The 41262-nt window shown below is 59.5% G+C and carries 34 protein-coding genes, 2 tRNA genes, 1 other RNA gene and 2 pseudogenes; 24 read left to right on the top strand and 15 right to left on the bottom strand.

The window, feature by feature from the left end; all coding sequences use genetic code 11:
• The coding region (locus J8I82_RS34315; protein ID WP_209764233.1) for an IS3 family transposase at positions 1–525 on the top strand (525 nt) is incomplete at its 5' end.
• 189 nt (positions 526–714) lie between these two features.
• On the opposite strand, the gene J8I82_RS34310 is transcribed toward J8I82_RS34315, so the two are convergent.
• Complete coding sequence (locus J8I82_RS34310) at positions 715–2115, bottom strand: ISNCY family transposase (protein WP_209764230.1); 1401 nt, start codon at positions 2113–2115, stop codon at positions 715–717.
• Positions 2116–2265: 150 nt separating this feature from the next.
• On the opposite strand from J8I82_RS34310, the gene J8I82_RS34305 reads away from it, so the two are divergent.
• The 4 genes from J8I82_RS34305 (at position 2266) to ssrA (ending at position 5980) form a co-directional block, all read left to right on the top strand.
• Positions 2266–2709 (top strand): excalibur calcium-binding domain-containing protein, encoded by a 444-nt coding sequence (locus tag J8I82_RS34305; RefSeq protein ID WP_245180462.1) that lies wholly within the window; start codon positions 2266–2268, stop codon positions 2707–2709.
• A 295-nt stretch (positions 2710–3004) separates the two neighbouring features.
• Positions 3005–3553 (top strand): DUF2726 domain-containing protein, encoded by a 549-nt coding sequence (locus J8I82_RS34300; RefSeq protein WP_209764249.1) that lies wholly within the window; start codon positions 3005–3007, stop codon positions 3551–3553.
• Positions 3554–3560: 7 nt separating this feature from the next.
• Positions 3561–3941: a DUF4124 domain-containing protein gene (locus J8I82_RS34295; protein ID WP_209764217.1), complete on the top strand. Its 381-nt coding sequence runs from the start codon at positions 3561–3563 to the stop codon at positions 3939–3941.
• A gap of 1679 nt (positions 3942–5620) precedes the next feature.
• Positions 5621–5980: a transfer-messenger RNA gene (gene ssrA / locus J8I82_RS34290) on the top strand.
• Positions 5981–6401: 421 nt separating this feature from the next.
• Here the strand turns inward: ssrA and J8I82_RS34285 are convergent.
• Entirely contained in the window at positions 6402–7313 is a 912-nt protein-coding gene (locus tag J8I82_RS34285; protein ID WP_209764209.1) for a LysR family transcriptional regulator, read from the bottom strand.
• 110 nt (positions 7314–7423) lie between these two features.
• Between J8I82_RS34285 and J8I82_RS34280 the strand changes: the two genes are divergently transcribed.
• From J8I82_RS34280 to J8I82_RS34260, 5 genes and pseudogenes are all read left to right on the top strand, one after another.
• Complete coding sequence (locus J8I82_RS34280; RefSeq protein ID WP_209764208.1) at positions 7424–8590, top strand: mandelate racemase/muconate lactonizing enzyme family protein; 1167 nt, start codon at positions 7424–7426, stop codon at positions 8588–8590.
• 35 nt (positions 8591–8625) lie between these two features.
• Positions 8626–9618 (top strand): tripartite tricarboxylate transporter substrate-binding protein, encoded by a 993-nt coding sequence (locus J8I82_RS34275; protein WP_209764193.1) that lies wholly within the window; start codon positions 8626–8628, stop codon positions 9616–9618.
• Positions 9619–9782: 164 nt separating this feature from the next.
• A complete protein-coding gene (dctA, locus tag J8I82_RS34270) occupies positions 9783–11117 on the top strand; it encodes a C4-dicarboxylate transporter DctA (protein WP_209764190.1) in 1335 nt (444 codons plus the stop codon).
• A gap of 54 nt (positions 11118–11171) precedes the next feature.
• Positions 11172–13490: pseudogene (locus J8I82_RS34265) on the top strand (NADP-dependent malic enzyme).
• Positions 13491–14087: 597 nt separating this feature from the next.
• On the top strand, positions 14088–15173 hold the full coding sequence (locus J8I82_RS34260) for a restriction endonuclease (RefSeq protein WP_245180461.1): 1086 nt from the start codon (positions 14088–14090) through the stop codon (positions 15171–15173).
• A 314-nt stretch (positions 15174–15487) separates the two neighbouring features.
• Here the strand turns inward: J8I82_RS34260 and J8I82_RS34255 are convergent.
• Positions 15488–15572 (bottom strand) — tRNA-Leu (locus J8I82_RS34255).
• 1600 nt (positions 15573–17172) lie between these two features.
• On the opposite strand from J8I82_RS34255, the gene J8I82_RS34250 reads away from it, so the two are divergent.
• The 3 genes and pseudogenes from J8I82_RS34250 to J8I82_RS39755 form a co-directional block, all read left to right on the top strand.
• Positions 17173–17541: an HNH endonuclease gene (locus tag J8I82_RS34250; protein ID WP_209764183.1), complete on the top strand. Its 369-nt coding sequence runs from the start codon at positions 17173–17175 to the stop codon at positions 17539–17541.
• Between the two features lie 470 nt (positions 17542–18011).
• Positions 18012–18099: transfer RNA gene (locus tag J8I82_RS34245), tRNA-Ile, on the top strand.
• A 133-nt stretch (positions 18100–18232) separates the two neighbouring features.
• Positions 18233–18367, top strand: a pseudogene (locus J8I82_RS39755) (SOS response-associated peptidase family protein); the annotation flags it as partial.
• Positions 18368–18465: 98 nt separating this feature from the next.
• Here the strand turns inward: J8I82_RS39755 and J8I82_RS34240 are convergent.
• The 6 genes from J8I82_RS34240 to J8I82_RS34215 all read right to left on the bottom strand — a co-directional run bounded on the left by J8I82_RS34240 (position 18466) and on the right by J8I82_RS34215 (position 25101).
• Positions 18466–19683, bottom strand: a complete 1218-nt coding sequence (locus tag J8I82_RS34240) for a hypothetical protein (protein WP_245180460.1) — start codon at positions 19681–19683, stop codon at positions 18466–18468.
• Between the two features lie 18 nt (positions 19684–19701).
• Positions 19702–22365, bottom strand: coding sequence for a DEAD/DEAH box helicase (locus tag J8I82_RS34235; protein WP_209764247.1), 2664 nt, complete (start codon positions 22363–22365; stop codon positions 19702–19704).
• Positions 22366–23274: 909 nt separating this feature from the next.
• Positions 23275–23625, bottom strand: coding sequence for a helix-turn-helix domain-containing protein (locus J8I82_RS34230; RefSeq protein ID WP_209764172.1), 351 nt, complete (start codon positions 23623–23625; stop codon positions 23275–23277).
• On the bottom strand, positions 23625–23927 hold the full coding sequence (locus J8I82_RS34225; RefSeq protein ID WP_209764169.1) for a type II toxin-antitoxin system HigB family toxin: 303 nt from the start codon (positions 23925–23927) through the stop codon (positions 23625–23627). The genes J8I82_RS34230 and J8I82_RS34225 overlap by 1 nt, the downstream gene beginning before the upstream one ends.
• Before the next feature lie 461 nt (positions 23928–24388).
• Positions 24389–24739: an HVO_A0114 family putative DNA-binding protein gene (locus tag J8I82_RS34220; RefSeq protein ID WP_029049669.1), complete on the bottom strand. Its 351-nt coding sequence runs from the start codon at positions 24737–24739 to the stop codon at positions 24389–24391.
• Positions 24736–25101 carry a toxin-antitoxin system TumE family protein gene (locus tag J8I82_RS34215; protein WP_209764167.1) on the bottom strand — a complete coding sequence of 122 codons (366 nt, stop codon included), beginning with the start codon at positions 25099–25101 and terminating at the stop codon, positions 24736–24738. Before J8I82_RS34215 ends, J8I82_RS34220 begins: the two co-directional genes overlap by 4 nt.
• A 134-nt stretch (positions 25102–25235) precedes the next feature.
• Between J8I82_RS34215 and J8I82_RS38720 the strand changes: the two genes are divergently transcribed.
• The 8 genes from J8I82_RS38720 (at position 25236) to J8I82_RS34180 (ending at position 33996) form a co-directional block, all read left to right on the top strand.
• A complete protein-coding gene (locus J8I82_RS38720; RefSeq protein WP_245180457.1) occupies positions 25236–25445 on the top strand; it encodes a hypothetical protein in 210 nt (69 codons plus the stop codon).
• Between the two features lie 10 nt (positions 25446–25455).
• On the top strand, positions 25456–25581 hold the full coding sequence (locus J8I82_RS38715) for a toxin-antitoxin system HicB family antitoxin (protein ID WP_284183244.1): 126 nt from the start codon (positions 25456–25458) through the stop codon (positions 25579–25581).
• A 573-nt stretch (positions 25582–26154) separates the two neighbouring features.
• Positions 26155–26406, top strand: coding sequence for an antitoxin (locus J8I82_RS34205; RefSeq protein ID WP_209764164.1), 252 nt, complete (start codon positions 26155–26157; stop codon positions 26404–26406).
• An 8-nt stretch (positions 26407–26414) separates the two neighbouring features.
• Positions 26415–26813, top strand: a complete 399-nt coding sequence (locus J8I82_RS34200; RefSeq protein ID WP_245180455.1) for a type II toxin-antitoxin system VapC family toxin — start codon at positions 26415–26417, stop codon at positions 26811–26813.
• A 252-nt stretch (positions 26814–27065) separates the two neighbouring features.
• Positions 27066–28496 (top strand): Wadjet anti-phage system protein JetA family protein, encoded by a 1431-nt coding sequence (locus tag J8I82_RS34195; protein ID WP_209764147.1) that lies wholly within the window; start codon positions 27066–27068, stop codon positions 28494–28496.
• A complete protein-coding gene (locus J8I82_RS34190) occupies positions 28489–29175 on the top strand; it encodes a DUF4194 domain-containing protein (RefSeq protein ID WP_209764145.1) in 687 nt (228 codons plus the stop codon). The genes J8I82_RS34195 and J8I82_RS34190 overlap by 8 nt, the downstream gene beginning before the upstream one ends.
• On the top strand, positions 29165–32836 hold the full coding sequence (locus tag J8I82_RS34185) for an SbcC/MukB-like Walker B domain-containing protein (RefSeq protein WP_209764144.1): 3672 nt from the start codon (positions 29165–29167) through the stop codon (positions 32834–32836). The genes J8I82_RS34190 and J8I82_RS34185 overlap by 11 nt, the downstream gene beginning before the upstream one ends.
• The gene (locus J8I82_RS34180) at positions 32833–33996 is read left to right on the top strand and encodes a Wadjet anti-phage system protein JetD domain-containing protein (protein WP_209764143.1); all 1164 of its coding nucleotides are present in this window, start codon (positions 32833–32835) and stop codon (positions 33994–33996) included. The genes J8I82_RS34185 and J8I82_RS34180 overlap by 4 nt, the downstream gene beginning before the upstream one ends.
• 294 nt (positions 33997–34290) lie before the next feature.
• Here the strand turns inward: J8I82_RS34180 and J8I82_RS34175 are convergent, their stop codons facing one another.
• The 3 genes from J8I82_RS34175 to J8I82_RS34165 are packed head-to-tail and all read right to left on the bottom strand — an operon-like array spanning position 34291 to position 36574.
• Complete coding sequence (locus J8I82_RS34175) at positions 34291–34986, bottom strand: ATPase (RefSeq protein ID WP_245180454.1); 696 nt, start codon at positions 34984–34986, stop codon at positions 34291–34293.
• Positions 34983–35666 carry a hypothetical protein gene (locus J8I82_RS38710; RefSeq protein WP_245180453.1) on the bottom strand — a complete coding sequence of 228 codons (684 nt, stop codon included), beginning with the start codon at positions 35664–35666 and terminating at the stop codon, positions 34983–34985. Before J8I82_RS38710 ends, J8I82_RS34175 begins: the two co-directional genes overlap by 4 nt.
• Positions 35663–36574: a TIGR04255 family protein gene (locus tag J8I82_RS34165; protein WP_245180452.1), complete on the bottom strand. Its 912-nt coding sequence runs from the start codon at positions 36572–36574 to the stop codon at positions 35663–35665. The genes J8I82_RS38710 and J8I82_RS34165 overlap by 4 nt, the downstream gene beginning before the upstream one ends.
• Positions 36575–36632: 58 nt before the next feature.
• Here J8I82_RS34165 and J8I82_RS34160 point away from each other — a divergent pair, with 58 nt between their 5' ends.
• Genes J8I82_RS34160 through J8I82_RS34150 form a run of 3 tightly spaced genes read left to right on the top strand, consistent with a single transcriptional unit; the run spans position 36633 to position 38518 of the window.
• Positions 36633–36890 carry a multiubiquitin domain-containing protein gene (locus tag J8I82_RS34160; RefSeq protein WP_209764141.1) on the top strand — a complete coding sequence of 86 codons (258 nt, stop codon included), beginning with the start codon at positions 36633–36635 and terminating at the stop codon, positions 36888–36890.
• On the top strand, positions 36865–38067 hold the full coding sequence (locus J8I82_RS34155; protein WP_209764139.1) for a ThiF family adenylyltransferase: 1203 nt from the start codon (positions 36865–36867) through the stop codon (positions 38065–38067). Before J8I82_RS34160 ends, J8I82_RS34155 begins: the two co-directional genes overlap by 26 nt.
• On the top strand, positions 38057–38518 hold the full coding sequence (locus J8I82_RS34150; RefSeq protein WP_245180450.1) for a ubiquitination-like system serine protease family protein: 462 nt from the start codon (positions 38057–38059) through the stop codon (positions 38516–38518). The genes J8I82_RS34155 and J8I82_RS34150 overlap by 11 nt, the downstream gene beginning before the upstream one ends.
• A 293-nt stretch (positions 38519–38811) precedes the next feature.
• Here J8I82_RS34150 and J8I82_RS34145 read toward each other — a convergent pair whose 3' ends face one another.
• The 3 genes from J8I82_RS34145 to J8I82_RS34135 all read right to left on the bottom strand — a co-directional run bounded on the left by J8I82_RS34145 (position 38812) and on the right by J8I82_RS34135 (position 41174).
• The gene (locus J8I82_RS34145; protein ID WP_245180448.1) at positions 38812–39453 is read right to left on the bottom strand and encodes an SIR2 family protein; all 642 of its coding nucleotides are present in this window, start codon (positions 39451–39453) and stop codon (positions 38812–38814) included.
• 150 nt (positions 39454–39603) lie between these two features.
• A complete protein-coding gene (locus J8I82_RS34140) occupies positions 39604–40164 on the bottom strand; it encodes a non-canonical purine NTP pyrophosphatase (protein WP_209764137.1) in 561 nt (186 codons plus the stop codon).
• On the bottom strand, positions 40161–41174 hold the full coding sequence (locus J8I82_RS34135) for an amidohydrolase family protein (RefSeq protein ID WP_209764135.1): 1014 nt from the start codon (positions 41172–41174) through the stop codon (positions 40161–40163). The genes J8I82_RS34140 and J8I82_RS34135 overlap by 4 nt, the downstream gene beginning before the upstream one ends.
• Positions 41175–41262 lie beyond the last annotated feature (88 nt).

The following is a 41262-nucleotide window of genomic DNA, read 5'->3' as shown; positions in this document are numbered from 1 at the left end:
CTGATTGCCAGGGATTTCCATTCGCAGGCGCCGAATCAGAAATGGCTGACGGACATCACCGAATTCCAGCTTCCGGCGGGCAAGGTGTATCTATCACCCATGATCGATTGCTTTGACGGCAAGGTTGTAAGCTGGTCAATCGGCACGAGGCCTGACGCGCAATTGGTCAATAGCATGCTCGATGATGCCATCACGACGCTCACCGATAGCGACAGGCCCGTAGTACACAGCGACAGAGGCGCGCACTATCGTTGGCCGGGATGGCTGCAACGCATCAACGCGGCGGGTCTCGTCCGCTCCATGTCGCGAAAGGGCTGCTCACCTGACAATGCTGCCTGCGAGGGCTTCTTTGGACGCCTGAAAAATGAGATGTACTACTGTCGCGACTGGGCTGGCACGACGGTAGAGGGATTCATGCACAAGCTAAACTCGTACATCCAGTGGTACAACGAGCGGCGCATCAAGTTGTCCTTGCAGGCAATGAGCCCGGTCGACTACCGGCGCCACCTGGGAATCGCAACCTAATTCAGTCCAAGAAATCGTCCGCACCCCCTCGCGGGCAAAGTTGAAATGTCCGGTGTGTCTTCAGTTTGCTTGGTCAGTTTTTGGGTTTCCTGTAAGGCAGTGGTGCTGGCCTGACACGGACCAGTGCAGCTCAGGGTGAGGTTGTCCTACCAGCGGCGCAAGTTCGATTTCGCAGCAGGAAGCTTGGTTTCAGTTTTCGGTTCCGTTACGCGGCCACGATTGCTTCTGCAAGCGCTCTAGCCCTTCCAAAATATCGCTCGGATCCAGTGAGCGCTGGGACTTTTTGCCAGGTGGCCGTCCGCGCTTGCGAGGAGGTCCTTCAATGGTATGCAAAGAGCGAGATCGTGTGTTGTCGCGCTTTTCCTGAACATATTGGGCCAGCTGCAGCACATGTCCGAGGCGCTTGTTGTCCACGATCGCGCCCTGGTTCACTTCCGACAACTTGTCATAGGTGGTGAAGGTTAGCGCAACCCCGTTCGCCCGTGGCTCTATCCGACCATCAGGATAGTGATAGACATCAATGTAGTGACCGGGAAGTTTGCGATGCTCCGGCGTATCCGCCAACAGATAGAGCATTTTGTCGAACTGGATCGTCAGGCTCTTGGACACACGACGGGGCTCGCGGCATGCAAAGATCAGATCCAGGTTTTCATCCGATCGCAGCGGTCGATGGGCGTTATGGCTGTTGCGCGGCACTTTGGCAAAGCGCGCGTTGTAGTCGGCGATGAACTCACTGGCAAACGCGTTGGCAGCCTCCATCGTGTTAATGCTTCGCAGACGTAGTTCCTTGACCAACCGGTCTTGCAGCGTCTGGTGCGCCCGTTCAACACGGCCCTTTGCCTGGCTGCTGTTGGCGCAGATGCCTTCAATGTTCAGCTCAAACAACGCCCGGGAAAACTGGGTATGACCGTCGCCACCGGTGGCGTGGGGATGGTTGACGCGAAAGATGCTGGCCTTGTCGCTGTAGAACGCCACCGGCTTGCCGTGGCGCTCCAAATATGTCCGCGTCGCAGCGAAATAGCTGAACGTGGACTCCGTATAGGTAAAGCGCAGCTCCATGATCCGGCTGGTCGCGTCATCCACGTAGACCAGCAATGTGCACGCCGGCGCCCGATCCTCGAACCAGCGGTGATCGCAGCCGTCAATCTGAATCAGCTCGCCATAGCAGGCGCGCCGGTTACGAGGCTGGTAGACCTTCGGCGGCCGCTGTTTGCGCGGCACCCACAGGCCAGCTACTGTCATCAGTCGGCGAATCGTTTCTTTGGACAACGTCAGTCCATGGCGCTCGCGCAGCTTCTCGGTGGCCAGGGTCGGGCCAAAGTCGGCGTAATGCTCGCGGATCAGGCCAAGCGCTGCAGCCTCGCGATCGGCCGATAGCCGGTTGTTGGCGGGCCGACCGCGCTTGCGGGACACCAGCCCGGACGGGCCTTCCTGCCGATAGCGCTCTAACAACCGCCGGAACTGCCGGTCGGTGATCTGCAACCGTTCGGCGGCCACGCCGGGCCGCAACTGACCATCCACGACCGCCTGGACGGTCTTGAGCCTGTCTAACTCGCGCATGCTTACTGTAATGACGTCGGTTCTAGCCATCGCCCGGGCGCTCTCCAATGCATTCAACTGGGCAGGCTGAATACCACGAAGAGCGCCTCAAGCGGACATTTCTGCTTTGCTAGAACCGGACATTACCGCTTTGCCGCTACATTGTCAGCCGCGGCAAAGTGGGAATGTCCGTGCCTAGACATGCCAGAGCCGGGCAGGGCGGACTCATCCCGCCTGGGCGCCAATTCGCACATCAGTCCCTCCAGAATCCTCATTCCGGCAGGGCGGCAGACCGACAACGATGTTGTTGTGGCATCCTTGCATTTGGAGAATAAAAACAGGGTTGGGGTCAACATGTACAAGAGCTTGCTGCTAGTCGCAGTCGCCGCGGCCGCTTTAATCTACTACAAAACCCACGCGCCGCTGAAAAACGTGGTGGTTGACGCCGAGCCACAGCCGATCGCGGTTTCGATTATTACCCCAACGCCGGAGCCAGTCTTCCGCTGCGAGGGCAAACAGCACTGTAGCCAGATGGCTTCCTGCGCGGAAGCCCGCTTCTACCTAAAGAACTGCCCAGCGGTAAAAACGGATGGGGATGGTGACGGTATTCCATGTGAGACGCCACCTCTCCAGTGCACGTTTTGACGCGCCGATGAGGTAGTCCATGCGCTGCCGTCGGCGATAGTTTTCACGAAGACGTGCGACACCGGGAAGGCGCACGCGGCAAGGGCCGAGGCATGCGGCGGATTTGCGGCCGTCGCTTCGAGCCGGAACGCCGTTCGGACTCCAAGCACCAAGGCCGCTTCCGAAGTACAGCCGGCGTTGGTCCCACGAGTGGGACAGAGGCCGGTCCAGCCCCACTATGGAGGGGTGCTGCTAGCCTGCCCCAGCGCTTAGCATCGCGCTCAAACAATAAGCGCAGGAGGGTCAAGTGAAAGCGATGCTATGGCTGGTGTTCCTCTTGGCAATTGCCATCGTTCTCCTGTCGATACTGAAGTCTGCAGCGGCAGGCGGGAACTCCACCAGGGAATTTCGTTTTGTTCGTAGATCTCCATTCTTGCGGCAGGATGAGATACAACTCTACGAACGGCTGACAGTCGCGCTCCAAGACACGCACGTGTTTCCCCAGGTCGCCATGTCCGCGTTTGTGCAGCACAAGGGAACGTCACAAGCCGCCAGAAATCTGTTCGCTCAGAAGTATGTCGACTTCCTCGTCTGCGAGCGAAAAACCATGCGACCGCTCTATGTCATCGAGTTGGACGGCGCCTCGCACGGTAGCGCGAAAGCACAGAAGCGCGATAAGCAAAAGAATGACGTTCTCGCATCGGCCGGAATTCCGATCATGCGCTACACGTCCAAGGACGTGGATCTGAAAACAATCCTCAGCGATTACTTCAGTGTTGTCCCGCCTCAGCCGACCGAAGGCGTTGGTTCGTCAACGCCAGACAATGAACGAAAGCTGCGGGCTGTTCGGGCATCGGGTGCCTAAAGTTACCATGCTGAGATTCCTGACGATCGCGATGCTCGCCATGGCCACGAATGCCGCGAGCCAGACCATCTATCAATGTCGGAGCGCCGCGGGACATGTCACGTTGCAGGATGCTCCCTGCCAGCACGACGCAAAGACTGAGGTGGTGACGAAATCCATCGGCCAACGAAACGCAGAGTTTCGTGCTGAACCGTCCTCATTCTTCGACCCGAAGGGACAGGAGCGGCTAGCGTCAAACATCATGTGCCCGTCGCTGCGCCAGTCCTACCGGGCAGCGGTTACCCATTCCGAGCGAGTAATGCTCACCCATAATTCGGCTCAGATCCAGCAAGCATCAGAGGCTGTACAGCGAGCCGGTGCGCAATTATCCAAGTATCGATGCGAGTAAGAATTCACCCCCCTTGCGCTCGCTATCCCTAGTCAGCAGGTCTTACCAGGGACCACATCCTGCGAGGTCGAAAGAACGTAAGACGCTCCGCCCTCTGTTAGTCGTATCTTAGCGACCCATAGCGGACAGTCAATGGGTAGCCGTGTCCAGTTTTCCTTCACAGTGCCATTGACGAGGCGTTGCAACAGAACTAACTGTGTCTTGCCGCACTAATCAAGCCGCCGAGTTCTCACAGGGAACGGCTTGCCCGTCACAAGGACGATAAATATATAGCCTCTACTGCGCGGGTCGTCGACAGGTACGAATCGGCAAAATACTTGCGCTATATTTTGGATGCAGGCAAGTTCATTCTGCTGTCTGAAGCTGGGAGGAAAATAGGTCTGTATCTCTTTGCTCGTACTGCTCCGGTATTCGCAGCCAGGATCACAGGACACAATCTTCCAGTCTTTGCCTGGCAACTTACTGGAACCCACCCATTTGTTACCGGAGCGGCTAAATTTATATAACACTCCTGTCGGAGTACGATCCTCTTTTAGCCACTCATAGGTACCCGCGTCCCGGTCCGACAACTCGGCTGCCCACGCGACGGGGTGCAGCACGGTGAATGTTAGTAGCAAAAGCAAGCGTATCCCGCCCATATCCGTATCCTATCGCTCTCAGGGTTTTAGGCTCACCACACCAAGGAACCTCTCAGCATATCAACCGATCGAGAAATGACGCGTGACATATGTGTGCTGACGCACTACAGAACTCGTTGACGGAAGTCGCGGGCGGACCAGAATTACGGCTTAGGCGCGGCCTCGGCCAGCCGCCAACTGACAGGCCACGGCTGTCTCTGACCGATCCGTAGCAGCCATTTGGCAACTGGCCAGTTTCCGCTTACCCATATTGAATTCTATTTTGCTCAACATGATCGGGATTTCTCTCAAAAGCGCGAGGTATCGAGCTGAGTGTTGGTTCTTGCCGCGTCTGTTAGATTGCGCACAGAGAAGGGCTGTTCAGCGCAATATAAGTAAGCGAGCTCAGGTAAAGAGGACATTGCAATCACCCCCCAAAAACTACCGCATCGTGTGCCGAGAATCTATGCTTTTCTATCCAAAGGCAGCGCCGTGGAGGATCCACTCGGCTTGAAGACTATGATCATGCATATTCCCGTTGCAAAGATGGTTATGGTTATGTTATTGAGCTACTTTATTTCATGTACTTACAAATTCGCGAAACTAAAAGAGATTTTACGTGAAACGAACGGACCAATGTACTCACCGGATCTGAAGGACAGGGTTACCATCAAAAATTCAATTTTAAAAACAGAAATGGGTCGGTGGCGCCGACGTGGATTGGTTGCGATGATAGCCGTGGGATTCTTATACCTTTTTGTAGGTCCAGACACTGCGATCACGATACGCCTCAAGTAGATCAGATGGCCAATGAAGCGCGATTGGAGAGGCGGTCGAGTGGCCGAGAATGGCCGCAACTGCCTTACGCTACCCCAAAGGGCCAATGGTTAGCAGCTGCGCCTGGTTGGGAAGTAGGTGACGGCGACAATGCAGGAAAGGGGCGGTAAGGCACGATAACGAACCCTTATGAGCGGCGCACAGAGAATTCGCCGGCAGATAGTTGGATGGGTGCACAAGAGTCGAGGGACTCTGGGCAGCTCAAGGGTCTCGCGCCTGCGCTGTACGCGTAAGCTGCCTTGACGCTGACGGCAGGAGGCGTAAAATCTGTAGGGTCGGGTGCCGCAAGGTTCCCGATAATGGTTGTGAACCTTCTTCTTGAAGGCCTTCTGGACGGCGGTTCGATTCCGCCCAGGTCCACCAGAAGCACATTGCACGGGTAGTGCGCTTCTGATGGGCCTGACTTGGTTTCGACAGGGGGAGATAGGGTCGTGAGGCAACCCGTCAGAGAAGACGTTAAAACTAAATCGAAGTAAATGCTAACGACGAAAAGTTCGCATTGGCCGCCTAACAGCCGCCTTGGGTTGTAACTGACCTCGAAACAGAAAAGTTACTGACAAGGGCTCCTTCGGGGGCCCTTGTTCATTTGAAGGCTTGGCATCGATGGCAGCAGCGAATACTCGGAAATGCTCGATCACGACGGCAAATGACAGCTCCTCCTGGCGTGCCTCAATGACCCCGCCTGCCTACTTCTCTATGCTGGCGAAAACAGTCCCTACAGCGGCCCAAGCTATAGAACCTTGAGGCCCCGTCCGAAGTGTGACGCAAAAGTTTAGACATTATGCCGGGTATGTCTCGCGGCACGGTCTGCGGTATCACCGACCTGGTCGCCGGCGAGAAGCCTTCGTCATCCGCGGGGCAGGGCGGTGCGGCAAGTCACGGATCTCCGCCCCGCAGCCGGTCGTCTCTTCGCGACCCATTACGGCCGTTCCATGAACTCCGGCTGAGAGGCCCGATTAAGCCCCATAGCAGTCGCACGAGCGTAAGCGGAAGTCTCTACTGCAAGTTATCCCATCTCTTCGGTCGGTTTTTGAAATTTGGCGACCAAGAAGTCAATGAAAGCGCGCGCGCGCGCTGTCTGGTTGCGACGCTGCGAGTAGTAGACAAAGAGGTCGGCCGACGGCAGTTTGAACTGTGGTAAGACGACTCGCAACCGGCCGCTCTCCAGATACTTTGCCAAGTCCCACTCGGAACGGATCAGGATGCCGTGCCCATCGAGCGCCCAGCCGAGAACGATATCCCCGTCGTTGCTTGATAGCGCCCCCGCGACCTTCACACTTTCGTGATGCCCTGCCTGCTCGAAGCGCCAGATGGCGTGGGCTTCGTCGTTCTGTCGGTGAATGATGCAGCGATGCTTGTGAAGTTCGGACAATGATTGCGGCGATCCGAATTTGTCTAGGTAGACCGGCGAAGCACAGAGAAAGCGACGGTTCGACATGATACGCCTAGCGCTCAACCGATTATCCGGCAGCGTCCCAAACCGGATCGCCAGGTCGACACCACTGTCCACCAGGTCTACAGGGCGGTCCGTGACTTCAAGCTGCACCTCCACCTGCGTATAGCGCTTTGCAAACTCGGAAACCAGAGGCGCAATGGTGGTCCGTCCGAAGCCGAGGGTCGCATTGACGCGGAGCAGTCCACGCGGTTCGGCGCCGCTGCTCGCCACAACGCTCTCCATCTCCCGGAGGTCGGCCAGAATCCTTTGCGCATACGCCAGATATGTCTCGCCTTCGTTCGTCAGGCTAATGCGCCGTGTGGTGCGGTTCACCAGACGCACACCGAGGCGGCTTTCCATCAGGGCAAGCCTCTTTGTCGCTGCGGGGGGCGTCAGATCGAGTTCGCGCGCCGCTGCGGCTAAAGAGCCGTGCCGAGCGATCAGAACGAAGAACTCCAGTTCGGACGCGATCTCAGTCTTCACTTTGGGAGAATAATGAAATGAAAGTGGTTCAATTGTAGTACGCCATTCCGCGCCTAAGCTACGTACTCCGACGCCCCAGCGTTCATGTCATGTGAGTCAGGAGACACATTGTGAGAATCGTAGAAATTCGCGAGAAGACCTTCCCGATCAACTCGCCCATCCGCAACGCCTACATCGACTTCAGCAAGATGACCCTCAGCCTGGTTGCCGTGATCACCGACGTGATCCGCGACGGCAAGCCGGTCGTCGGCTACGGCTTCAATTCCAACGGTCGCTATGGCCAGGGAACCCTTATGCGCGAGCGCTTCATTCCCCGCATCCTGGAAGCCGATCCGGAGTCGCTGATAGATGCCACCGGCAACAACCTGGATCCGCACAAGATCTGGGACACCATGTTCAAGAACGAGAAGCCGGGTGGCCATGGCGAACGTTCGGTGGCCATCGGCACGATCGACATGGCGGTTTGGGATGCTGTCGCCAAGATCGAAGGCAAGCCGCTGTTCCAATTGCTGGCCGACCGCTACGGCAATGGGCAGCCGGACCGCAAGGTGTTCGTCTACGCCGCCGGCGGCTACTACTACCCCGGCCAGGACCACGGCAAGCTGAAGGACGAGATGCGCGGCTACATCGACCGCGGCTACACCGTGGTCAAGAAGAAGATCGGCGGCGCTTCGCTGGATGAGGATCTGCGCCGCATCGACTCGATCCTGAGCGTTTTGCAGGATGGTCAGAAGCTCGCCGTCGACGCCAACGGGCGCTTCGATCTCGACACCGCCATCCAGTACGCCAAGGCGCTCTCCCAATACGATCTCTTCTGGTACGAGGAGCCGGGCGATCCGCTGGACTTCGAACTGCAAGCCACGCTGCGCAACTACTACGACAAGCCGATGGCCACCGGCGAAGACCTGTTCTCGATGCAGGACGCCCGCAACTTGATTCGCTACGGCGGCATGCGCCCGGATCGCGACTACCTGCAATTTGACTGCGCCCTCAGCTATGGCCTGGTGGAATACCTGCGCACGCTGGACATGCTCAAGCAGCATGGCTGGTCCGCAAGCCGCTGCATTCCGCACGGCGGTCACCAGATGTCGCTGAACATTGCCGCGGGCTTGGGCCTGGGGGGCAATGAAAGCTACCCCGACCTGTTCCAGCCATTCGGTGGATTCCCCGATGGCGTCAAGGTCGAGAAGGGCTACCTCACGATGCCGGACCTGCCCGGTATTGGCTTCGAAGGCAAGTCCGACCTGTATAGCGTGATGCAGCAACTGTCGGCTTAAGCCGCAGCGTTTCAAAAACATAAACGGAGACAACCATGTGGATCAAGCAAGCGGCCACCCGCGCCGCCACCCTATGCATTGTTAGCGGTCTCTTCGTCACATCCAGCTACGCCCGTGCCGAATATCCGGAGAAGCCGGTCACCTTGGTTGTCCCGTTCGTGGCTGGCGGCCCGAGCGACAAGATCGCGCGAGACGTCGCCGAATCGCTTCGCAAAACGCTCGGCACCACGGTCGTAGTTGAGAATACCGCTGGTGCCGGCGGTACCATCGGTACGGCTCGTGTCGCCCGGGCGACCCCTGATGGCTATACGCTGCTGGTCCACCATATCGGCTTGGCGACGGCGCCCGCGTTGTACAAGAAGCTCGGCTACAAGACCTCGGACCTGGAGTCCCTGGGGCTTATCAACGAGGCCCCGTCGACACTGATCGGCAAGACCGCGCTACCGCCAAACAACCTGCCCGAACTCAAGAAGTTTATTGCGGCGAATGGCGGAAAGCTGAACCTGGCCAACGCAGGCGTGGGCTCGGCGTCGCACCTCTGCAGCTTGCTGCTGCAAAGCACGCTGAAGAGCGACATGACTTTCGTACCGTACAAGGGAACGGCACCCGCGATGTCCGACATCATGGGCGGGCAAGTCGATCTGATGTGCGAGCAGGCCACCAACAGTACGCCGCAGATTGAAGCCAAGAAGGTCAAGGCGTTTGGTGTAACAAGCGCCCAACGCTCGACGGTACCGGCTCTGGCGAGCATTCCGACACTCAACGAAGCCGGCTTGCCGGGATTCAACTTCACCGTCTGGCACGGTTTGTATGCGCCTCGCGGTACTCCGCCGGCCGTACTCGAGAAGATCAACAAGGCCCTGCGCGCAGCGCTGAAGGATCCGGCGCTCATCAAACGTGAAGAGGCATTGGGCATCACGGTTGTCACCGACGACCGTCTCTCACCGGCAGGCCATAAAAAATTCTTCAACGAAGAAGTTAATCGGTGGACGAAAGTCATCACGGACGCTGGCATTCAGCCGGAGTGACTGCATAGCGCTCCCCACCGGGTGCGGCGCCTGGTTTGGTGCCGTCCCGTCTTTCCCCAACATTCTTGATCGCCAGGTGGCTCCGATGTACTGGAGCTGCCATAGGGCCCCGTGCGTCCGAAGCTTGGCGGTTGCACCATGAATCGCACCTGCAGGAGACAACAGTGCGGCCTTCATTTCTGAAGAAACACCTATCGAAGCTTTACGTTCAGGTTCTCATCGGCATCGTTGCCGGAATCTTGCTCGGCCACTTTATGCCGGATCTCGGTGAACAACTGAAGCCATTGGGCGACATCTTCATCAAGCTGATCCGGATGCTGCTGGCGCCCATCATCTTCGCCTCGGTCGTGGTCGGTATCGCGAGGATGAACGATATCCATGAGGCCGGCCGCGTCGGCGTGAAAGCGGTCATTTACTTTGAGATCGCGTCGACCGTAGCGCTCGCCATCGGCCTCATCGTCGTCAATGTGTTCAAGCCCGGCCACGGCATGAATATCGATCCCACACAGCTCGATGGCGGTGCGATCAAAGCCTACACGACTGCAGCAGAGCACCACACGATGCTCGACTTCCTGATGAGCATCGTGCCTAACACTGTGGTGGGCGCGTTCGCGAATGGCGAGATGCTGCCGATCATCTTCTTCTCGATGCTCTTGGCCATTGCGTTGGCACGGCTCGGTTCCCGCACGGCACCCTTCGTCGACATGCTTGATATGTTCCTTCACGCCATGTTCGGCGTGGTCAGGATCGTGATGCATGTGGCCCCGATCGGTGCGTTTGGCGGCATGGCGTTCACCGTTGCCAAGTACGGCATCGGTACGCTGGCGTCATACGGCGAATTGATGCTCTGTCTCTACCTGACGTCCATCGCGTTCATCGCCTTGGCACTCGGTGCGGTGATGCGAACATCCGGCCTGTCGCTTTGGAAATTCATCCGGTACATCAAGGATGAGATTTTTGTGACGCTGGGAACGGCCTCCACCGAAGCGGTCCTTCCCCAAATGCTCGTAAAGCTGGAAAAGCTTGGCTGCGCCCGCCCCGTGGTTGGAATGGTCTTGCCGACTGGCTACACGTTCAACGCCGATGGCACCGCAATCTATCTGACGATGGCGACGATTTTCGTGGCGCAAGCCATGAACATTGATTTGACTATCTGGGACCAACTGATCGTCCTTGGTGTGCTGCTGCTGACGTCAAAAGGATCAGCGGGGGTGGCTGGCGCCGGCTTTGTCGCGCTCGCTGCAACACTGGCTTCGATGAACAAGATTCCTGTGTCGGGACTTGTGCTGCTTCTCGGTATCGATCGCTTCCTGAACGAGGCGCGCGCAGTCACTAACCTGATCGGAAACGGCGTGGCAACGATTGCCGTTGCACGATGGGAAGGCGCCATTGACATGCAGAAGGCACGAGACGTCCTAGACGGGCGTCGAGATGAGCTACTTGACGACGCTCCAGGTGAGGCCAACGAGCCCGCACTTGCACCACGTCCCAACCACTAATAGCTGGGTCCCGGCCGCCAACGCCGCCGGAACGAAGCACTGCCGGAACTCCACATGAACACCAGGACTGCTGCACCGAGCTTGCGCGAAGCCGCGCTTGAATATCACGAGTTTCCTTCGCCGGGCAAACTGACCGTCTCGCCGACGAAGCAATTGCTGAACCAACGAGACCTATCCCTCGCCTACTCTCCGGGGGTTGCTTACCCCTGTGAGGAGATCGTTGCGGACCCCCTCAACGCTGCCCGCTATACCGCCAGAAGCAATCTTGTAGGCGTGGTCACAAACGGCACTGCCGTGCTGGGACTTGGCAACATCGGCCCTTTGGCTGCCAAGCCCGTGATGGAAGGGAAGGCTGTGCTGTTCAAGAAGTTCGCCGGCATCGATGTCTTTGACATCGAGCTCAACGAGAGTGACCCTGAAAAGCTGGTAGAAGTGATCGCCGCACTGGAGCCGACGTTTGGCGGCATCAACCTGGAGGATATCAAGGCCCCCGACTGCTTCACAGTCGAGCAGGGCTGCCGCTCGCGCATGCAGATTCCGGTCTTCCACGACGATCAGCATGGTACAGCCATCGTCGTGGCAGCGGCGATTACGAATGGCTTGCGCGTCGTGGGCAAGCATATCGCCGAAGTGAAGTTGGTGGCTTCCGGCGCGGGGGCGGCGGCGCTGGCATGTCTTGACCTGCTGGTTGACATGGGGATGCCGCTTGAGAACATCTTCGTGACCGATCTCGCCGGCGTCGTCTACCAGGGACGAAAGGAGTTGATGGATCCGCACAAGGAGCGCTTCGCACAGGACACGCCCGCCCGCAGACTGGGAGAAGTCATTAACGGCGCCGACATCTTTCTTGGGCTGTCAGCCGGTGGCGTGTTGAAGGAAGAAATGGTCAAGGCAATGGCACCGCAGCCCTTGATCTTCGCCCTGGCCAATCCGACCCCCGAGATTGCGCCGGAGATCGCGACTGCCGCGCGTCCCGACGCCGTGCTGGCAACAGGCCGGGCCGACTATCCCAACCAGGTCAACAATGTGCTTTGCTTCCCGTTCATTTTCCGCGGGGCGCTGGATGCCGGGGCGACGACCATCACGCGGGAAATGGAAATCGCCACCGTCAACGCCATTGCGGAGCTGGCGAGGCAGGAGCAAAGCGACATCGTATCGACAGCGTACGGCATCAAGTAGCTGAGTTTCGGACCCGAATACCTGATCCCGAAGCCGTTCGACCCGCGCCTGATCGTGAAGATTGCCCCTGCGGTAGCACAGGCGGCCATGGATTCCGGGGTTGCTATGCGGCCCATCGAGGACATGGAAGCGTATCGCCAGCATCTGCAACAGTTCGTCTATCACAGCGGCAACCTGATGAAGCCAGTCTTCCAGCAAGCGAAGAGCGTCGCTTCTGCCAGAAAGCGCGTCGTGTTTGCAGAGGGAGAAGAGGAGCGCGTCCTGAGAGCGGTGCAGATCGTCGTCGACGAGCAACTGGCAACGCCAATCCTCGTCGGGCGACCAGATGTCATTGCGAAACGCATCGAGAAGTTGGGCTTGCGCCTGCGCCCGGACAGCGACTTCGCCGTGGTCAATACCGAACACGACCCGTGTTACAAGGACTTTTGGCAGTCGTACTACCGGATCATGGCTCGCCGAGGCATCAGCGAACAAATGGCGAAGCTGGAAATGCGGCGCCGTACAACCTTGATCGGCGCCATGCTTGTCGAGAAAGGGGAGGCCGATGGCATGATCTGCGGGACGGTAAGCACACCGCATCGACACCTGCATTTCATCGATCAAGTTATTGGCAAGAGACCAGGTGCCAATGTGTTCGCTGCGCTGACCGGTCTCGTGTTGCCGGGACGGCAGATATTCCTGGCCGACACCCATGTCAATATCGATCCGTCTGCCGAACAACTGGCCGACATCGCCGTCATGGCAGCGGAGCAGGTGCGCCGGTTCGGTATTGAACCCAAGGTTGCGTTCGTTTCGCACTCAAACTTCGGAACCAGTGACTCGGCGTCGGCCCAGAAGATGCGTAGGGCTCTCCAAGAATTGCGTGAGCGCGCTCCGCAGTTGCAGGCAGACGGCGAAATGCATGGTGACATAGCGCTGGATGCGAGCCTACGCACGGGCAACTTCGACTTGGGGTTCGAGGGCAATGCCAATGTACTCATCCTGCCGAACATTGATGCCGCAAACATCTCGTACAATTTCCTGAAAGCAGCCGCGGGTAACAACGTGGCGATTGGTCCTATCCTCCTCGGTGCTGCCCGGCCAGTCCACGTGCTCACCGAGTCCGCGACGGTGCGACGCATTGTCAACGTGGCTGCGCTCCTGGTCGCCGAGGCGAGTGATCGCGAAAAGGACGCCAATATTCTGCAGAGCTGATCGCAAAATGAACGACGCAGGCTTTGACGCAAGCAAGGCTGCGCTCAGGCAGGCTTCTGCATCGCTTGCCGGAACGGCGCTGAAGGAGCTGCCCGAGCAGGAACGACCCCAGACGCTGGAGCAAGGCAGTTTCGCCACGAGACGAAACGTTCGACGCGGCATCGATGATCGAGTATGCAGCCGTGGCTGTCGAGTTAGTCTGTAGCAGATTCCTGCATCGGAAAGCGGTGGGTCGGCCCAGCCATTACGAAGCGCGCATTGGAGAGACTGGCATTGCGTTTGCTCTTGCGCAGTAGGATGGGAGCTAGTTGAACGTCTGTAGATTGACGATGTTCGGTCAGAGCCGTATTCGTTGGTGGCCGACCGCTTGTGGCCGTTCCTGGACGCAGGCAGGCTGATGATCTCGGTAGGCGGGCACTCTGCTTAAAATCGGTCCACCACTTTGAACAGATGGCCGGCGGCCAACTGCTGCACTGATTGCTCGATGCACCACCACGAAAGCCGCCGACTCAAGGCGGTTTTTGTATTATTGGAGCAACTGATAAACGGTCGATGTATGTGGCCGGACTACGTTCAAATTGGGCTACGGGAGATTTTATGAGCAAGATGTGGATGATCCGGGCCGATGGCGGCCGTCTCTACGAGGATTTTCGCGATAGGGGGATCGCCGCTATCGGATGGACGCAGCTTGCTCGCCATGCCAAGCCGGGCATGACGAAGAAGGAACTAGCCGATCTGCACCTAACCATCGCGCCGGAAACGAAAGAAAAGGTGGCGGTTTCAGTTGCGTCGCAGGTGTGGCGCTTCATGAATGAAGTCAGCGTGGACGACTTGGTTGTTACATACTCGCCAGCCAACCGCACTTACCTGGTCGGCAAGGTAACTGGTGGGTGCGAAAGCCGGGCTGACCTGATGGATGCGGGCATGCCACTGGCGCGAACAGTTGTGTGGCAAGAGCCGGAGGTCAACCGCGATGGTTTGACTGATGCCGCTAAGACCAGTCTCGGATCAATGCTGGCGGTGTTCGTGGTGCCCACGTTCGCTGCACACGAATTGCTTGGCACAACCGCAGATCAGTCGGGTCAGGATGTCCCGGAGGTGACGCAGGAACCAGCAGAGGGTGAGCCATTGTCAGAGATGGAATGGTCCGTCGATGCAATCAAACAACTTGAATGGAAGCGGTTTGAGATGCTGTGCGTGTGGTACTACGAGGCTATGGGCTTCACTGTCGATACGGTGCCGCAAGGGGCTGATGGTGGTGTCGATGCGACCCTGTACATGAAGGGGAAGTCTGATCCCATTGCATTGGTCCAGTGCAAGGCCTGGCGTGCCCCGGTCAAGGTGGAACCGGTCCGGGCGCTTGGCGGCGTCATGCATTCCAAGAAGGTCAGGCGGGGTATCTTCTGGTCGCTGGCAGGTTTCATCGGCCAGCCGGTGCAGGACTACGCCAAAGAAGCAGGCATTCAGTTGCTGGACGGTGCGGGCATTGTTGAACGAATCAACGCCTTGGATGCTGAAAAGCGAGATGAATTGTTGGCGCGGGCGTTTGAAGGTGACTACCAGACTCCAACCTGTGTAGCCTGCGGCGTAAAGATGGTGGTCCGTCAAGGCGACGGCGGGTCTTTTTGGGGTTGTCACAACTACCGGAAGGGATGCAGGGTTAGGCTTCCCCGTGCCGCCTAGTCGGTGTGGCAACGGGGGTGCCCATGAAGTCAGCCGGTTCTCGCCTGAACGCCGGGTTCGCCGTGAAGTATGACGGTCAACTGCGCCGCGATGCGATTATGCCGAAGCTTCCGGTGTCGCTACTGTCGAAACCAATTTCTTTGCGGTCCGCTTTTTCGCAACGGCTTTCACCGCAGCCTTCTTTGGGGCGGCTTTCGCAGAAGCTTTGCTACCGGCCACAACCTTTCTCGGGGAGGCCTTCGTGGCGGCTGCTTTGCCTGCGGCCTTCTTGGCGCCCCCAGCCTTTGCGTTCGGTGCATTGCCGGTAAGTTGCTTGGTGCCGACGGTGAGACTCGAACTCGCACAGCTTTCGCCACTACCCCCTCAAGATAGCGTGTCTACCAATTTCACCATGTCGGCTGGGGAGAAACATATTGCCCGGTACCGGGTTTCAGTCCTTCAGGACTTTCGCTGGGGGAGTTATCCCTCGCCTCAGCCACCATCGGTGGGCGTCGTTTCAAGTCTAGCATTTTATCTTAAATTTCTTGCTGTTCACGACTCTGACCTGAGTCTTGGTACGACCGAGATGTGGCGTTTCTGCTGGGCTTCCCGCTGGCCATCCTTCGCCGTCGGTGCCGGGCTTGCCCCGACGCCCACCGCGCAGGCCGCTGCCTCGGCAAAACAGTGCAGGGGGACGCATGAGTTGTGGCGGTTCTGCCATAAGCGTTCAGCTTTGCCATGGTTGCCTCTCTGTTGGATGAGTTGTGCCTGAAGCGCGCGGGTCAGGGATGATTTCGGTCCCCAGTGGGTGGCACATGTCTCCGTAGGGGCTATGTGGCTCCAGCGCTCGCGTTGGGACATGCGTACGCGCCCCGGCACCGTCAAATTCAACAATGACCGCGGTGGAGCTTGCTATGCGGGTGATGGTCACGCGCGCGCCCCGAAATGTCCACGAAGTTTGAATTTGATAGGGGCTATTTCGATATGCCTTGCGACGTTGCTTGCTGTTCATATCGGAAACCGCTCAACCTCCTGGCGCCCTGCGGTCACCCTCAACACCCGACGACAATTGTTGGCCAGTTTCAACCCCAAGCGCCACTGCGCGGAGAGAATGGTGGCAAGCGATCTCACGATGCTCGGAGGAACGTCGATCCTGCGTGGTCTCTTTCGGCGTAGGGCTTGGAGTTGCCTATCGTCGTCCGCGGCGCCCAAGGGCCTTAAATTGAGGCTAGTCATAAGTCTGGTCCTGATCGTGAATGATATGACGTTGTCTGAGACCAAGTCGGCGTCTTTCTGTTCCAGCCTCTCTCATCCTTCGGACACCTATCCTACTCATAAGCCGCTGATTTTTCTGCTCTTTGGCAGCCTCAGATGCGCCTCGGGCTTCTGTCGACGGGGCTCTACCTCGCGGCTGATCAGATGCGAAATAATCGCAAAGCAGACCGAAGTGTAACTCCTGGTGTTTGACCGGCCAGCAGTCGTTTGCCAGTTTGAGTCATTCGGCCCCGGATCTTCGATGACCGTGTTGGCACTGAACTTCGGCCATTAGCGGAACGATGTGCGACTACCGTTTTGGGTCGGTCACGCACGGGCGCGACTTGGCGGTGGGAGCCTGCCGACAGCTGCTGACTTTCCGTCTCACGGAGGAGAGTCAGCGAATGTCCCGAGTTGCGCCCCCACGTGCTCGTCGGCTTGCGGTGCCTTCCTTTGGATGCGCCGACGCCAAGGATCCGAAGGCCAATGGAATCAACCAGAGTCGATCTGCAGAACGGTTAAAGGCTAGTTCACGCAACCGATTCTCCTTTTGGTGGTATCGGACACGGTGCACTGTGGTGATTTTGCAAGGGCGGGCGCCGCACCCCTTGTGCATTCGGAAATTCTGAGGCTACACTTTCTTCCGTCAGTCTCCAATTCGGAGCTGATTTGGTGCCCAGCATAAGCTACTTAGCTGGTCCCCGTGTATGCCTTCTACGGGCGAGCGGGTTTCGAAGTCTGAAATCTCCTGATATAGGACCGCTCAATGCCCAAGACCCTCGCGCTTCTGCGCACCCTCGCGTTTCAGCACCAATCCGGTCGTTGCTACTACTGCTGCTGCCCCATGTGGCAGAAATCCCCGGAAGCATTCGCCGCGACCTTCCACCTCTCCAAGCGCCAGGCTCACACCCTGCAATGTACGGCCGAGCATCTCCACGCGCGAGTTGATGGAGGCGATGACTTCGGGAGCAACATCGTGGCCGCCTGCCGGCTGTGCAACGCCCGCCGGCATCAACGCAAGGATGCGCGGGACGCGATCAATCACAAGGCACACGTTGCGCGGCTGATAGGACGCAAGCGCTGGCATGACCCATGGGTTTTCGAGAAGGTGTTGCATTCCGGTGTGAGGCGGTGAGCCCGTCGACTATCAGCGAACGCGCGCCGTCACTCAACGCAAATACCAATGGCTCACTGCGGCCAGGTGCGGCAGCAAGGTCCGTGGCTACGCGGAAATCGGCTTTGCGCGGCGGATCAAATCCGCCTTCAGATCCGTGAACTCCTGCACCGACAAAGCACCCTGCCTGCCGCAGCTTCGCCAGCATCATGAATTCGTCGGCGAAGGACAGTCGTTCTGGCGCCGCCGGCTTCGGGGCTGTGATCGTAAGAGAGGCTTTGCCCAATCGTTGCGTTGGCGGTACGGTACTTCGCCAACGGTCGATGACGGAAGCAGGACGCACAGCTTAGCGCCTTGCCGAATGCTCAGCCTAACCGGGGGGCCGAGCCAATTACCTTCAGCAATTCAGTGCCGGCCTCAATCAACCCGTCGCGAGAGGCGATCGTGGCAAATTCTGCGAACTTCAGGGTAGAATCTCGCGCGTCGCCACAGGACCGGACGCCGTGTTGGTTGCAGGCAGCGGACTCATAATCCGCCGGAGATATCCCACCGTGGGTTCGAACCCCACCCGGCCCACCAGGTTCGCTCTTAGACCCACCGTTTTCAAAGCAAATCAAACATGCCCGGCCTCGATGACCGGTGCGGCAGAGACATGCCGCCTTGCCACGCAAACCTGCAACTTAGCGTCCTTTTGGGCGTTTGGAGAGGCCGACACGATCGTTGGATCGTGCCGATCCAGAGCGAGCACGTCGACGCATGGCTGCACCTGAATCCGAAGAACCTGGCGGCCATGGCAATCCTGAATGACCGGCGGCATCCTTATTACGAGCATCGCCTGGCTGCTTGACCTTGGCCTGTAGGCCGCCGAATGCTTGCAGGCGGACACCGCCGACGAAAGGGGCCACGCGCGACTATGCTGTACGCGTGGACCGGGAGCGGTCCGGCTTAGTCGTTGACGGCGTCCTTGAACTTACTGGCGCGCTTTCTTGTTGCTGCCTTCTTCGGGGTTGCAGTTGGAGGCGAGTTCGCCGCGTTTGTCTTCTTGGCCAAGACGTTGCCAGAGGTTGATTTACGTGGCCCCGCAGATGGCTTGACTGGTAACGCCTTTGTTACCGATTTATTGTCCTTCACAGCCTTCACGTTGGCAGGTGGCTTGCCGGTTGTCGAGACAGCCGACGCCTGCTTCGCTGTCACCTTACCTGCTGGCGGCTTTAAGTCCGCTACGTTTGCTTTACCGGCAACAACATTGCCAGAGGTTAATTGACGTGGCCCGGCGGATGGCTTGACCGGCACCTTCTTTGATACCGATTTCCTGTCCTCCGCAGTCTTCGCATTCGCAGGGGACTTACTAGCTCTCGAGACGGCGGACCTGGTCGCCTTCTTCGCTGGCATCTTACCTGCCGGTGGCTTGTTACGTCCGGCAGCCGGCTTCGGCAGGGGGTAAGCGTCGGCCATCTCGATCCCAAACACATCCGCCACCAGGGCGTCGTCGAGCACCTTGCTGGTGGTAGGTCGTTTGGTGGATTTGGGCAGGCCAGCGCCGGCCTGCCTGACGAGATCACTGGCCTCGACACGGCGCAAGGTGAAGAGCAATTCCGGCTGTTGGTCGAGCCGCGCGCCGACGCCGTAGAGTACGGCAGCAACGTGCTTGCACATTGACGCCCAGTCCGGACAACTGCAATTGAACTTGATTTCTTTTGGCACCGGGAAAAGGCCGGTGCCAGGTTTGCAGATGCGCTCCATCACGGCTGTCGAGAGCTTGCCCTGCAACAGTTCTACGATCGAATCGATCGACCCGGCGCAATCGGCTCCGATCGCTCGCCATTGCTTTGCAGGACACGCCGTCACGGTCACAGCAACCGTGTAAAGGCTCGAACCCATGACCTGCGCGCGGACTTCGCCTGCCGTAATCTGAAGGTCGATCACGGAACCGTTACGTACATAGGTACGGCCGCGCGGTAGGCGGTTGGTATAGTCGCTGTAGCCTTCCAGATTGTCGCACCAGGCCTTGCCCCAGAAGGTCTTGGCGATGGCACCGCGATACGACGCAATGGGGGACAGGACCGCACCAGCCTTCGTCGCCTTCGCGGCAGCCAGTTCCGCCTTTCTTCTGCGCTCGGCTGCCGAGACATAGGGCTTCCATCCCCCGTAACCGTAACTCATTGTGGTTCCTCTTGACGATCAGTTCTCTTGCGCGGCATGCACGTCGAGCTTCACGAGGTCGAGCAATTCACGATCGCTCATCTCGGTGAGCAGGAGTTCTGCGCCGCCCTCCAGCACATCCTTCACCAATTGCTGCTTCACGTCGATCAACTGGTCGATACGGTCTTCGACCGTGCCCCGGCAGATAAACTTGTGCACCAGGACGTTCCTCTTCTGGCCGATACGAAATGCGCGATCGGTGGCCTGGTTTTCCACGGCTGGATTCCACCATCGGTCGAAATGGATCACATGCGACGCCGCGGTGAGATTCAGACCGGCCCCGCCGGCCTTGAGCGAAAGCACGAAGAAGGGTATCAGTTCGTCTTCCTGGAATCGCTTGACCAGTTCGCGGCGTTTGGCTACCGGGGTGCCGCCATGGAGCACCAGACCTTCGCGGCCAAAGATCGACCCCAGAAATGCCGCCAGCGGCTCTGTGGTCTCGCGGAACTGGGTGAATACCAGCACCTTCTCCTGCTTGGCGGCAATGACTTCGGCCAGTTGGCGCAGGCGGGCAAACTTGCCGCTGTCTTCCGCCTGCCAGGCCGCGTCGCCCAACCACTGCGACGGATGGTTGCATATCTGTTTGAAGCGCATCAGGAAGCTGAGCACGACCCCCTTGCGACCAATGCCTTCGGCGTCTTCAAGTGCGGCAGCCAGGTCCTTCACCGCACGCTGATACAGTGCCGCCTGGTTCGGGCTCAGATGGCACCAGGCCTTGAGTTCGGTCTTGTCCGGAAGGTCGTCGATGACCCGCTTGTCGGTCTTCAGGCGGCGCAGGATGTAGGGCCGCACGAGCGTTCGCAGCGGACCGAAATGCTCGGCCTTCGCCAGCCGCCTGGTAAAGTTGGCAAAGACTTTGTCTGAGCCCAGCAACCCCGGGTGGGTGAAATCGAAAATCGACCACAGATCGGACAGGCGGTTCTCCACAGGGGTTCCGGTCAGCGCGATGCGCGACTGGGCCTGGAGTTGCTTGACCTGCCGTGTTTGCTTGGCACCCGGATTCTTGATTGCCTGGGCTTCATCGACGATGGCCACGCGCCATTGGATGGTCCCCAATACGGGCTGGCGCAAGAGCGAGCCAAAGCTGGTGATGACGAGATCAATGTCTGCCAGCCGCGCGGGGTCCAGCGCACGCAATTCGGCCGCCGGCATGACTGACGGATGGGCGATCAGTAAGCGCAAGCCGGGGGCAAAGCGCTCGGCCTCTGCCGCCCAGTTGGCCAGCAGCGATGCGGGGGCAACCAGCAGACTGGGCCGCGCCTCGGCGCTTTCGCGCTTCAGCACGAGCAGCAGCGAGAGCACCTGCATGGTCTTGCCCAGGCCCATATCATCCGCCAGGCAAGCGCCCAGTCCGAGCCGGGTGAGCAGGTACAGCCAGCGCACGCCAGCCTCTTGGTAGGGCCGCAGGTTGGCCTTGAGGTCTGATCCCGGGCTGACCAGCGCCAATCCGTCTGGCTGACGCAATTCCTGCAGGATGTCGGCCAGCCAGGGCCCGGCAACCAGTTGCGACCAGTCGCGGTCCGCGGGGTCGGCGCTGTCGTCGAGCGAAACCCCTGCCAGAAGGCGTAGGGCCTCATTCAAGGGCAGACCGCTTTGCGCCGCCTTTTCCATGGCCTCGAAGCGCTTCAGGAGGCGACCGAGCTTTTTCTTGTCCACCTCGACCCAGCGACCACGGATGAGTTGCAAGCCGTCGGCGCCTTTGAGCAAATCCCTGACCTCGGAGGCGTCAAGACGCTCGCCGTCGAGGGAGACCTCCATGTTGAAATCGAGCAACGCGTCCTTGCCCAGCAGCGAAGGCGGTCGTGCTCCGACGCTGGCTTTCACAACGGGACGGGCAGGGCGGCCCGCCTGCCAGACGCTTGGCAGGCGGACGACAATTCCGGCGCCGTCGAGGTGGGACAGGTCCGAGAGAATGCGATAGGCGTCGACGGGCGTCCAGCGCAGCGGATGGTAGATTTCGCCGGTATCTACCATTTCGCGAAGCCAATCGCAGTGTTCCGCGGCGCGCTGCACCGGCAACAGTAACGACAGGAGCTTTGCCTTGCTCCTGGCTCCCGAAAATTCCGCCAGGGCTTGCGACAGTGGCTGATGTTGCGCTTTGCCGTGGGCCGACACGCGCGAGGTGTAAGTCGCCAGGAAGGCGAACGGGCACTCCGGGTCCCGCCGGTTCTCAGCGAGGTTGAAATGCACACGGCCGACGAGATTCCAGGCCGGGTGGCGCGATTTGAGAAAATCCTGAAGCGAGACGTTGGCGGCCGCAAGTTCCTGGTGCAAGGCCGTATCGATCTCGCCCCACAGCGTGGCGAGCACATCTGGCGTTAGATACTCGCCGCCCGTCATCGGCGGCGCGTCGGCAATCATGGCCTCAAGATCTTCGGCCGCCGGCGTTGCGACCTCGATCTCGCCGTCCTCGGACGTCGCGCACAAGGCCGTGACATAGCGTGCGGAAAAATCCCGCCACCAGGCCCATGCCGAGGGCAAAATGCGGCCGATTTCCGCCGCGCCCAACTGCAGCAGGCCATGCCCCGCGCCCAGTGCAAAGGCACGCTCAAGCCGCAGTCGCGTTTCATCGACCAAGAGGGGCGCGCCGTCCTCCGGCACCGCAAGCAGATGGCCGCCGGGCGTCAGGTGTGGCACAAGCATGTCGGAAGCAGTCAATGGCGCCCGTCCCGATCGCGGTGTTGCAGCAAGCGCTGAAGCCGCATGTTTTCCAAGGAATCGGTTGTGGAATCAACCAGCAGGCCATCCGGCCTGGTGCGGACTGGGCGAATTGCCGCGTGCGTCTGGTTCGGCCGGATTATCGGGTCGAACAACCGACCGGGGTATGCCTGGCGGCTGCGTTGTACATGACTTGTGAACGGTCTTTGCATCTGCTGTAGGGCAATCTGTTTGCTACGTATTCACTCACGGACCCTCGCTCCCGGCTCTGCGGCCGGCTGAATGTCCGAATTTTGCCAAAAGAAATTCGACTCTCCGTGAAAGGGTACCGAAACCTGAGCCACACGAGATAGGATGCCGATAGCAGTTGCCGCCCCCGTGCGGCAAAAATCAACTGGCGCACTTGTTACCAACGACCAAATGGCGGAGTGTCCGATCGCCGTCCCGGCGGTGCACGATCGACGGCTGCGCCCCGGGACCGTGGCCACGCCAGGCGGCATCTATGACTGCATCCGTGCCGATCTCGGACGGATGTCCGTGATCGCAAAGGCCGCTTCAAGCGGGAATCGGTGGCGAGATCATGGCGGCATGTCAAGAGGGGTAGCCATGTTGCCAGCCAAGATTATCGAACGCGCACGCAAGGGCGCACCGGAAATGCCGGAGAAGCCGCGGTCGGTGAATCTGACGCTACCGGCTGGGGCAGGCGCCGTGCATATCCATTGCACCGTGAACCTCAAGAAGCTCGCGGAGATGCGGCGCGGTCTGCCGCGCCCGCGCGTCGCGCTGGGGTGGTTCCTGCCGTCCGACAACGAGGAAATGCTGCGCTATAGCGCGTCCGTGCAAGATGCGATTGCGGACGGCACTATCAAGGCAGCGGTGGCGCTCACGCGCCCCCTACGACAGCAGGCTTTCGTAGGGGATGCGCAGGCCATCATGCAAACGCTTGACCATGCTCAGGCTGAGCTTGCGCTTGCGGTTCAGAACCTCAGACACGCGACCACTGGAACCAATGAACGGCTCAAGATCGCGCGGGGTGAGGCCCTGCTGATCCAACCGAAACTTGATCGCCTCGACCGGATCGGAGGGGGGAATAGGGTAATGCTCTTGCTCGTAGCGCTCCACGAGGATCGACAAGACTTCCAGCTCATCGCCTTGGGGCGAGCCGACCGGCGCGCCCCATAGCTGGCCGACACGCTCCATGGCAGTGTCATAGTCTTGTTCGGTACGAATGGGCTTGATATCCATCACACGCTCTCCGCGTCAACTTTGTCGTATTGGGCGTGGGTGCCAACGAAACGGACCCACCCGATCTGGCGGTCATAGTCGATCGCCAGGATCACGCGATACTTGTTCCCGGCGATATTGAACACCACGCGACCGCCCTTGAGGATGCTGGCTGTCCGTAGTTCGGCCTTCACATCCTGTGGTGTCGCATATGTCACTTTCTCCATGTGGCGATACCACTCCGTCAGGGGCGATATCGCATCTGTATACGCGGGGTCGCTCTCCCAAAACTCTCGCAGCGTCCGCCGCGCAATGATCCGCATCCTTTGACACTCCCATTTTGGGAGTATTGTACTCCCGTTTTGGGAGATTTGCGTGTCTCCGCAGGAGCTACCACAAGGATTTTGATGCTACACATGGACGGAGCAAGCCATCGGCCGATGAGCTGCTGCCGTGCACCGGAAAAGTGCTGGGTTTTATGTTCGTTCAGGTCAGCGCCGCCGCCGTGCCGCGGGCGCTCCGGGGGGCGCTGGTCGACAGCAACCACATGCCCAGGTACTGGGCCGCGGTCTGGCTAGTCATCGCAGATGCGCAATGGGAAAAGTCCACGCAGACCATGCGCCTGAAGGGTGCGCCAGCAAATGAGGCAACAGGCCAGCTCGAGGAGAGCTTTGTGAATAAGACTTGTGCTGCAGGGTGCTGCTCAAGTCCGCCAGCCCTGTGACTCGCCTTTTTCCGGGTTGAAACGCCCTGCGGACTGCGACACGCATCGGATCCGAAGGGATTAGGCGGCGAGGATTCGGAAATCCGTAGCTTTGGCGACCGGGCGCACATGGTTCTTCTCGCGTTTGAGATCGACGATGCCATAGTTGGACATTGTTTTCAGCGTACGCGATAGGTTGCCGGGCTTGCGGCCAGTGGCTTCAGCTAGCTCCGAGATCGATTCCGGCTTGGTTTCGGTGATGACCCTCAACAAGGCACGATTGTCGTCACTCAGCACTTCGGCCAACGACTTCATGGAAGTGAACCAGATCTTAGGCTCGCTGGCCTTCGGCCTGTACTCACCCCGCGCAATTGCCAACACGCGCTCGCGGATCTTCTCTTGCGGCATGATGCCAATCACAATTGTTTTCATCTCTTCTTCACCTCCGACAGAACGCGGTCAACGTCTGCGAAAAAGTCGTTCATCAGCTGCTGTGCATCCTTGAATTCGTAGGGCACACCTTTATCCGACACGTGCCTGTGCTTGTGGTCATAAGCCAAGATGCGTCCGGCATACTTAAATTTCTTGGGCGGCTTAACTGCATGCGCGTTGTCATACCCAAGAATTCTCTTGCCATACGGCTCATGCAGGGTGAGGGAGTACCGGATGCCATGGGGGATCTCCTTGGTTACTTCCACTTGCCATGCTTCGAGCTTGATCCAGTAACCGCCCCCTTGATCGAGGATCGAGCCGTGCAGGTCAAGCAGCGTATCAATAGCCGTGTCTCGTTTCATACCTAACTATATCATCTGCTGATAAAGTAGATAAACTGAGTTCCCGATCTAGCCGGCACGCACCACTGAGCGTTGATGCGAATAGATCACAACTGTGGTTGACGCCATCGATAAGTTCGAACGGGAGCAGCATCGTGTTTGATCACTACACCTACCGAGTAACCTGGTCCGCCGAGGACGAGGAATTTGTGGGCCTGTGCGCAGAATTTTCGTCCCTCTCATGGCTCGCCGGCTCTCCCGACGAAGTCTTGGCAGGTATCCGGCAAGTGGTGACGGAGACCGTCAAAGATATGCGCGCGAACGGGGAAAAGATTCCTACCGCCTTGGTCGACCCAGAGCTTTAACGGCAAATTCGTGGTCCGCCTCCCGCCCGAGCTGCACCTGGCGTTGGTGACCGAAGCTGCCGAGCAAGGCGTCAGCCTGAACCTACTAGGCTCGGCCCGCCTGACCGGTCGACATTCTTGCGCCGTTCTCCTATAGCCAGGCCCGAGCGCGACCGTCTGCGTTCCTGCTTATGCGCAGAAGCGCACCGGCTTCGCTGCCGCAGGAACCTTCCACCGCAATCCATCGACTTCGGCCTCGCGAAGTGGCTACATCAAAAGCAATGCCTCGCGCCTGAGGATCCGCCGAGGTTTGCGACCTTACGGTGAACGCGCCGGTCGTAAGTACATGAAATGAAGTGCCGCGGTCTGCTCGACCCCAAGAGCCAGCAGACGCAGCCATCGCTGGCGCTCGCTAATTTGTTATGTACCACAACAAATTGAACATAATCCTTAAATATGTCAAATTTGCTGTAGCGGCCACGAGCCGTCAATAGAGGAACAATCCGCGGCGCATTGCCGCGCACGGCTATTCGCCAGGGGCACGCGCAGCGCTCCCTCAAGGTTGAACTGGTACGCGCTCTCGTAAAGGTCCACGTCAGAAGTGTCTTCATTGACACTTAAATCCTGGCGTTCCATGGCGAAGGCCGTACAGCGATGGGACGTTGGTAGCTATCTTGATATCCATCATCGATTGGTATATCCTTTGATATGTACCAAAGGGGAGAAAGCCATGAGCACGACTGCCAAGATCTTTACCACTGGGCGCAGCCAGGCGGTGCGGCTTCCGCAGGAGTTCCGCTTCGCTGAGCGCGAGGTCTATATTCGCCGTGACCCGGCTACCGGGGACGTGATTCTTTCGCGCCGGCCGGAGAGTTGGGACAGCTTTCTGGCTGCTATCCAGGACAGCGCCGTGCCGGCAGACTTCCTGGCAGACCGCATGCAGGACGAACAAGCCCGCGATCCGCTGGCTGGTCTCGGATGACGCGCTACATGCTCGACACCAATATCGTGAGCCATCTGCTGCGAGGACATCCAGCAGTCGTGGCGCGCGTAACGGCCATACCCATTGCTTCGCTGTGTCTGTCAGCCATCACCGGCGCGGAGCTGATGTACGGATTGGCCAAGCGCCCGAGCGCAACACGCCTCGCATGCGCAATCGATGAACTGTTGCGCCGAGTCGAAGTGTTGCCCTGGACCTCTTCGGTGATGGCCAGCTATGGGGACGCCCGCGCTGTGCTGGAATCCCAAGGGCAGTCGATGGGCGCACTGGATTTGCTAATTGCCGCGCACGCCCTGGAGACGGGTGCGGTGCTGGTGACCAATGACAAGGCGTTCCGGCGCGTCCCTGGTCTAGTAACGGAGGACTGGTCGGTGCCGACCGGAAACTGACCGGGTGGCAGGCAGAGGTTGAACAATCGCTAGCGCGCAAAGACGGCACAAATCCAGTGCCTCACTTGTAGGGACCTCGCGGGCTCGCCAGGGGTAGCGCGGGACGAGCCGGCTTTAGGCGGTAATAGCGGCGCTCTGAAGAAAGTCGCGGCCGGACAGCGCAGGAAGCGGTGGATGTCATACGCCGTTGTCGCTGCGTTGATGGTGCACAGGTGCAGAAGCAGAGTATCAGGAAAGGGGACATCAGCCGCCATGGTGGATTCCGGTTATCCGCAATTCTTTCGCCCGCTCACGCTGAAGCGGCGTCGGCTCATCGCGGCCTGCATTCGCGCATTCTATGCGCGGCTCTATGGTTCCCATGCCGACTACCGATCCATTCTTGGGCGCGAGGATTTGCGTGATCTGTTTGTGCAGACCATGCAGTCCGCCTCGCTGCCGGCCGACCTTGCCGGGGAAGATGGCGAAGACGGCTTCAACGCCGGCGACCTTGCCGACGATCAAAAGCTGGCAAGCGCCATCGTGCGCCTCCTCGTCGCAGACGGCTGGATCGAAACCGCCGAGGACCGCGTCCGACTGGTTACCGCCTATCGCTTCACCCGCGCCGGCAAGATCTTCGCCCAGGCGCTGACGCTGGCCGACCGTCCACGTGAACGGACCCGTCAGCGCAACATGCGCTCTTGCAAGAATGCACTGAGCGCCTTCATCGAGCGCCGGGACGTGGAGGATCTGCTTGACGCCTATGAGTATGCCGATCGAGTCATTGCCGACCTTTCCGAGGACATTGAACTCTTCTACGACCTTGCCCGCAAGATATTGCTCGACGCGCACGTGCAGGGCAATTGGGATGGGTTCATCGAGTTCGTCGAGCGACGTTTCCGTGATGAGTTCTCACCCCGGTTGGTCTATGACAATGCCGAGCGCCATCGGCTCGACATCGGGGCGCTGATCGAACGTCTTAACGAGTTGAGCGTGGCCGAGATGCAGGCCATTGACGATGACCTGGCCAACCACGCGGCATGGGCCGCGCAGGCGGCGCCTGACGGAGCTATCTTGAGATGGATGCTTGATCGGATCGACGAGATGGTCACCGCGGCCTGCCGGACGAAGCAGCCGGAATTGTTCCGCGCCATGGAAAGCTATGTCCGCCGTCATGTGGTCTTGTTGTCGCAGAGTCTGTACATGGGGGCATCAGGCAGCGGGGCGGCATTGTCAACCCTGATCCGCCGCCTGGGAGAGATGCCGGAGCGGGAGCAGGGCACCTGGCTGGAGCGGCAGGGCGCGGCGCTCGCACCGGTAAGCGTGGCGCTGTATGATCCCGCCGCGGTGCAGCCGAGAAAGGCCGCCGAGCGCAACCGGGCACAGGCCGTGAGCATTGTTCCAGAGATCACACGAGAAGAGCGTTTGCGTCAGTTCATGCGGCAAGCGGAGGAGCGCGCCTTCTCCTTGTCGCATCACGATGTCGTGGATTACTTGCTCGGTTCCATGCGTGGCATGGGCACGCTGCGCCTGTCCGAGTTGCCGGTCGACGATGCGATCCAGGCCTTATCATTGTTGCGGGCAGTCGAGGCAGCACGCGACCATGAGGGACTGGAGGTGGAGCGCCTGGACGCAGAGCCGCTGGACAATGCCATCATGTCGGGCACCGACTATGCAATCAGGAGGCGCCACATCGGCCATGGATGAAATTACGATTGGGCAACTGGTGGAAGCGGAACTGAAGGCGAGGGGCGTCAGGCCGGAGGCATTCCGGCAGATTCTTGGCCGCCTGTTCGGTCTGTCCATCCTGCACCGTGAGGACAGCGCCATCGAGCGTCAGCTCTACGACGACGCGGTGCGTATCGAGGGCCTGCTCAATGCGTACTTCGATGTGGGCGGCTTCAGGCTGCTACACGAGCGACACCAGAACTATTTTCGGCTTTACCCGCCAGGGGCGCGCGTGCCAGGGCTGCCTGCCGAGGACGATGCTATCGCGGTGGAAGCCGTGCGGGCCAAGCTCTCCGCCGATTTCGTGGCATGCTGCCTGGTGTTGCGCTTGCTGTACAACGAATGCCTGCGCCAAGGCTCGATCAACGAGCGCGACGAAGCGCTCGTGACAGTGGAATACCTGAATGCCACGCTCACTGCGCAGGCGCGCCGCTCACTGCCGGCCAAGACTGCACGGGAGAAGCTCTTCGCTGACCTGAAGCGCGCCCGTCTGATTGATTACCGGGCCGATGCGGAAGTGGAGGACGCTGACGCGCTGGTCGCTATTCGGGGGACGATCCTTCAGTTCGTGCCGGATTCCGCCATCGATGCCCTGCTGGCGGAAACTTCGACGCCCGTGCCGGCAGTCCCGTCGCCGGAGCATAACGATGAAGCTTGAGAAGCTCATCCTGATCAACTGGGGTTTCGTGGTGTCACGGGAATACCCCTTCGGCCACACCACCTTACTGTCGGGTTCGACCGGCGTTGGGAAGTCCTCTTTCCAGGACGCGATCCAACTGGTCATGACGGGCGGCAAGCAGCACATCAACGTTTTCAACTCTGCGCAGGACGAGAGCGGCGCCTCGCGCGCGGGCGGCAAGGTGAGGCGGACGCTGGCGTCGTACGCGGTGGGTATGCGCGACAATCTCTGCGTTCGGCCGTATGGGTCACACACCTACGTCGTCGCCGTCTTCGCCCCCGACGACGGAGAATCTGCCGAGCCGTTCACCGCCGTGGTGGCCGTGGAAGCCGCCGTGTCAGGTACGCGCGAGCACGGCCGCAACGTCGACGTAGCGCGCAAGCTTTACTTTGTGCTACCGGGCAGTTGCGCGATGGAGGCGGATTTCATCGAGTCGCGCAAGGGCAATTCGATTACCGCGGTGAAGGTCGAGGATATCTACCATCGGCTGCGCCAGCGCTATCCGCGCGTCCTGCCGTTCGAGAACAGCATCGAAGACTACCTGTGCAAGCTCTATGCCGAGTTTCGCGGTGGCGGCAAGACGCTGGTTGGGCCGCGCGAGGCCGAAGCAGCGGCGCGGGCTTTCGTCCAGTCCATTGCCCGCAAGACCGTCGGCTCGGTGGACGAACTGATCCGGGAGCAGGTGCTGGCCGAGCCTGATTTTTCCGATCAGATCGGGCATATCGCGTCGCTCATGCAGAACGTCCAACGATTGCGCAAGATTGCCACCGAATTGCTGGCGTGTCGTGAGCGGTTGGGCGTGCTAAAGGCGCACGCAAATGCGTTCCTTGCCGCCTTCGAAGAGGCCATGGAGGCCGAACTGGGCGAAGTGCTGCGCCGACAGCACGATGTCGAGGAAGAGATCCACAGACTGGAGTCCCGCCGCCGCCTCGCCCTGGCCGAAGTCGAAAGGCAGCAGGCGCTTGCCGACCGGCATGCACTGGCGCTAAAGCGTGCCACGGAATTGCACGGCACCGCCAAAGGTCGGCTTAACGGCAATCCGATAGCGCAGGAGCGTGATCGGCTCAGCCGCGAGATGGCCGCGGCCACGGAAAACCGATCGCGAATCGCGCTGGACGTCGTGGCCGCCCTGGCGGGCTTGCGCGGCGTGCTGGATGAACTGGCTGCCCTGGCTAGACAGCCTGCAGCGCCGGCCAGCGCTTACGCGCCCCATGTGGAGCGTCTGGTCATTGAATCCGCGGCGCTCGATGCCGCCGATGGTCGGGCCGCCGCGCGCGAGCTGGCGGCGATGCTGACAGGCGCGCAGATCGACCCGGCAAGCCTGCGGCGCGACCGGTTCGCCAGGCTGGATACTGCCTTGGCTCCCATTTCGCAGCAGCTGCACAGTGCCGAAGGCCTGTACGGGGCGGTGGTACAGGAGCAGGCGCGGGAGTCGGATCGCGCTGCCACGCTGCAAAGGGAAATCGATGACCTGAAGCGGCGCCGGCAAGGGTTGGAAGATGGTCACTTCGACCTGCCGGAGCATGTCGAGGCCGCGGTCCGGTATCTCGAAGCCCAGATGCCGGCCGCCCGTCCCAGGGTGCTTTGCAACCTTGTCCAGCCGCGCGAGGGTTCACGCTGGCAGAACGCCATCGAAGGGCTTTTGGGTGGCAATCGCTTCGTGATCCTGGTGGACTCGCAGTACGAGGCGAGCGCTATCCGGGCGATGCGGCATGAAATGCCGGCGACTAGGCAAGGGCGCGAGGCTTCCGTGGTGCAGGGGGAACTGGCCAGGCGGCGGGCGGAAAATCAGGCGCTGTCGGCCGATGCCGTGCTGCAGGAACTGGTGATTGCCGATGAAACCGCACGCGCCTATCTGATCGCGAGCTATGGGCGCTATGTCAAGGTAGCGGATGCGCAGGCGCTGCGTGGCGCGCCACAGGCACTGACCGTGGACGGCATGGCGAGCGGCGGGTTCAAGATGTTCTCGTCATGGATAGAGGACGGCGAACTTGCCTTCGGTGCAGAGGCGCGGCGCAAGCGCGTGGTGAGGCTTGCCCGGGAGATCGATGAGAAGACGCGGGAAAGGGACGCACATAGCGCAAGCGCTGCCGAGTTGGCCGCATGGGGCGCGCGGCTGCTCGGTCTGAAGCTGGTGCCGGTCGCGCCAATGCTGGACAAGCTGGCTGAGACGCAGCGCGGACTGAGTAGTCTCGCGGCGGAGCTCGCCAGCCTGGACAACTCCGATCTCATCGTGCTGGAGCGCCGCGTCTCGCGGGCGGAGCAACTATTGGACGGCCACCAACGCCTGTCTAATACCGCGTCACGCTTGGCGGGCGAAGCAGAGGGCCAAGCGCGTGGCTTCGAATCGAACATCGCTGATGCCAGGGCAAGGCTTGTTTGGTGCCAGGATGCCGTGAGACAGGTAAACGCCCGCATAGCTGAACTGATCCGGCTCAATCCTCACTTCGATCCGCTCCGGCTGGACAAGCGCGCTCGGGAAGCGGCCAAGGAGCAGACCTCCGCGTCCTTCGACGGGCGGCGGCGCCAGCAAGCCGGCCTCTACCGCCAGGAGCGCGAGGCATTCGAGCGGAAACTGGAGGCGCATAATCTGTTGTCTTCCTCGTTTGACGAGCGGGTCGATTTTCAGCCTTGCCAGTCGACGCAAGGGGAGTACGAGTGGCAAGCCTATGGCGGCGTACCCGCCGCCCGGCGGCAGATCTCGGCCATGTTGGAACGGCTCGACCAAGTGCGCATTCTCAACAACACCAGCGAGTTGCAGGGCGCCGAGAAGAGCTTCAACAATACCTTCAGTACGCATTTCGCGCTGGCCGTACGCACCGCGGTCGAGCAGGGCATCGAGCCGCTGAAGCGGCTCAATGAAAAGCTCAAGCGCCTGGCATTCGGCGAAGACCGGTTCGAAATTGAATATGGGCAGATGGTCAAGGAGTACAAGAAGTACTTCGACCTGTTCCAGGAACTGAACCGACTGGCCGAGACGCAAACGCCGGTGGATCTGTTCTCGGCGACCGAAGGCGTGCTGTCCGCCGACAGTGTCGTGGCATTGGACGATATCAAGTTGCTATTGCTCGACACCAACCGCGACCACGCGTTGCGGCGACTGAAGGACATCGCGGATTACCGTAACTATCGGCAATATGACATCCGCAAGTATTCGGAAGATGGCCGCGAGGCGTCCTTGGCGAAAATGGCGACGTTCTCGGGAGGTGAGTTGATGACGCCGGCCTATCTTGTACGGGCTGCAGTGCTGGCCCAGGCCTTTCGCCAGTTCGAGAAGACGCCGAGCTTGAGACTCATAATGATCGACGAGGCCTTCGACAAGATGGACGAGGGCCGCACAGCTGCCGTGATGCGCTATCTCAATGAGAACCTTGGGCTGCAACTTGTGGTCGCCATGCCGTCCCGCGCATCCGGCCCATTGCTCGAGTTGTTCAGTTTCGAACACCGTTTTTCCCTGATGAAGGTGGAGGGCCTGGCTGGGGAACTCGACAAGATCACCGAGGTGGACAGCTCTTTGTTGAAGGCAGACCGGCTGCATGCTCTCTGGACCGAGCGCCGGAAAACGGTGCGGCGTGAAGCGGCGCGGCAGTTCGACTTGCAGGAGGCACGCAAACAGTTGGTCTCGGACACCGGGACATGAGCGCCGACGACAATCCGGGGGGCCGGCCGGCCGCCGTTACTGCGTTGCTGAATGCCCTGGTGGACCGCATCGAGGCGAAGCCGTTTGCCGAAAGGCGCCGCGATATCAGCTTTCCATTGAGTGCCGGGACGTGGCCGGATTTTTTCACCATCTCTCACCACGGCGAACGCATGTTCGTGTGGCGCGCCCTGGAAGCGCTGCAGACGCAGCCCGGCTTTGCTCTTCTGCTGGATAAGCGTCGCGGCCAGCGGGATCTTGATATCTGGGAGCGCTCACCGAAGCTCGTCATTGCCGCACAAGCAGAAGCGTTTCTTCGCGATGAGACGGGGCGTCAGCCCAGCACTCAGGTCGCCTGGGTGGGTCAGTGGCGGCAGGCTGTGCCGGCGCGCTTCAGCAACGCTGCGCTGTGCGAGCGGCTGCTGTCCCGTCCGATCGTCGTCCTGTCACGATCTCCGGAGCAGGTGCTGGAGCGTTTCGCAGGCATCCCCGCGATTGCCAGTGAGAAGCTCATGCTCCATGAAGTGGCAAGCCGGCAGTTCTGGGGATTATCAAAAATCCTTAACGGCCAGCAGGAGGCGATTGCCCTGTTGCTAGAGACGGATGTCTGCCCCTTTCCGGACAAGCCGGTGCAACTGCTGGTAGCTGCCCGTACTGCCGATCCCGCCGCTCCGATCCTGTTTGTGGAAAACGCGGCAACCTTCGAAGCGTTGGCGGCAGGGCGGCTGAGCGCCGCCGAAGGTTTTGTTCTGATTTATGCATCAGGATACAAGGCGAGCGCGAGACGCCTGCGCTCACCGGCTGGCAGTTCGGTTTATTTTGCAGCAGGCGTGTTTGAGCGGAATGCGGCATTGGGGCCTGGCCTTCTTGATTGGCTCTACGGCACCGACGTCATGCGCCCCATTCATTTCTGGGGCGACCTCGATTTCTCCGGGATGGACATTTTAAAGGAGCTGCGGGTGGTATTCCCTGGCGCGCAAGCGTGGAGAGCCGGCTACGAGGCGCTACTTGAACGCCTTCTCGCGGACGAGTCCCATGCACCCGATGAGGCCAGGAAGTCCGGCCAGACTGACCCCGGGCTTACCGGCTGCTCTTATGCCGATGAAGTGCTACTGCCAGCACTACGCAGGCGGGGTCGATTTGTCGACCAGGAAAGTCTGTAGGGTCTCACATGAGGATGCACCATTGGGGTCCTGCCAAGATACGGGCTTATGCTCTGCAGCGCATAAGGGCGTATCTTGGTCAGGGGCCAAGAACACCCAGCCCAAACGCACGAGCTCATCGAACATGAGGGGGCCGGGGTGTGTCACGAACGCAGGCGTGAGCCTGCGGTGCTGTACTGAAGATGGGAGTAGGCCTCCCGAAGTCTGCTTTCAGGAGCAGGCTTCAAACCGCCCGATGCTGCTGCCGCGCAGTCATTCAATGTCCGCTATGGCGCAAATCTCTGCGGCCTAGGTTTAGGGAACGATCATCGGCCACCACGCGGGCATGTCGTCGTGTAGGGCCAGTACCGAGCCGTTCTTTACGATAGCGACGGGTCGATGGGTACGCTGCCCGGCTTCTCGATCCCGCGAGTTATCAAAGAACGCGGCTAGCGGAACGATCTGCAGGGCTTTCTGCGCATTGGCAAAGACGCGAGGAAACCGCGTGTGCTGAACATCGGACGGCACGTCATGCCCCCCAATCTCAACCCGGCGGTGGACCCGTTGCTGAGCAAGCTCAACATCATTCAGTCCGACAAACAGCATTACCACGTGATAGCCTGCGGCAACTCCACGTTGCAACTCCGCGAGCTTGTGGCCATGCGGGTCCGAAAAGACGGTCTCGAAGACGAAATGACTCTGAGTGCCGGTGGGCGCCGACAGCAGCAGTTCTCGGCGACGGGTCGCCTCGGATTGCGCTAGCAGCGCAGTCTCCTGCGTCTGCGGCGCGCCCGCACAACCCTGAGCCGCCTCGTTCAGCTCGCGTTCGATCTCGTCGGCGTTGATGTACACAGCCTCCACCGCGCCCTCGAGCATTGGCTCAAGCAATTGCCGCCACAGCGTGGTTTTGCCAGCCCCGTTGGGGCCGGCGATCATGACCATCAGTGATTTGCTTCCCGCGCCGACGCTGAGTTCGTCAAGGAACGTGTTGAAGAGCTGCGCACCCGTCAATCCAAATCCATCCCGAATTTGTTAGCGTTCTTTCTAAGGTTCTCGATGCCTCTCTTCAATGCTAGGCGCTGCTTAGCTCGATGCCGTTGGGTGCGCGCGGATGGGCTCGTCGCTCGCGCCAGAACCTCATACGCTTGAGCAAACTCACCAGGGTCCAGCTGCGGCGCACACAGCATCTGCAGCAGCGTCGTGCCGCGCCCGGGAATGAGTTCGACCAAGTATTTCCCAGCCAGAGGCGCGTAACTGGCCCACTGTTTGGCCAACTGGTAGAGGCGCCACAAGCGGTTGCGGTTGGATGGATTAAGTTTTTCCATTCGGTCGGTTCGCAACCATGCGTATACCGTGATGCGCTCGATAAGCAGAACTTGCGCGAGCTGCGTGACGTTAAGTCCGAATACCTCGCGCAACTCTTCCACCATCTCCGCTGGTGTAGTTAGCGCTGGTGCGGACGGTCGCGGTGCCGAGGCAAGTTGGAAGGGGAGCGGCACCGCTGTGTTGACGCTCGTTCCAAGGTACTGCCGGACGTCGCTCAGGCCGATCACCACTGTCGGAACGGCCGTGCCAAAATCAAGCCGCACGGCTCTTATTTCCCGAACACCTGTCGATCCAGATTGACGCCACATGGCATTCGATCCGATCGTCCAGCCTAGCTTCGCGTCACGTTCGGTAGCGTAGATCATTGGTTGTTCCCTCTAGTTGCCTCGGGATCCCATTCGCGTAGCGCCAGCGGCGTGATCATGGCGCGGAACGCAGACGACACGTCGGTGTGCATCTGGGTGAATATTTGACTGAGCGTCGCGCGATCGGCGCGATGTTCCCCGTCAATCCAACGGTCGCTGTCGATGACCCCACACTCTCCTGATTCAGGTTGCGCCGGCCGCTGCCGAGGGCTCAGCATCCCCTGCAGGTCCATCGGCAACGACGGCACGCCGAACCCCCGCATGAACTGTAGGCGCATCCTTCCAACCGGATAGGCGATATCGACCATGGAGACGTGCAAGTCCGGCCCGCCCGCGGCGCCCGGCAGCGTTGGCATCCCCCTCAGATTCCAGGGTGCGTTGACGTAATCCTCGGGCCGCTGACCATGTTGCGGCACTAGGAAATCCACATAGCGCAGACCCAGGCGCGTTACGGTGGTGACCTGTATGTCAGCAAGAGCATCAGTGATATCGAGCCACGCCTCTCGGAAGTGAGGCGAATCTACATAGGACGTAACCGCATACGTGAGCGCACCTTGCTGGATACGCACCATTGCGTCGATCTCGGTGTTAACCAAGTCGTAAGCAGTTGCCTGTGCGGTTCGCTGCACGCTCGGATCACCGTCAAGATTGATTTCAATGTTCAGGCCATTAGTCTGACTGATCGTCGGGAACCGAGTCGCCGTTCGCTTCAGGATGGCGTCGCGCAGGTACTCTGGAGTTGCTGCGGCATTCGGCAGAAATCGAACCTGCGCGAGTACAAAAGCCAACGGCGCATGCGCCCATTGCCCCCGTCGAGGGGCAGTATCGCTAGTCAAGCTGACTCCTTGCTCATTCATTGCATGATGCCATTTTACACTTAACTTTACACCTTCCAGGAAATCTGACATACTGGCCTAACCTTACACCTAATCTTACATTTTGCGGTGTATGAATGGAGCCGACGTCATGCCTAATGCAAACCAGTCAACAACGAGAATCATTCTCAATCTTGATCCGATCGATGTGCACCAAGAGAAGCTGACGTATGCGCAGCTCGTTCACTTCGCCTACCCGCAGGATCCCCCCGCGGACACCACGGATTTCATCTACACGATTACGATCAGTCACCCAGATCTCGGCGATTTGTCGCTGGCGCGGGGAGACAAGCCGGTTCCGGTAAAGGAAGGGATGGTGTGCCATGTCCGCAAAACCGGCCGTTCTTGATTTGGTGCTCAGCCCGTTCCTCGTAGCGGGACTGAAGGTGACGGTACAGGGGGCACACCTGCTTCTCCACAACGTGCCGGTGCTCGACAACCAGCGACAGTTGCAGCTCGGCACCCTGGTCGCCACGCTCGTCTATACCGACAGCCAAGTGTCGCCGCCGGCCACCCATCAAGTCTGGTTCGACGGGCCCTTCCCGTGCTTCGCGGACGGTTCCCCAATGGAACAGTTGCGCCACTCGGACGTCGCGGGCGGAGTGGTGGCCCCTGGAGTGCCCGCCCAGTTCTACTTTTCCAATAAGGATGACGGATGGACGGGTTACGCTACGCACTTCGACCAGTTGATGCACTATTGGCGCATCATCACGGACCAAGCGCGGGTGATCGATCCTTACTGCACCCGTCCGCTGGGACCTGGATCGGCGCAAGTGGCGCCTCGAACGGGCCCGTTCCGCTACCCTGACGCTTGCTCAGCGCGCGGAAATTTTGTGATGGTCACAGAGCGATTAGCAGACCTCAGCATCGCGATCGTGGGCTTGGGTGGGACCGGGTCGTATGTGCTGGACCAGGTGGCGAAGACGCCCGTGCGTGAGATCCATCTCTTTGATGGTGATGACTTCGAGCTGCACAATGCCTTCCGCGCGCCCGCCGCAGCGCGAGAGTCGGATTTTGGCCGCCCCAAGGTCACATACTTTGCGGAGCTGTACGATCCGATGCGATCGGGCATCGTTGCACACCCCGCATATGTGACGCAGGCCAACGTCGGGCTGTTGGGACAGTTTGATTTCGTCTTTGTTTGTGTCGACAAGGGGCCCGCGCGACGACTGATCTGTTCCCACCTCATCAACCACGGCGTGCCCTTTATCGACTGCGGCATGGACATGTCGCTGTCCGCGGCGCAGCAGATTTTCGGAACATGTCGGGTCACGGCAGCCACTCCTGCCAAGAACAAGCATTTCTTCGATCGCGCCCCCACAATGGAAGACGGTGGCGATGCGCTGTATGATCAAAACATTCAGATCGCGGACGCCAATGCGCTTAACGCCATCCTCGCCGTCATCCGCTGGAAGCAGCACTTCGCCTTTTATTCAATGAACTGGGACTGGCACCATCTCGAGTTTGTGGTCAGCACAATGGCATTAGCGAAGGCCGAGAAGACGGAGGGGCCGGATGCGCATTGACCGGATCACACCGGAGGTCGTCGAACTCGCCCCCCGCGTGCTGCAGCCGGGGCGACTCTACATCAGTCCGAAGTACGGGGCGGCTGTGCATCTTTGCTGTTGCGGATGTGGGGAAAAGGTGGTCACACCCCTTTCCCCTGCGGAATGGCAGATCAATTTGACGCATGGGCGGGCCACACTGCGTCCCTCGATCGGGAACTGGTCAATGGCCTGCCAGTCGCATTACTGGATCCGCGGCAACCGCGTGATCTGGGGTGGACAATTGTCGAAACGCCAGATCAAGGCAGTCTTCGAGCGTGATCAGCGGGATCTGCGCGCCATGCATCGCAGCCCTCAATCACTGCCGAAGGCGGAGCAGAGTACCTCAAATTCCTTCCCAGTAGGAGGCGAACGCGCAAGCCCAGGTAGGACCACACGGCTGAAGTCGTTCTGGCAGTGGCTCACTCGCTGATGCGTGGGGGGCCGTCGCCCCTGCGCCCTTGAGAACGGTTGACAAGGGCGCAGAGGCGCCTTTTTTCGCTCTTCGATATTCATACCGAGCGGGAACTCATCCTACTTCTCGGCGAGCCGCCGCCAAGACTGCTCTATGTGCAGGACGTCGATGATGGTGGCTGGCTCTATGGTGCGGCACTGAGCAGATCCGGTCTCCGTATTGGTGTCCCTTTGTTTTTGATGCAATTTTCCGGATAGCGACCCCCACTAATCGCTAAACGCCAGCCAGTCCTTCAGGCACGACGCGCGACCTCAGCACACCAATTCCCTCAAGAATTTGGTGAGTGCTTGCTTGGGATCATCTTCCTCGGAAATGATCGTCTCAATACTCCAATGGCGAAGCACCTCTTGCGCCACTGGATTCGGCCGGCTCATGAATAGATAGGATTTGGGCCTGGCGGATGACAGGACTGCGCGCCCCCACATTTCCGTCAGCCTGTAGAACAAAAGTCGAATATTGATGTCGCTCAGGCTATATCCGATGAACAGCACCGAATTGCCCAGTACATCGTTTCTGAGCTTGATGTCCAGCGGGGTATCGAAATCTAGTCTCCGAAAATAGCTGGTCTCGTCTAGAACGAGCGATTCGTCGTCGACGAAGTCGCCGTGAAGCTTGACGATCTGACGGCGACCTTCGGTGACTGACACGAGGTCAGCCACGCTAGCTATCTTGTCGTACGGAACGCCGAATTTGTCGTGAGCGATCTCCAGCCATCGGTCGTAGTTGGTCGTGTAGATTCGCGAGAATTTTCCGAGGGTGATTAGCCGGTGGATCTCGGACGTGGTAACGTCCGTGCTGGGCTTGTGCCATTCGCGGTCCATCCAACTGCGCAACGGCCCCAGGTTGCCTTTCTTCTTCTTGTAGTACTCCGCCAGCGCCAGCTGGTGAGCCATAGGTTGAAAAGATCTTAGGATCAAAGCCCAGTTCCAAAGCCATCTGCGCCGTCAATTCACTCCAAGTCGGCAAGCCGAGGTTAGCAGATACACCAGCCCCGGCGAAAAGCATTAGCTTGCCGGCCCGGTGTGCGTCTAGCAGCTCCATGTTCATCGTTTGCCCCTGACGGATTTGAGGCAGTCCGCAAACTTATCAAGCGCTTTGCGGCGCATCGAAATGTCGTCCTTCCTAGTTCCCATCTCAGCGAAGGTTTCGTTGTGGCCATTGGGGACGAAGACGCAGTCCCACTGAAAATCCTTTGGACCGGCCGGCACGCGTGGCACTGTTCCCTCGATGGCTCCCTCGAACAAGCGGATCTCGCGCCCGTCGCAGTAGCCGAGCACCGTCTTTGCAGTTACATTCGCGTCTCCCAGCCCGGCCACCAAGTTCGCGAAGCGATCAGCCTCCAACCGGTCCCAGAAGATCTGGGTCAAGCCGGCAGGAAGCCCGTTAAGTCCGTTCAGATAAAGGCCCGTGTGTTCAACAAACAGCGGGCGACCGATCGCCTCAAACGCTTTGATTAACTTGTCCTGCACCAGGCGGGTGACGTCCTCGGTTTGCAGTTCCTCGATCTTCTTCGACACCGGCACGATGTCTACACCGATCGGTGCGAGTATTCGATTCACCTCCTCGATCTTGTGCCGGTTTCCGGAAAGGAATCGGATTTTCAAGCTAAGCTCTCCATGAATGAGTAACGCTTGGCCATCTCAAATTGATGGCGCATGTCGCCGACGGATAGGCCTTCGGCCATGGCGGCGGCGTGATCATCGACTAGGCCGCGCTGGTGGATTCCTGGGTTATCCGAGCAGATGACGAACGGAACACCGTGTCGACGAAACTCCTGGAGTGGATGCGCTTCTTCGGCAGGCACCGCACCTGTCAAGCGATTGCTGATCGGGCACACCTCGACGCAAACGTTCTCCTTTGCCAGGAGCTCCATAAGATCTGGATCCTTGCCGGCAGCCGTTCCATGTCCGATGCGGTTGGCTCCAAAAAGCTCGATGGCTGAGCGCACATTCTCCGCTCGGCCGGTCTCACCGGCATGGATTGTGATTCCAAGCCCGAATCGGTCTTTGGCCTGGCGAAATAGCGACGGCAGCTGGGCGGGATACGCCATCTCTTCATCACCTGCCAGATCGAGACCGACCACATCGTCCGGCTCGCCGAGATCCTGGTAGGCCTGCAGGAGGGTGGCCAGCGCGATCGCGCCATAGTCGCCGCGCGTCACCGTGAGAATCAACCCGCGCCGGATGCCCTGACGCTGCGCTGCGTCTCCGGTGGATTCGATGAGGCGTTCCAGCGCTTGAGTAGGCGAGCACTTCTGCAGCGTGGCGAGGTACAACACGCTGCTTCGAAGTTCGACGAAACGCACGCCGTTGGCGGCCAAATTGGCAAGTGCGGCGACGCAAAGACGGTCAAGGTTCTCTCGCTTCCTTGGAAAGAGGCGAAGAATCTGCCATGGAGTCAAGTACGCCGCGAGTGACTTGGAGCGGATGCGGCGGAGTAAGTCCCGCTCGATCTCAAAACCCTGTGGAAGGACAGTCGTTTCGTCGGCAAGAATATCTTTGACAGTCGAAGCCGGGATCGCTCCGTTCAAATGCACATGGAGTTCAGCGCGGCTACCAACGCTAGCTGAGGCCGGTCCGTCTTGGCCTTCCTCCTCCCCGCTGACACCGAGCATCCCTGGCAGATCTAGTACAACATCCCGCAAATATCTTTAATAATTATCGGGCTGTAAATAGGGCTCCAGGAGCGTGACGATCAACTGG

The sequence above is a fragment of the Cupriavidus consociatus genome, from assembly GCF_017814975.1.
GTDB classification, from domain to species: Bacteria; Pseudomonadota; Gammaproteobacteria; order Burkholderiales; family Burkholderiaceae; genus Cupriavidus; species Cupriavidus consociatus.
The sequence above is the reverse complement of the archived record's forward strand: the minus strand, read 5'-3'. Positions and strand labels throughout refer to the sequence as shown.

What these genes read in the sequence shown, in the direction of transcription:
- J8I82_RS34310 (WP_209764230.1), bottom strand. Translation starts at nt 2,115, where the DNA reads ATGGCTAGAACCGACGTCATTACAGTAAGCATGCGCGAGTTAGACAGG.
- J8I82_RS34305 (WP_245180462.1), top strand. Translation starts at nt 2,266, where the DNA reads ATGCCAGAGCCGGGCAGGGCGGACTCATCCCGCCTGGGCGCCAATTCG.
- J8I82_RS34300 (WP_209764249.1), top strand. Translation starts at nt 3,005, where the DNA reads ATGCTATGGCTGGTGTTCCTCTTGGCAATTGCCATCGTTCTCCTGTCG.
- J8I82_RS34295 (WP_209764217.1), top strand. Translation starts at nt 3,561, where the DNA reads ATGCTGAGATTCCTGACGATCGCGATGCTCGCCATGGCCACGAATGCC.
- J8I82_RS34275 (WP_209764193.1), top strand. Translation starts at nt 8,626, where the DNA reads ATGTGGATCAAGCAAGCGGCCACCCGCGCCGCCACCCTATGCATTGTT.
- J8I82_RS34260 (WP_245180461.1), top strand. Translation starts at nt 14,088, where the DNA reads ATGAGCAAGATGTGGATGATCCGGGCCGATGGCGGCCGTCTCTACGAG.
- J8I82_RS34250 (WP_209764183.1), top strand. Translation starts at nt 17,173, where the DNA reads ATGCCCAAGACCCTCGCGCTTCTGCGCACCCTCGCGTTTCAGCACCAA.
- J8I82_RS34240 (WP_245180460.1), bottom strand. Translation starts at nt 19,683, where the DNA reads ATGAGTTACGGTTACGGGGGATGGAAGCCCTATGTCTCGGCAGCCGAG.
- J8I82_RS34235 (WP_209764247.1), bottom strand. Translation starts at nt 22,365, where the DNA reads ATGCTTGTGCCACACCTGACGCCCGGCGGCCATCTGCTTGCGGTGCCG.
- J8I82_RS34230 (WP_209764172.1), bottom strand. Translation starts at nt 23,625, where the DNA reads ATGGATATCAAGCCCATTCGTACCGAACAAGACTATGACACTGCCATG.
- J8I82_RS34225 (WP_209764169.1), bottom strand. Translation starts at nt 23,927, where the DNA reads ATGCGGATCATTGCGCGGCGGACGCTGCGAGAGTTTTGGGAGAGCGAC.
- J8I82_RS34220 (WP_029049669.1), bottom strand. Translation starts at nt 24,739, where the DNA reads ATGAAAACAATTGTGATTGGCATCATGCCGCAAGAGAAGATCCGCGAG.
- J8I82_RS34215 (WP_209764167.1), bottom strand. Translation starts at nt 25,101, where the DNA reads ATGAAACGAGACACGGCTATTGATACGCTGCTTGACCTGCACGGCTCG.
- J8I82_RS34205 (WP_209764164.1), top strand. Translation starts at nt 26,155, where the DNA reads ATGAGCACGACTGCCAAGATCTTTACCACTGGGCGCAGCCAGGCGGTG.
- J8I82_RS34200 (WP_245180455.1), top strand. Translation starts at nt 26,415, where the DNA reads ATGCTCGACACCAATATCGTGAGCCATCTGCTGCGAGGACATCCAGCA.
- J8I82_RS34195 (WP_209764147.1), top strand. Translation starts at nt 27,066, where the DNA reads ATGGTGGATTCCGGTTATCCGCAATTCTTTCGCCCGCTCACGCTGAAG.
- J8I82_RS34190 (WP_209764145.1), top strand. Translation starts at nt 28,489, where the DNA reads ATGGATGAAATTACGATTGGGCAACTGGTGGAAGCGGAACTGAAGGCG.
- J8I82_RS34185 (WP_209764144.1), top strand. Translation starts at nt 29,165, where the DNA reads ATGAAGCTTGAGAAGCTCATCCTGATCAACTGGGGTTTCGTGGTGTCA.
- J8I82_RS34180 (WP_209764143.1), top strand. Translation starts at nt 32,833, where the DNA reads ATGAGCGCCGACGACAATCCGGGGGGCCGGCCGGCCGCCGTTACTGCG.
- J8I82_RS38710 (WP_245180453.1), bottom strand. Translation starts at nt 35,666, where the DNA reads ATGATCTACGCTACCGAACGTGACGCGAAGCTAGGCTGGACGATCGGA.
- J8I82_RS34165 (WP_245180452.1), bottom strand. Translation starts at nt 36,574, where the DNA reads ATGTCAGATTTCCTGGAAGGTGTAAAGTTAAGTGTAAAATGGCATCAT.
- J8I82_RS34160 (WP_209764141.1), top strand. Translation starts at nt 36,633, where the DNA reads ATGCCTAATGCAAACCAGTCAACAACGAGAATCATTCTCAATCTTGAT.
- J8I82_RS34155 (WP_209764139.1), top strand. Translation starts at nt 36,865, where the DNA reads ATGTCCGCAAAACCGGCCGTTCTTGATTTGGTGCTCAGCCCGTTCCTC.
- J8I82_RS34150 (WP_245180450.1), top strand. Translation starts at nt 38,057, where the DNA reads ATGCGCATTGACCGGATCACACCGGAGGTCGTCGAACTCGCCCCCCGC.
- J8I82_RS34145 (WP_245180448.1), bottom strand. Translation starts at nt 39,453, where the DNA reads ATGGCTCACCAGCTGGCGCTGGCGGAGTACTACAAGAAGAAGAAAGGC.
- J8I82_RS34135 (WP_209764135.1), bottom strand. Translation starts at nt 41,174, where the DNA reads ATGCTCGGTGTCAGCGGGGAGGAGGAAGGCCAAGACGGACCGGCCTCA.